Here is a 57,671-nt window from a genome sequence, read left to right on the forward strand (position 1 = left end):
GTTATAGAAGTGCAGGACCTCCTCGGGCTGGACAGTCTTGTAACGCGGCGAAACCACCGACAGTGGGGCCATGGTGTCGGAGCGAAACAGCACCTTGGCATCGGGATTGACGCGGATGTGCATGCCTTCGCCCGAGACGTTGTAAAGCACGTCGCTTTGCTCGATGGTCCAGTCCATGCCGGCCTCGGTGAGCCAGGTTTCGAGGGGTTGCATGGGAGACAACGGGTTGCCCAGGCCGTGCCAGGGCGTCTGGCCGGTAAAGGCCATGGTTTCGATCAGATGGGACATATCAGGGCTCCAAGAATGACAAAGCCCGATAAAGATCGGGCTTGAAATGAGGTCTTGATCGGCTGGATCGGGACCTATCGCTGGTGGTTCGAGGAGGTGATATAGATCTGAAGAAATCTAGGATCGTGGCGGTGGCGGGTTGGGGGTGTTCTGGGTGCGAATATATCGGGGTTTTTCATCCATTTGGGGGATGCGTAGTGAATCAGAGAAGCGCTACGCTTCGCCGCCATTACATGAGGTTGACTACGGAATCGCTCCTTGGAAAACAAACGCATTTGGACAATTGAGATTCCTGTTGGCAGTGGTGCACCCTATAGCCAGATTCGCTTTCGCCAGCGCTCTGCCGGGTTCGAGGAAAAGCCGTATCCGGTGATCATGGTCGATGCTGAGCGATTCATTACTTGCTGCCAACATCCTGCAATACCTGAGTACGTTCCTGAGGTTCCCTTGTGGGAAAAGCAACGGTTGGCGAAGGTAATCGCCAACCTTTCCGGACATGGGCGTATTCCTGAAATGCCCATTGCAGTTATCAAAAGGCAGGCCGACGGGCTGTACGGCGTTGAATTCACCAACGGCCGGCATCGTTCCAGGTTGATGCACTACTGGGGCGTCAAAAGCTTCCCCGTTGAGGTCGATTGGTCGTGTGCAGTGTTGATGGCACAGGTCTGTGGACTAAATACGCCTACAGCGGAAGGTAATCCCAAGTAAATGCCTACTAAGCCTCGGGGCAGCTGGTTTTTGAGAATGATCGAATCACACTGGGAGGAAGAATGGCAGTTGCACAATTGGATGGCGTACTGAACCAAGCTCAGCGCGATAGCCTGGAAATCGTTGATTTTATTTTTCACATCATTGCACCTGATGTCGACGAAGACGACGAGGTTATCTTTCTAGATGAAGTGCAATTACAAGATAAGCAAAAAGAATTTTTCCTGGCCCGCCTGCGCGAAATCGCCGAGGGTACCCAGTATGTATTCAAGCCAGATGCGGTACACCTCAAAGAAAAGTGCGAACAGTTGACCGCTGCGCCAGACCGGTTCATCGAGCTATCACGACAGATCACAGCTAATTTCGCTGGGCGCCATCGAGGCAATATGGCAGCAGGCGTATTCATTGTATCTACGGTGAAGTATTTGGCAGCCGCTCATAACTGGCAGCAGCTTGTATTTCTTGTAAAGATGGACAAACAGCCCACATTTACATACAGCTACAAGGAAATAGATGGTCGTCGCGTCGCCGTATTGGACGAAGTTTCCAATTCGTTAAATGAAAGCAAAGGCGCAGTACAGAAGAGTGCACTAATCGACGTATCGGAGCGATTCGCTTGGGATGTATTGGCCTTCGATAGAATAAAAAAGCCGGGATTGGGGGATTACTTTCGCGGTTTCCTTGGCGTAACTGAGCGTCAGCAAGACTCTGTGCTTACAAGATCCGCCCACGTAGAGGTACGGAAATGGGCGAAGAGAATACCGGCTGACAAACTTCCCCCAGGTGAAGACCTGAATACCTTCATTGGCCGGTCGCTGAATTACTTGAAGGATCACGATGCCTTTGATACCGATGAGTACTTGAATGCCGTAATTCGGGACGAGGATGCCGCTCGCAAAGCTGAACTTATGGCATCACTCCGGGAGGCGCTTGCCGAAGCCGGGGTTGCAGGGCAACAATTCAGGCCGCAGCCAGGATCACTGCGCGATAGTGACCGAAAACAGGTCTATAAGACGTTTGAGGGGGTAACTATCACCTTCGAAGGTACCCAAGAAGAGATGGGTATGCATATCGAGCTATTGGATGCAGGACGTACTCGCATCACCATTGAAACAAATCGACTGGACCCCAAGGGTTAGTAGCCAATGACCGCTGCAGCGGACCTTCTAAACGCAATCAATGAACTGCGCGCACATGCAGCGCAGTTCATTGATGAGAGCTTCCGTGTGACCATGGAAGGTCAGGCGCTTGATGATGCTGCAAAAGCTATCATTCGACGGATTACGGACCAAGCCTCCCAGCTAGGCGTCGACACCCCAAGTCTTTTGATTTCGGGCGGGTCTGTTGATGCGGCCGAGCTAGTAGACTCCACCTACGATGGCGAGCCTTGGCGGCTAATTTTGGGGAAGACAAAGCTCGCGAAAACTCTGCGGGCGAGGGATAACGAAACAACCTTGTTGTTTTTTTCGGTGGATGGATTTAACCAATGGCTGGCCCGCACGGACCCGTTCTTGTATCCAAGCGGGAATGAGCCAGACCTGGCCGAACCAACGACGATCCGGGTTCTTGGCCTGCAGAGTGGGTTTGGTGGACAAATACTTTGGGTATTGCCTCTGTGGGAAGAGGCCTCAGAGGTAGCTGATGTTGCCCTGCCAGATACATCCGCAATACATGGGTTGATCCATACCAACTCGGTCAAGGCGCTGCGGGTTTGTCCAAGCGCATTTGCGTTGACTTGGGGAAATCTATCGACCGGAGAAGCGACCCCTTTGGTTCAGTTGAGTACGCGCGTACTTGCAGCATGTCTTGTTCAAGAACTGCGCCGTGTTGATGATCGATATGAAGTTACTCTACGTGGCACCAAGAGAATCTCACTTCCGCTCCTAGAGGGAGAGTGGGCGGAAACTCCGGAGCTGCTCTCGCGGCTGATCGAGGCGGTTCGTTGGGTATATGAGGAACGGTCTGAAACGCGGCTACGCCTGATCATGGATCGGCTTTCGATTGATATCCAACAAGGGCAGTCATTGCTGCATGGATTAGACAGCTACCTAACAGCTGCTTTGCAACAAGCGCGTGATAGCTATGGGTTTGTAATCCTTGAGCGAAAGGACGCTTATCACAAGGAAGTCCGTGAGCTCATGAAGGACATGAGATCGCAGGCCGATTTATATGCGGCCAAAGTGCGGGATTTGGTGGGCAGCCTGACCCGTGATGTGCTTGGGATTTTGGTATTTATCGGTTTTTCGTTCATTGGCAAATTCGATCAGACGAAATTGCATGAGTTGCTTACAAGCGCTGAGCTCGCGCTGCTTGTGAAGGTACTGGCAGCCTATCTGGTTCTGTCCTGCATCCTTCAGCTTGCTTCGCATCTGCGGGACGCCAGCCTTGCCTATCAAGAAAGCGAAGCATGGCTTGACGTACTCCAGCACTACTCTTCACAGGCCGAAAAGCGTGACCGGTTCATGGAACCAATTGCAAAACGCAGGCTGACCTTGTTCTGGGCGATGGTCATTACTGGCGGCCTTTATTCGCTGCTCGCGTTAGTAACTTGGAACCTTCCCTTCGTGGCGGAACTCCTGCTTGCTCAGTAATGTACCAACGCCACCTCGAGCTGGCGGTTTCATTTCTCGAACTCTTTCCCTCCGACACACGAGTGAGCTACACCTCTGCCTAGACCTAAAACATGCTAAAAATAACCGCCCATGCCTGCTTAGGCAGAGAAGCCAACTAAGCAGCGAGCTGGGTGACTGCAACTCGGCCAAAGTGGGCGTTCGCATAATAAGTCGCAGACAGCCTCTTTCATCTGGGAATAGTCATTGAATTATTAGGAAACAAGGGGCAATGCAGCCGTTGGACCTGGATTTCCTCTCCAGAGGAACCCTAAGGTATCTGTCGCCGAAATGGCCGACTGCTAAGGCCATCCATCATCGATCGTCTTCGCTACGCAGACTGAGACGAAGAGCATGAGTGCTCTGTTGGTAAAGTCTGCCTGGGACGTAAAAATGAATATTCAAACCATTGTTAAGAACTGCACGATTGACGATATCCGAGCGTGGGACATGTCTGCTGTCGATGGGTTCAAGCTCACCAGAGCCTCGAGCTTTGAACCTGGAGCACAAGGGCTTGCGCTTGCGAAACTCGCCACACACAAGAAGGGCGAGCTAGTCATGCAGTGTGCATTCCCCGAACCGGTGAGTGCCGATGAGTTCGAGGCTTGCTTGCTGGGTGGTCCATTTGGTATCTCTCTGATTCGCCATGCGAAAGTAAAGTCGTTTGGGCAGGAAAACAAAGCTGCCTCTGAGGCATTTGATCGGAACTTGGCCAACTTTTACTTGCAACGCGGAGGCCTCCTCGGCAAGGGTCAGAGTTGTGCCTTGGTATGCGTAGACCCCGCCCACAAGCTTCCGTCTATGCTCAGGGCATACGCCAAGAATGAGGACAAGGACTTTCCATTGGACGAGTCTGACTTCCGTCAAATGCTCGCCTCAATGGCGGCAGCGATGGGTTTTCGCAGCTTTCTGAACTCGTCTACCGAGTCGTCCTTGAACTCGTTTGTGTTTGAGTGCTTCGTCAACTCCCAAGAACATGGCCAATCGTCGAAGAACAAGGTTGCTCGACAAGGCGTCAGGGCACTGCTGATTGAGAAGGTAGTCGTCAGCGCCACCACAAAGCTTGACAAGCTATCGAAGGGGTTGCAGGAATACATTGCCCGAGCGACTGAATCACCAGAAGGCAAGTTGGGGCTAGGGCTAGTGTGCCTAACAGTTTCGGACCAAGGAGATGGGATCCAGGTAACTTTGCCGCCGGTATCGCCAAATGAATCGGCAAAGGATCGGTTCGCGCGTGCCTTTGTTCGCGAAGTGACCCGAAAACCGCAGGGGGCAATTAAGCGAGGCTTGGGACTTTCACATGCGTTGTCCGCTGCCCACAAAATGCGCGCTCGTATCGAAATTCACTCTTCAGGTATTCACTACGTACAAGACTTTTCGCTTGGAGAGTCTCCCTATCCTGAGTTGGATAAAGATGCCATCGCGGAGGACGACTTAACCCGAGGATCCGGTACCTCCGTCTCTATCTGGGTTCCGGAATATGCGTCCGGTTTAGACCAGCCGGACATGTTCGACCAGAAAAACCTCCCGCCGGCAGCATGAAGACCTTCGTACGCCAAGAGGTATTGCAGGACCTCAGCGATCTCGGCTCTGCGCTCACCCGTTTAGACGAGAGGTGCGTACAGGAGGCCGACAGCATTCTGATTTACCTCAATGGTTTCCTGTGGATGGGAGCAGTTGCCGGTGATCTTCCTCTAGACAGTGCTCGACTCCAAGCGAAGGAACGCCTAGCTGGGAGAGCTCTTTTCTTTGCGCCAGACCCAGCATGGCTTTGTGGGCATAGTGCCCATCCCGTACATGCTGGCTTCTACAAGCCGTTGCGATTTGAGTACGACGCCAAAGAAGATTCGTCGATTACCGCTTTAGGCGAGCAAGACCTTCAGGACCTCGTGGCGCAAGCTATACACGCATCGATAGAGGAAGGGCTTCCTCGCTGCATTGTTCATGCACCCGATGGCCAACATTTCGAACTACCCTCGAAAGCGCATGCGTCGCACTTCATTCGGCTTTCAGAAGCTTTTGACTGTGTAGAGGCAGTTCAGCGGACCGCTTACTGGGTGGTTGTCTCTCTGGTTATCCAGCTGGCGTGTCACGAGGACCTGCCTGAACGCAGGTTTCTAGTCGACCATCCGAGCATGCTGCTGCTCGGGACGCACGTTAACCAGATCTATGGTGGAGTACATCAAGTACTTTGCCTGAAAGGATATCCCAGCGAGACCACACTACGAGCGGAGGCCTCGCGAATCCTGGTAAATGGTCCATTGGTCACGGCGGTGATCGGAATTACGTCTACAGGCAAGCTTGCTCGCGTACTCAAGGAGTTGGCAGAGACCAATCAAATTGAATTGGACATCTGTACGGTCTTCGCAGCCACGGATCTTCCTGATAGCCTGATGCCACTAGCTCGTCTCTCGGTCGAGGGCTACTTTCACTCCTCAGATACCGCCTCTTGCGAGCATTGCGGGCAGGGAAATCCGCCACCGATAAGAGTCCAAGGGAACTCCTTTCTTGTCGGTATCGCGGAGATCAAAGAGGTCAAACTCTCCGGTAAATTCTTTAAAGAGCAGCGGCCATTCCTGGATAAGTATGGCGCGGTTCCCGGTGCACTAAGGGTGCATTTTGATGACCCGAATGAGGTGTATCCAAGACATCACGCATTCGGCATCGACGCAGCTGTGCTGCTCAAGACGCCAGAATTCCAAGACGAGGTTCTTCAGGTATTGACTTCAATGGATCCTGCACCTGATTTCGTTGTCATTGCCAATCACAAGGCCAGCGATCTACTCAAAGAGATAATTGAAAAGTGGCGCGATCTACCGGTGGTTTTTCTAGATCAACTAAACGAGCTACAAAACCTACCCCAAAATCCGACAGTTTTGGTCTTTGACGACAAAATCGTCTCTGGATGTCGGATGCGTAACCTCAACGTAGGTTTGCGTGCGCCTCGCCCGCATCTATGGGAAACGTTCAATCACGTACATTTCTTCGCACCAATAGTGACCACCCGATCTAAAAAGCAACTAGATCAGCTGAGGAGTGGACTGACAACAAACCACGACTGGGGTGCAACACTCCACCATCTCTATTGCGTGCATCTCCCAGACTGGCATACATCAGCTGATTGCCCCTGGTGTCAAGAAAAGAGGTGGCTTGAAAAGCTGGCGAGTAAGAGCGGAAAGTTCGACAGCCCTCTCATCAATCGTTTGGCTCTGTTGTCCGCGGGCGAGCCGCTTGATCCCATGGGGCATCTAGCAGCGTTGCCTGATGGGGCTCCTTTCCCGCCATTGGGAGCAGGATCAGTTGCAGGGAAAGCTGGATCATCGCAATTACAAGTGCTCATGGCCACGGCCAGTGCTGTGCAACAGCTTAGAACCGGTGAGGGAGTAAGCTTGAATCCTTACTCGCTGACCAAGCCAACGCGTCTCGCATGCTTCGTGTTTCAAGATGCCTACACGGAAAAACTCATTGCCTGCTCCATTCTCCGCTCCCTCACTTCGGACGAAGTCTCTGTGGACATGGGGAAATACTTGGTCACGTTGATTCAGGCTCCACATCTTTCCGAGGGCGCAGATTTGTACCAGATTGAGCTGTCCATGGCGCTGATTGCAGGCAAGCTGGGAACAGCAAAGGAAATCGCTTCAGCGTGGGAAAAACTCGTTGTCTACGGCATAAGCGAACAAAGTCTGAGTGAATTAGGATTCTTGCACCAACCGCAGTAACCGTGCAGAACAACTTGCTATGTAAGATTGTTGGAGTTCAGCTTGAATCGCCCCGACTTCGGTAGACAGATCGATTTCTGCTTAATGAAATACAGCAGCCATTACGTCTCGGTTACTTGAATGACCGGTTTGGCCGAGGAGCGGTCAGGATAGCGCAACACGGTCAGCTGTTCGGCCAAAGCAGCCTCACTTGCCGACAAAATGAAGTGACTGCTGTAGCTCTTAATCCAGACATTAACGTTTGAGTTCACCAGCCAGCGGATGCGAACACCCCCTCTGTATGAGCTCTGGCATTGCAAAGTGTTAGGCGCCTCTACCAACCTGCTTGCCGACATACATTCCTAGCCCAGCTGCTAAGTGGTACTTGCCCTGCCACGGCTGAACGCAGCGATAGGCGGCTCGCTGTCTTGCCCTTTAGTTGGCGGTCGTGCGGCCCTCGTTGGATGTAGTGTGTGCCCATGTAGCAAGGAACCCAGCGATTTTCTTTTCTATACCACTCTCAACAGTGCTCAAGCGTAGGATTGGAAGATCGCTCTTCGCAAGAATGCTGTTCTTCAAAGCATCACGTGCCGACTGCTCAGGCCGATGATGAGAGCCACCATCGACTTCGATAACCCCCAACGGTGTTTTGCCCACCTTGAAATACAGTACGAAATCACAACTGGCTCGGTTACGCATGAATGTTCGTTCTTGTTCCGTCAATGCTGCGTTGGTTGACGAGGCGAGCTGACTCAGTGTGATCTGAGGGTAGAAAGTTAGTGCCCGGAAAGGCTCATTAGATAGTGCTTCGCGAAGCAGCTGCGCCACAATCTGTTCGGATTTGTATCGTGAATCATCAGGCCGCAACCTAGCGTTGAGCCGCGCCAAGGATTGGTCGTACTCCTTGTACAGCAGGTCGAAGGCCGACACCACGGGAGCCCGTACAATCTGCTTCTCCTGCGTGTAATACTCCATGTAGCGTATAAGCGCTGCAATGTGCCCATTGTTTGCGCTGAAGACTTCGTCTCCTGTGACCAAGGTGAACCTGTGCTTGGCCCGCGACACAGCCACATTGACCATACGTGGGTCGTCCACGAAATTTAGCCGGTTACTCTTCTGATTGTGGCGCTTCTTGTCCAACACGGTGGAGAAGACAATCTCGTCACACTCCCTGCCCTGAAACTTGTGAACGGTTTCTTTAACGAAATCCACTGGCAAGTGCGCACCCGAGAGCGTTACCTGTCCCCGGAAAGGTGCAATGAAGCCTCGTCCGTCAGCATCAAGCTCGACACATTCTCCATCGTTTTCGAGCACCTTCAGCAAGGAATCCAACTCCCTGAGGTTGGTGTTCATCCGAGCGTGGTTGCCTTTGGCGGTCACCACCAGCCGTAGTGGTGCTTCGCCAGCATCCTTTGTCATCGGCAACAGCGCGTTGTTGTAGAACTGTTGGTTGCAGAACTGGATGATCCGGGGATGGCAGCGGTAGTGCTCTTTCAGCAAAGTTCTTGGCAGCGTGTCCTTGAACACGCCGATGCAAGAGTCGAGCAGGCTGTATCGCTCGCAATCGTATATGTCGTCGGGGGCTGGTAGACCCAATGCAACGGGGATATGTGCCAACTGCCGGTTGTCGCCGACGATGATCAGATTCTTCGCACAGCCCAGTGCCAGGATGCCAGGGACGATATCCTGCTGCGAGGCCTCGTCGATGATGACGTAGTCGAGGATTGCCCCCGGCGGCATCGAATTAACAATGGAGTGTGTACTACTGCCAAGGATCGGGAAGCGACGCACAAATGCATCGAAGTTAGTCTTCTTATATGTCTGAGCATCGAAAGAATGCTCCTCCACAGCTGATTTGTGCAGACGGCGTTTCAAATAGTGCATGGACCCTGTCGTCAATGCCTGCAGTAAAGAGGTGAAGTTACCGAGTGCCAGCGACTCGTTGCGAGCCTGCAATGCTGCCTCTTTCTCCTGTAGTGCCTTCTCGTAGTAATGCATCTGCAGGGCATAGAAAAAGGATAGTCGCGTCTCCGTTGCGAAGGGCTTGACGCGGAAAATCTTGAAATTGAACAGCAGTTCGATCCGGTCCTTGAGCCGTATACGCTGCTCACCCAGATAAGACAGGTAGGCCATAAGGTCTGCCGTCTTGCTAGGAGACAGCTGATACTTGTCCAGCGATGTGGGAGCCAGCACCCCGTTTTCGTCCTGCCACTGCCGCAGGAAACGCTGCTCGATAATCAGCTCAGCAATGTCGGCCTGCAGTTGTGCAGCCTCATTGTGGTCGCGCAGATATCGTCTCAAACGGGTCAGCGTCGCTTGTATCTCATCCATAGCCGGTGCACGCTCCGGCTCAGCCGATGGCCAAGAAGGTAGGTTGGCGAAGAACGCCTCTTGGTTATCCTTACTGCCGAGCTTGGCAACCAGATGGCCCAGGCCGGACTTATCCAGCTTTTCGTACACGTTCTCCACTGCCGCATTGTTATTGGACAGCACCGCGACCGTTTTGCCTCGCAGCAGGATATTGGCAAGGATGTTGAGGATGGTCTGGGTCTTGCCGGTGCCGGGTGGCCCTTCGATCACGCTAATCTGTGAACTGAACGCACGCTCGACTGCAGCGAGTTGGCTTTCGTTCACACCGAATGGATAGACCAAGCCCCCATCCAGCACCCGCGTTGCGTTCCGGCCTGTGCAGTAGGCGTGCAATGCAGTATCCGGGCTCGGCGGCAGTCTGTTCAGTTGCTGCACGACGTTATCGAAGATCTGTCGCTGATCCTTCGTCCCCGCACGCGCTTTCCGGGCGTTTGCCACCTCAATGAAGTAACGGAAGACCGGCGTCTCCTTCAACGTCGTTTGGTTGGTGAGTTGGATTTTGTCCAGTTTAAAGACATAGGGCTTGGTGCCACGTGGATAGTGCACAACGGCATACCGCTCGCCGTAGATCGTCGCTTTTTCAATGGGCTGGGCGACTACGTCACCCAACCTCGTCAGTAGCATTGCGCCCAACTCACGAACAGGCTCGACGCGGCAGTTACTAAGCGGGCGTATGAGTTTTCTCCCCGATGAGAAATGGCACGTCAGCTCTAGGGCTTCGCGCTTGTCACTCCGGCAAATTGTCCAGTCGCTGATTTGCTCAGTCTTGTTCTGTTCATCAACATAGATCGAAACAATACGTCTCATTTTTGCGCCCTGGAATCATTCAAAACTGCTCTGTCTATTCTCTTGGCGAATCACCCCGTCAAACAGCAAACCGGTTCACACTGGCCGGTGTTCCATTTCATTGAGCGCGAATATACAGAGAGGGATGATGCTCGAAGGTGGCATATGCATCGGCCGGAATAAAGGGCGGCGATCCGCGTTGATGGTGATCATCCTAAACGACAGCGTCGTTGAGCCAACTTGCTCCTGCCACTCACGCAACAGCCACTTGTCGCAAGAAAGTCGCTGCGACTGTCGCAACTTATTCCCTCGCCAGATGCCGCCCCGAGCGGCATTTATGAACTAATTTTCCATCTGTCGCAAACGACAGATTTGCCCGATTCAACCGAAGCGGAATGTGCGCAAGGCGAGGCAATAATACACCGACGTGCGGGACTACATATAGCCCACGGCCAGACATACCAATTCGAAGGTTGGTTGAATATCCTTCTTAGGCCTCCCACTTCCCACATCACTTTCCCGGTTCAAGCAGAAAATATCCCGGTAGCTTTTCTAATTTGATCGCACGATCATTCCGTCAGGCATCCCGTCAACCATGCCAAGGAGTGCAAAGTGACCTCATCAAATATAGGCCAAGTCTGGAAGTTACCGAAGGTGCGCGAAATGACAGGACTGAGCTCAAGCACTATCCGAAACAAGCTTAACCCAGCCAGTAAGTATCACGACCCGGACTTTCCCAGGCCTTTTAAACTTACCCCGGGGGGAGCCATCAACACGGCAAATGCGTGGTACGCGCAAAATATTATCGACTGGATTGCAACCAGAGCAGCGGCCTGATCAGCCGAAAGAATAACGCTAATTCAACATTACAAAAATTTCAAAACATACAAAGAAACCCTGCATACGGGCTGATTATCTAAACACTGGAGAAGCGCCAAATTCCGGATTATATGCTTTTGTTGTTTTTTAAATCAGACAAGATTTATCCAATATAAACAAATGGACAAACAACACAGACCCAGCATCACATCACTCATTCAATTCAAAGGAAATAACAGTGCCAATTCTGCCACAAAGTAAAGGTCAAAAATGAAGACATCTTATTATGCCGACGTCAGCGATCAGCTGTTGGAAAGCACTTGCATTTACTATGCACCAAACACAATGGACAGTCACACCCCATTAGTCTTGGAGCCAGGGTATGCCTCACGCGTCGTCAAGCACGGCACCTTCCTGATTGAGGACGTCATTAAATCCAAGAAGCCCATTTTCGAAGTACAGCTCCACCAGCGAACTGGTAAAGCCACCATTGGCCACTCAGATATCGGCAAGAAATTACTCTCTTTCATCGCCAAGGACATTCAAAATCTACCATTTCATTTCGGTCAGGCATTGGTGCATCCGTACATACCTCTCGCGCTGTGGCTGGCCTTTCGCTGCGAAGGAGAGCTGCGATACTGGCACCATCGATATGGTGACGTAACCCTCATAACCCAGGCTGTCCGACGCCTGAATCGAAGGGCGGAGGTGGTTCGCAGAGTGTCGAGATTGAGACCGTTCCGCACCCTTATCAATAGGCACACTCGTCGCACCAGGGAAAACTTTGGCTCAGTCGCGAATCTGATCGCAAAAACACTAGAGGCCTGCTCAAAATGCTTGGTAATACGTGTAGATCTATTAACAAAAATGCATTTCTGGACACCAGAAGGGGAAGAAACAGTTAGCACGGCCATCAAGAAGTTTATTTGCAATCTTTCAAAGAAGCGAGTTATACCAGGTGTGCTGTCATACGTGTTGAAACGCGAGCATGGCATCGAAGGGGGTCGACACTATCACTTACTAGTCCTGCTTAATGGACACGACCATTCCGCAGACATAAACCTTGCGAAAACCATTGGGGAATACTGGGTAAAGTGCATCACGCCCGAGTTTGGTAGCTACTACAACTGCCAACCACACCCAGACCGACACAAGCGCTTGGGAATTGGCTTAATCCACGTGACCGATACAGCGCGACTTTATGAGTTGCGCAAGGTGGTTACTTATCTAACCAAGACCGACTTCTTTATTTGTCACAATTCGAAGGCTGGTACGCGAAACCTCTGGACCAGTCAGGCACCAAAACGCAAAAGCAACGCAGGGGCAAAGCGAGCCTGCCCTCAGGCGACCTGGAACATGCGTTTTATTCTCACGGAGTCACCTAGCAAGGCCGCTAGTCGCTTATCAAACGCGAACTAGCAACGATTTCACCTCGACCTTCGCTTTGAAAAACCTGAATCAAATAGTCTTGCTCACTCTTCTGGGACTCTTTAGTTTTTGTCAACCTAACAACTCCACAACTCGTCAACCAAGTTTCAATCTCCTTTAAATTGCTTGTATTCCAACCACCCTGAACCGACTTACCCTCTTCATATTTACGCGCGCATTCATTATAGACAATCAAAACATCCGAGAAATAGCTGGGGTATCGAGCACGTTCCTCAGCTGATATTTTGATAGCCCGCTGCTTGTGGTGCTCCGAATGAACACCCCGGCCCCTACCTCCATGCAGATTAATGGCCCTACACAGATACTCCACTCTATCCAATCGCTTCTTGATAATGAGCTTTTCTTGAATCGCCGCTATGGCTCGTTGCTTATCGAATACGTCGCCTGGCTTCACGGCTTTAAAAGGATTTTTTTCAACATCATCACCACCGAAGTAAACATCAGCTAGTTGATTGAAGACATTGATGAGCGGTGACGGAGAGCTTGGGCTTCTGACTTTTGAGCTAGTTGACGGAGCGTCAGGGGTAGTTGACCGTGGTTCGGAGACATATCTCGCGTCAATCAACAACTCCGTCCAGCGAACCTCTAAAGGGCGGTACGCTGGGTCCTGGAACCAGTAGTTCGGCTGCCATGTACGATCTGCCAATTGAAGGTGGGTGTACGGCGAGTTTGACAAGACCAATGACCGGGTACTGGTCTCATCACCATCCTGCGGGGCTACAAGCCAACCGTTGAAAAACATAACTTCTGGACTGGTCAAGTCCACGATTCCGCGAATTGACTCTGGATAGAGTCGCATGACTTGGACGCTTTCCTGCCGAACCGGAAAATCAAATGTGTGCTGCTTTGGGTCTCCCATGTATCTAAACCTGAGCGGGAGCTGGTCCGGCGTATAACCCAATAACAGCGCGCTGGCAGCGTCAGTACCTTCGGAGTCCGATATGGGCACCAGATGCCTAGGGCAGCGCACAAACAGATCGATTCGCCCTGCGATCGCCTCGCCTAACAGTACATTGAGGCTGGGGTCTGCGGCGGCATATGCAGCACCTAGCTCTACAAGCTCAATTGGCTGGGCTGGGAGTTCCTGCATGACTAGTTCCCAATGTCAGATCGTGCCAACCACCACCTTAGCGGCAAGGCTCATCGCAGGCTAGCCTAATCAAGAAACTAGCCCGGTCTTCACGTTGCCCTTTCATCACGCTAGACGAGTCAATTACATGACACCCAATCTCCAGTATCAGCACCTTTACGACAACCTTCCCCCTCTACTACGCGCAGCAGTGCAAGAGGTCGTTGGTAAGGTCAAGGCGCCGATACCCATGGTGATCAGCTCAGCGTTAGGCATGGCATCGCTGGCACTGCAGAATTATGCTGACGTGGTACGCCCCGGTGGCCTGCGCTCTCCCATCTCGCTCTTCTTGCTGGTCATCGCCGTGTCAGGGGAGCGTAAATCTGCAATAGACAAACTATTTGCAGCTCCCATCATCGAGTTCGAAGCCTTCGTACAGCAGAGCCAACAAACCCAGTCACGGCGATATCAAGCCGATCTGACGGAATGGAAAATTCGGGAGCGGCAGCTCGAGTATCAAATGGCGGAAATCATCAAGGAGGGGCTCGACACAGGGCAAATCAAAGAAGAATTGATCGCTCATTTAGAGAGAAAACCGACAGAGCCTCCCTCGCTCCAAATGCTTTTCTCAAATACAACCCCGCAAGGGCTGATCGCCAAGATGTCGGACACCTGGCCTTCAGTCGCCCTCTTCTCTAATGAAGGTGGCCAGATTGTTGAATCCGGCGCCATGCGCAACCTAGGACTCCTGAATGAGCTGTGGGATGGACAAACCTTGCGGCAGAACCGCAAGACTTCCGCTCCGATACACATTGAACGACCACGCCTGACAACTTCACTCATGATTCAGCCAGCCGTGTTGCAAAAATATTTGCAATCATCCGGGAAGCAGGCTCGTGGCAGTGGGTTTCTAGCTCGATTTCTTGTGACGCACCCAGAGAGCATGATGGGTTACCGACAAGAGGCACCCCCCTATTTCCAGCCTAAGTCTTGGGCTATGAACTATTGGACGCCGCCACCACGATTCAACATACCTGCTCCGAAGCGTGTAGGGCTCAAGGACTTTCATGAGCGGCTGTCAGAGTTACTGCATGCATCCTGGCAACAAAGACCCCGTGAACGCGAGGCATTACCAAGTGCCGGGTTCAGCTCCTCCGCCGAGTTACTGTGGCGAGACTATGCCGACTGGGTCGAGACTGAGTTAAGGCCAAGCGGGCAACTCGCACACTATCGGGATTACGGTGCCAAGCTCGCCGAGAATGTCGCTCGCGTTGCGGCAATCCTGGAACTGATCGACTCCGGCACGTTGACAATTTCCGAGCAAAACTTATGGAATGCCATTCGGCTTTGTGGGTTCTATGTCGGGGAATTTATCCGCTTTGACCAGTACTTTTCTGCCGAGCCCGCCGCCCAGCACAGCCGCTCAACGCGTTCGCATGCCCAGATCCAGCAAAGCGCACAAGACCTATCCAATGCCCATCTACTCTTGACGTGGCTGCAGGCTAAGCGCCACGAGACCGGCAACCCTATATTTTCCCGGCGAACCGTACAAAAGGACGGACCCTCGGTCTTCCGGAAGGGCGGCGTCACCAGCGTTGTGCGAGCCTTAGCCATTTTGGCCGAACGAGGCCAAGTAAACCTGAACAGTGGGAAGAACCAGTATCAGTTCTCGTTAACTACCCCACTGCAAGACATCTAGGACTACACAACGAACCAAACTGCCCTAGCTGAACCGCAGATCTACTACGAAACACAAACTGGCATACCGAATGGCATACTCAAAATCAGAAAAACAAAAAAGCCCTGAAAAATCATGGCTTTGTTTGCGTATCGTGGCGGAAGCGGTGAGATTCGAACTCACGGTAGGCTCACACCTACGGCGGTTTTCAAGACCGCTGCCTTAAACCACTCGGCCACGCTTCCATGTTTCTGTGTACGCAGGCCCTCGGGGATGGCCCATGCAACGAGGGCGAGATGCTAGCGCAAGCGGCGGGGTTTTTCCATGTTCATGATGCTTGCAACTTTGGGCGCTTCGATTAATCTCACGCACTAAGTTCATCAAGCCACACGGAGTCTGCCATGCAACCCACACTGCAAACCGCTGGTATCGAGCAGTCGCTGGACGTTTCCAGTGCCCGCAACAAGGTGCTGCGCAATACCTATATGCTGCTTGCCCTGTCAATGCTGCCTACGGCAATTGGTGCCACAGTGGGTGTATCGATGGGCTTCATGATGCGCGGCTGGATGGGTCTGATCCTGTTCCTGGCCGTGAGCTTCGGTGCGTTCTTCGCGATCGAGAAAACCAAGCGTAGCCCGATGGGTGTGGTGCTGTTGCTGGCCTACACCGGCTTTATGGGTCTGTGGCTGTCGCAGTATCTGCAAGTGGCGCTGAGCTTCTCGAATGGTGCACAGCTGATCACCACGGCGGCCGTTGGCACAGGGGCGATCTTCTTCACCTTGGCGACCATTGCCACTGTGACCAAGCGTGATTTCTCGTTCATGGGCAAGTTCCTGATGGTGGGCGCCGTGGTCTTGCTGCTGGCAGCCGTTGCCAATGTCTTCATGGAAATCCCGGCGCTCTCGCTGACAATCTCTGCGGTAGCCGTGCTGCTGTTCTCGGCGTTCATCCTGTACGACATCAGCAAGATCGTGAACGGTGGCGAGACCAACTACGTGACGGCCACACTGCAGCTGTATCTCGACATTTACAATGTGTTCATCAGCCTGCTGAACCTGCTGATGGCATTCGGTGGCGAACGCGACTGACCCTGCTTCGGCAATGGTCCCGAACACCCCGGCCCGCGCCGGGGTGTTTTGTTTTTGTGCTGCGGATTCACGCGCAGGCCAACGAGGCTGGCAAACACCCCCCCGCGCGGCTATGCTTGGGCCGATTGAACCGTACCAACTGGAATACCCATGCACGCACCACTCGACGCCCGCGCCTTTGATCAGTTGTTCAACGAAGCACGCACCTACAACCGCTTCTCGGATCAAGCAGTCAGCGACGCCACCCTAGTCGCCCTTTACGATGCACTCAAGTGGGCGCCTACCAGCGCCAATGCATCGCCAGCACGTTTCGTGTTCGTGAAGTCGGCGGAGGCCAAGGCCAAGCTGAGGCCGGCTTTGTCGGAAGGTAATCTGGAAAAGACCATGGCTGCACCGGTCACCGTGATCGTTGCCTACGACCTTGAGTTCTACGAACAACTACCCAAGCTGTTCCCGCACACCGATGCACGCAGCTGGTTTGCCGGTAACGATGTCGTCATCCAGACAACTGCCTTCCGCAACAGCAGCCTGCAAGGCGCTTATCTGATCATGGCGGCGCGCGCGCTGGGCCTGGATTGCGGCCCCATGTCGGGCTTTGATAACGCCAAGGTCGATGAGGCCTTCTTTGCCGGCACCCGTGTCAAATCCAACTTCCTGATCAATCTCGGCTACGGCATTCCTGAAGGGCTGCATGCGCGCAATCCGCGTCTGGCCTTTGACGACGCCTGCCGTATTGCCTGAACCTGATCCAGCCCTAAGCGAGCAATGGCCGACAATCAGAAAAAAGCACAGTGGGACGTCTGGAAGGAGCTCGACGAGCTGCGCCAGCGCCATAAGGAGCTGGCGGCGATGTTCGCCAAGGTTGGCGTTGCGCCCGAGTTTGCGCAAATGACCAACAGCCTGCGGCTCGATGTCCAGCGCCGCCCGCCTTCCCCGCCCCTGATGACGGGTGAGCGCGACAAAGATGCGCAGCTTCAGGAAGAGTACAAACGCGCTTTCGCAAGCCACTACGAAGAGGTGTTCTTCAAGGTAGAGAATTGCCTGCGCATGCCGTGGCCACCTGAAACGGCTTACCTGATCCCGCCCATTCAGGAAGAACTGGAGAATATCCGTCGGGCGCTGGTGAAGAGTCCGCTGACGCCGCCATCTCTGGAAAAGCTGGATGTACTGATCGAGGAATATTCCAACCTCGACAAGATGGACAGTCGTCTTGACCGTGCCGCCATCGATGCACGCAAGGCGCAATTGATCGATGTCCTGGGCTTTCCGCTTCTGGTTCGGCGGCAGCTGGGTCACCCCGAATGGGAGCTGTTGCCGCAACTCGCCAGTGATGCCTACCAGCAATTGCTCAGCAGCAAGATCGCCGCTTATCAGTCCGTGGATTGGTTGCACAGCCGCCTGTTCGACAAGTGGTACATCGCGCTGGAGTTCGACGCCATCTGGGCTCGCCTCAAGCGCGACGCCAACGACCGCGAGCGCATCATCAGTCAGCTGAAACTGAACTGGCCCAAGCTGGGAAACTGGGCGCCCGACTTCCCGCATGCTGATCTGGTCTGGTATCTGCTACTGGTACTGATCTGCGTCGTCGCGCTGATCGTCGAGTGGTGGTGGTGGGCTGGGGGCCTGCTGATCTGGCTGCAACTTTCCGTGATCATCGAAAAGCACCATGCCCAGCTCGTCATCAAGCGACGCCAGGCACTGCTGCTGGAATGCGGCCGGTTCAAGCGCATACGCGACCAGATTTCATCGGGCAAATTCGACGCGAGCACCGTGCTGCGGCAGCTGAAACAGTTCAATTTCCGTCACTACGTCTCCGAGGAAGGCCTCCGGCTGCTGCAGACGATGTCGATGACGGGAAGCAGCTTCATGTACTAGGCTCAACGAAGTCGCCGGGTTACCTGCCAATGCCACTATTTCACTGGCACAGGTACAGGCAAAAGTCTAAATTCACGGTGCAATCCGTATTGCAGGGGGCAGGATGAAAACCCAGTTAGCCACGCTCTGTCTTGTTTGCGCTTGTGTTGCGCAAGCCACAGAGACGCTCAAGTTTCCGGTCAAGGCTTACCGGGTGGAAGGCAACTCCCTGCTGCCCGACGCCCAGATCCAGGCAGCACTTGCACCGTTCATCGGCCCGGAACGCGATTTTGCAGATGTGCAGCGCGCACTGGAGGCGCTCGAAGGCGAGTACCGCGCAGCCGGTTATGGTGTGTTGCAAGTCTACCTGCCCGAGCAGGAGCTCAATCAAGGCACCGTGCTGTTCAAGGTGATAGAACCGCGCCTGGGGCAAGTGCGTATCGAGGGTAGCCAGCACTACAGCGATCACAACATCCGCCGTACCCTGCCAGTTCTCAAGGAAGGCGCCGTTCCCAACACGGCGGACCTGACCCAGAGCCTGCGTCTGGCAAACGAACACCCCGCCCGTCGTCTGGCCGTCACCCTGCAGGCCGGGCAAGCCAACGACAGCGTGGACGCCACCATCAAGGTAAGCGAGGAGAAGCCCTGGCGTGCCTTCGTAGGCGTCGATAACACCGGCACCAGCGAAACCGGACGGACACGCCTGATGGTGGGCTATCAGCACGCCAACCTGCTGGACCTGGACCACGTACTCACCGCACAGATCACCACCTCGCCCGAGAAGGCCGATCAGGTGCAGATCCTGGGTCTCGGCTACCGGATCCCCCTCTATGCACTCGGCGACAGTCTGAGTCTTTACGCTGGCTATTCCAGCGTGGAATCCGGTGCGCTACAGGGCCTGTTTACCGTTAACGGCAAAGGCTTGGTTGCGGGTGCCCGCTACAACCAGGCATTACGGGACATTGGTGCCTATCAGCACAAGTTGAGCTGGGGCCTGGATTTGCGCCGTTTCGACAGTGCCACCACCTTTTCTGGCGGCGCCGCGCTACCGGAAAGCCGCTACACGCTGCGCCCCATCAGCGTGGGATACCAGGGCCAGCGGCAACGCAATGACTTCTCATACGATATCAACGCCAGCTTGGCCTACAACCTGATCAGCAGTGACAATCTGGCCATCAATGCAGGCCGTTTGGGCGCCAAAGAACATTATTCCGTGGTGCGTTACGGCACCAATCTTTACTACACCCCCGCCCCCGAATGGACACTGCATGCTGGTCTCAGCGGTCAGTTCAGCCGCGATGCGCTCGCCCCCGGTGAGCAGTTTGGTCTGGGTGGTGCGAGCAGTGTGCGGGGTTATGGTGAGCGCGTTGTTGCCGACGACGAAGGGGTGCTGGTCAACCTTGAAGCCTTCTCCCCGGATTGGGGTAGCAAGATGGGCTTAGCCGGTCTCAGTTTGCGCGGTGCAGCCTTCCTTGACTGGGGACGCCTGTCGCGCAATCAGCCCCTGCCCGGTGAAGCGACAAGTACGGAACTGGCGGGGGCAGGCCTGGGTTTGCGACTGAACTGGCAGAAAACTGCTGCCATCAAGCTGGACGTGGCAAGGGCACTCAAAGAGGGTGCCGCTGAGCAAAAGGGCGATACCCGCGTACACGTATCAGCCGTTTTATCGTACTGAAGAACTTAACTGGTCTTTCTCAGGGGTACTGCGTGCCCCTACCCCGCTCCGGCGGAAGGAGTTGATGATGAAACCCCAATCAAGCCAATTTGCGATCAAGGCAGTTTGCCTGGCCACCCTGGCCTGTTTTGCCCCGGTTGGGCATGCCAACCCGAGTGGCGGCAGTGTTGTTGCAGGCAGCGCAACCATCGAGCAGCAGGGGAACACCCTGACGGTGACCAACACGCCAGGTGCCATCATCAACTGGTCCGCCTTCTCTATCGGCAAGGACGAAATCACCCGCTTTGTGCAGCAAAGCAGCCAGAGCGCCGTGCTCAATCGCGTGGTCGGACAAGATCCATCGCAAATCCTGGGCAGCCTGCAATCGAATGGGCGCGTGTTCCTGATCAACCCTAACGGCATCGTCTTTGGTGAAGGCGCGCGCATTGATACGGCCGGCCTGCTTGCCTCAACGCTGAATCTGCGCGACGAAGACTTCAGCGCTGGCAAGCTCCGGCTCGAAGGGGCGGCGACGGGGACGGTCCGCAATGCGGCGCATATCACGACGCCCAGCGGCGGCTTCGTTTATCTGATTGCCCCTGCTGTCGAGAACAACGGCGTGATCGTTTCGCCCAATGGCGAAATCCTGCTTGCTGCCGGTGCTAGCGTGGAATTGGTGGATGGCGTGGATACCAGCTTGCGGGTCAAGGTTGCCGCGCCTGCCGGCAATGTCCTGAACGTGGGGAAAATGATTGCTGAACAAGGTCGCATCGGTATCTTTGCCGCTGCAATTCGCCAGCAGGGCTTGGTCAGCGCCAACCAGGCTGAACTCGGTGATGGCGGCAAAGTGGTGTTCCGCGCCAGTGGCAATATCGATCTGGCAAGCGGCAGCCTGACACGGGCCAAGGGAGGCGAGGTACTGATCGACTCGATCGGTGGGACGAGCACCCTCGGCGGCACGATCGACACCGCCAGTGCCCATGGCAAAGGCGGCAATGTACGGTTGCTGGGCGACGCAGTCACTCTGCAAGGCAGCGCACTCATCGATGCCCGGGGGCTGAATGGTGGCGGCGAAGTGCTGGTCGGTGGTGGTTATCAGGGCAAGGATGCCTCGGTACACAACGCGCGTACCACGAACATGGCCGCGGGCGCGTTGATCGATTCCAGTGCTACAGGTAATGGTGATGCGGGTCAGACCATCTTGTGGGCGGATGATCACACGAACATGCAAGGCACCATCCTTGCCAAGGGTGGTTTACTGGGCGGTAACGGTGCGCTGGTGGAAGTGTCCGGCAAACAGACGTTGCAGTATGGCGGTACGGTGGATACGAGCGCAGCCAACGGCAAGATGGGGACCTTGCTGCTCGACCCGACGGACATGACAGTCACGCAGTGCTGCGGACCTTGCGGAGTCAATCAGCTTGACGTCAGCACCATTGAAGGCTCGGCGACCAACTTCATACTTTCTGCCAACAATGCAACCTTCAACTACGCGCTGAATATCACGAGCGGCAAATCACTGACGGTAGATGCCGCGGGCACCATAGATATCTACTCGAGCATTACGTCAAATGGTGCATTGACCCTCAATTCGGGCAGCAACATCACGGTGTATAGCGCGCCGATCTCTGCCACCACCATCAACATGACCGCCACACAGATCGGCTTTGACGATTCGGCGGTGAATGCCTCGAGCAAGGTTACGCTCAACACGCCGAATCTTCTGGTTGGCGGGATCAGCACGATCACCGCCCCCACGGGTATCCACCTGAAGAGCAACTTCATCAATCTGGCGCCCAACTCGATCAACACCTCGTCCTCGCTGGTGATCGAGCCTTACTCTTCCGCCGACTTCACGCTGGATGCCACCTTCCTTGCGGGTATTGCGCCCAGCTCCAATGCGGCCCTGTTCCTGAAGGGTGGGAACATCACTCTCGCCAATGCACTGAACTGGGGTGGCGATGTCACCATTGTTGCCGGTACTGCATTTACCAATTCAGCAGGATCAACCGGTCTCAGCTCCACCAACGGCCGCTATCTGGTTTATTCCTACAGCCCTTCATCCGATGTGCGGGGGGTAGTAGGGGGGTTCAGCAAGCACTATAACCAGCCTTTCGTCGCCGGTTCTACGCCCAGCTACGCCAGCACCGGCAACTGGTTCTTCTACAGCTACGCGCCAACCCTGTATGTGATTCCTACAGGCGGAACGATCACTTACGGCGCCGCCATTCCGGGCACCTTTACGCTCGATTCCGCCGGCCTGATTGACGGTGACACCATGGCCAACGCCAATGTCACTGGCGCCCCTAGCTTCCAGGCGACGGTATCCTCCGGCACCATTGCCCAAGACATGATGGGTTCGCCCGCGCTGGCCGTGTTGGCGGCAACATCCGGGTCCGGCAGCCTCAATGTGGGTAACTACTCCCTGCAGTATCAATCCGGATTGGCATCGAGCCTTGGGTACCAGTTCAGCACCTACACGGGATCGCTGGTGGTGAATCCGGCCACGATCTCGATCGGCAGCCAGAACTACAGCAAGGTTTACGACGGCTCGACCATCGCAGATCTGAGCAAGAGTCTGTCCGGGGTGCTGCCGGGTGACCAAGTCGGACTGTCCGGGTTTGCCAACTTTGATAACAAGAACGTTGGCATGGGCAAGACCATTACGTTCAGCGGGATGAGCCTGTCCGGAACGGATTCGGGTAACTACATTCTGGCCAACTCCAGCGGCAGCGTATTGGGTGACATTACTCACGCCTTGCTCACGCTCAGCGGTATCGTCATAGACAACAAGGTTTATGACGGCTCCACGAAAGCCACGTTCTCGTCAACCGGTGCGCTTAGCGGTGTAATCAATGGCGATAACGTTGAGCTGAAAACCGACGCAGCCCAGTTTGCCGACAAGAATGTCGGGGATGGCAAGACCGTCACGATTTCGAATATTGCGCTGGGCGGCACAGATGGCGGCAACTATCTGCTTGATGTGAAGAGTTTTATTGGCAAGGCCAACATTACCCGCGCGCCGTCGGTCTCCTGGGTGGGTGGCGCGTCGGGTAACTGGATGGACCCCGCCAACTGGGCAGGCGGTGCCGTGCCCGACTTGGCCAACGTCGCCGCCGTCTCCATCCCGACGGGGACTTCGATTACCTTTGACGGCGGCACGGTCGATCTCGACAGCATCAGCTCCAGTGGCACGATCTCGCTGTCGGGTGGCGAACTCAAGATCAAAGGCGCGGTAAGTACCAGCGGATGGCAGCAGACTGCTGGCAGCCTCAGTGCTTCTACCCTCACGGTCACAGACAGCTTCAGTCAGACAGGCGGAACCATCAAGGCCGGCAACCTTGCCATTACGCAGACCGCCGGCAATACCGTACTGGGTAATATCGAAGTGGCCGAGGCCGGGATCAGTAGCGTCGGCGACGTGACACAGAGCGGTAGCATGAGCGTCTCTGGCCTGCTCAAGGTCAATGCAGCCAACGTGACGCTGGATGCCGCCAACAACAGCTTCAACAAGGTCAATATCGCCAGTTCTGGTAGTACCAAACTGACCGACACCGGTGATCTGATGGTTGAGAAGATCATCGCCGGCAGCAATATCAATCTCGTCGTCACCGGCAATCTGCTTGGCGAGGGTGCTGGCCCGCATCTGCAAGGGGTTGCCGCCGATCTGAAGGCGGCAAACATCAATCAGCTCAATATGGCGATGGATCAGCTGACCTTTGCAGCTAGCGGCGATGTAAAACTGCAAAATCAGAAAGCACTCAACCTGATGGCTAGCCAAGCCGGAGGCAGCGTTTATGTCGAGTCGTTCGGCGGCTTGACCACATCAGGCAAAGTTGTCGCAGGCACCAGTCTTGACCTGATTACCCACAGCCCAATGACCATTGGTACAGACGGCATTCAGGCTGGCACCGTCAAACTCAAGTCATTCTCCAGTGCAGGCGTGGATGACATCGTGATCAATGGCAATATCGTTGCCTCGGTCGGTAGCTGCGATGTCGAATCGGGTGGTGGCATCACCCAGAATGCCAACGTGCAAACCAGTGGTGGCGGCATTCAGATGGCAGCACTGGATGGCAGCCTGCTGATGGGTAGCAATGCCTCGTCATCCTCCAATGGTGGCAGCATCAACTACAGCGCACTCGGCGATATCACCCTGGCCCTGTTGGATGCGGGCAGTGGTGCAGTGGCACTCAACTCGACGCAGGGCGGCATCGGTTCCGTTGGTACGGGATTGAACATTCGCTCAGGCTCGCTGGATGCGTCGGCGCAGGGGGCCATTCGCCTGCAGGCAGATACCCCGCCCGATAAACTCAAGCTGGCTAGCACCTCCGGTCTGATCTTGATCACCGATCCTTCCGGCGTAGCCCTGCCGGGTAGCACCATCAGTACCGGTGGCACTACTACCGGCCCGACCGGTGTGCTTGTGCAATCGATCAACAACGTTGCCAACCAAGGCGGTCTGACCGTGGCGGACCCGCAAGATCAGGATGCAGGCACCCCGGGTCAGCAATCTGGCTCCACACCAACCGGCGAACAGGGACAAGACAATGACAAGCAGAAAAAAGCCAAGAAGTGCTAAGCAGCTGCTGGCGCCGCTTGTCCTCGCAGGATGGATGATGGTACCCGTCGGCGCGCTGGCGGACGCCGCAGGCACCGTATCCCAGCTGGCTGGGGTGCTCACGGCGCAAAAGGTGAGTGGGAATGTCAAGATTCTGGGCGTGCGCTCGGGTATCGAAACGGGCGATCTGCTATCCACCAGTGCCAATACCTATGCGAGGATCAAGTTCTCGGATGGTGGTGAGCTGACCTTGCGCCCTAATACGCGTATCCGTATCGACGACTACCGGTTTGATCAGGCCAAGCCACAGGAAGACAACGCATTCTTCAGTCTGATCAAGGGCGGGCTGCGCGCCGTAACGGGTTTGGTTGGCAAGCGTAACGGCCTATCGTCCTACAGGATGGCCACGCCTACCGCCACCATCGGGATTCGGGGCACCCATTACGGGGTGCTGTACTGTCGCCAGGACGACAGCGAGTGCGATGACTATCGCACCAACCGCGGCGAATCACCGCTGGATGGCTTGCATCTGGACGTGGTGGACGGACGGATCATCGTCAACAATGCTGCCGGCAGCCAGGAGCTGGCTGCCGGCCAGTATGGCTTCGTGGGGATCAATCAGGCGCCCGTCATCGTGCCGGAAACGACAGGCGTGCCCATCTCGATTGAAAACAAGGTGAATACCCCTGCCGAAAACGTGCTGGGCACACAGCCCAACCAGCAGGATTTCGAATGTACCGTGGGTAGCTGACCAAGGGCTTGGCCTGCAAGCCATCATCACCTTGCAAACGGGGCAGCCTTTAGCTGCCCCTTTGCTTTTGCGATGACATCGGTTCGTATCCCGGTTCAGATCCGCCGTGGTTGTCCGTCCTCGAATACCAGTAGCTCACCGGGCTGCATTCTGATCCAGGCTTCGTTATCAGTCAGCGGTTGCGTGGCGATGACGGCAACACGGTCATGCTCCCCCGTCAGGGCATCAAAGTCGATGCTGATGTCCCGATCAACCAGGTGCGCATCACCAAAGGGTGCCTGCCTGACCAGATAATGCAGGTTCGTGGCACAGTGCGCGATCAGCACGGTACCGTTCGACAGCAAGCAGTTGAGCGTCCCGCGCTCAGCCAGCTCACCCATCCTGAGCTTGAGAAACTGGGTCAGTGTCGGCATGTCCGGTTGGGTGGGGAACGCTGTCGCCAATGTCTCCATCAGCCAGCAAAATGCGTGCTCGCTGTCGGTATCACCAACAGGCTGGAAGCGATTGCCGCGCAAGGCAGGCAAGGATTTGAGATCACCATTGTGCGCAAATAGCCAATAACGCCCCCATAGTTCGCGCATGAAAGGATGGGTATTGGCCAGCGATACCTGGCCCACCGTGGCCTTGCGAATATGCGAGATGACATTGGTGGATTTGATCGGATACTGACGCACCAGATCCGCAATCGGCGATGAACAGGATGACTGCCAATCCAGGAACAGTCGGCAACCCGCACCTTCAAAGAACCCGATTCCCCATCCGTCTGCATGATGATCGGTCTCCCCTCCCCGGCGACGAAAACCCTCGAACGAGAAACAGATATCAGTCGGCACATTACAATTCATGCCCAATAGCTGGCACATGGTATGACTCATTTCCTAACAATTTCAGCGGCTTGTCTGCCAGACGGTCAAGCTGACACAGTCTTGGCGGCGTATATTTCAAGAGAGACCAGCAGTCATTGAATCGGGGCATGCAATGAACCTGAATTCGATATCCACCAATCTGAACCGCCTGTACGGCCTAGTATCCGACGATCCGTTTCGCCTGCAAAGCAGCGTCGGTCAATCAGTCGGCAGCCGCACGGGATTGGGTATCCCCTCAACGAGCGTCAAGCTGTCGGATTACGGCCGCCTGCAATCCTCCCTGTCGGAGCTAAGGCGGGCTTCGGCGAATCTGGACGCCCGGGATGAGATCGCGGCCTACAAGGTCAGTTCAAGCACAAATGTGGTGCAAGCCAGTGCGGGCAAACAGGTGCAAGGGGGCCAGACACTGGGTGTGGAGGTCAACCAGCTCGCTCGCGCCCAGAAGCTCCAGTCCCAAGCCGTGGCCGATGCAGATACCACCCAGATCGGTGGCGGCACCTTGCGGATCGAGTTTGGCCGGCTGGATGAATCCGGCAACGGCTTCAACCCGACCAGCGGAAGCGCCCGAAGCCTGACCATCCAGAGCACGGACAGCTCGCTCGATAGGATTGCCAGCCGTATCAACCGTGCAGATATCGGTGTTACGGCCAAAGTAGCCAAGGACAGCAACGATCAGTATCGCCTCGAAATCACGGGCAAGCAGAGCGGTGCCGCACAGGCATTCCGGATCACGGTGGACGATACGGATGGTAACGATACCGATAGCACGCAGGGACTGTCGCGATTGGCTTTCGACCCGGATACCGGTCCCGGCTATGGCAAGAATCTCAGCACCGTGCAAATCGCACAGGACGCCGAAGCCACCGTGGATGGCAAGCGCCTGAGCAGCAACACCAATACATTCTCTAATGTAGTACCCGGTATCAACCTGACAGCCAACACCACTGGCACGGCCAGAATCACCATTACCCGCGATACAGGTCAGGGCGAGAAGTCTGCAAAGGCCTTGGTGGCGGCATTCAATACCTTCCAAGGGCAGCTCAAGGATCTGGGTAGTGATGGCCTGACACGGAAAATCGGTAATGACATTGACAGGGCCATCAGTGGCGCGGAGACGGGCGCGGGACAAAAGCGGCTTACGTTGAGTGATCTGGGTATTCGCAAAGATGGCGACGGCCAACTCAAGCTGGATGAGGACAAGTTCAAACAGGCCTTCGCCAGCGATCCGGAGGGCGCCACTGCCCTGCTGGGAAATGCGGCAGCGCGCTTGGGCGCTGCCAGTGAAGACGCGCAAAGCGGAGTACTGCGCAAGACCAGCACTTCATTGAGACTGAATGATGCTGCTCCCCGTGGGCTCAGTGATGGATTCAACCCGGCCAGTAACCCGCTTGCCTATCGACAGACCACCAGCAATCTCTATGGTCTGGCACAGTATCTGTCGATTGCGGGACTACGCTGAGTAGGTTCCAACAACAAAAGCCCGGCATTGCCGGGCTTTTGTTGTTGCTCACCGCGCCTGGGTACTTACTCACCCATACCCGCAGCCACGGTGCTGTAACCCGCATCCACATGCATGATTTCGCCAGTCACCGCCGATGACAGATCCGACAGCAGGAAGGCCGCCACATTGCCCACCTCTTCAATCGTCACGTTACGCTTGAGCGGGGCCGACTCTTCCACGTGGTGCAGAATCTTCGAGAAGCCCGCGATACCTGCGGCCGCCAGCGTCTTGATCGGGCCGGCCGAGATGCCGTTGACGCGGATGCCCTGCCCACCCAGTGCGCTGGCCATGTAGCGCACATTGGCTTCCAGGCTGGCTTTGGCCAAGCCCATCACGTTGTAATTGACCACAGCACGCTCGGCGCCCAGGTAGCTCAGCGTCAGCAAGGCCGCGTTCGGGGCCAGCTGCGGACGCAACGCCTTGGCCAGCGCAGCAAAGCTGTAGCTGCTGATGTCGTGGGCGATCTGGAATGCCTCGCGGCTGACCGAGTCGAGGTAGTCGCCCGACAACGCCTCACGCGGGGCGAAACCGATCGAGTGGACCACGCCATCGATGCGATCCCAATGCTTGCCCAGATCAGCGGCCATGGCAGCGATTTCTTCATCGGAGCCGACATCGCAACGCAGGACGATGTCGCTGCCGAACTCAGCGGCCATGTCGACCACGCGGTCCTTGAGCTTGTCGTTCACATAGGTGAAAGCGAGCGTGGCGCCCTCGCGCTTGCAGGCCTCGGCAATGCCGTAGGCAATGGAACGGTTGGACAAGAGGCCGGTGATCAGGATCTTTTTGTCGGCGAGAAAACCCATTCTGAGTGCTTCCTTCACTTGGGGAAGCGAAGATTGTAGCTATCCCGCTGGCTTCGGCCAATGAAAGCCTGTCGGTCAAACGCTTGATTCATACTCGGCAAAACGGCTGGAACTTGAGCGCGATCAAGCCTTGCAGACCCTGCCTGCCTTAGTGTCCGGGCTTTGCCTGCAAGGAGCCGACATGGCGATTACCCTGTTCGACGACGGCGAACACCGCTGCCTGATGTTTGCCGATCTGGTCGATGATGATGACGACCACGCGGTCCAGGCCAACCAGTTCCTGATCGTTTCCGGCCGTGAAGGCGCACTGATCGACCCGGCCGGCAACATGACCTACAACGCGCTGATCATGGCCATGGCGCGGTATTTTCCGGCACGCGAACTCAAGTACATCCTCGCCTCGCATGCCGACCCCGACATCGTGGCCTCACTCAACAAATGGCTGATCGGCACCGATTGCACGCTGGTCGTATCGCGCCTGTGGGAGCGCTTCGTGCCGCACTTCTGCAATGTGGGCAATGCCAGCGGTCGCATCATGGGCCTGCCCGATGAAGGCGGCTGGATTGCGCTGGGCAATGATCGGCTGGCGGCCGTACCCGCGCATTTCCTGCATGCAGAGGGCAACTTCCATTTCTATGACCCACGCTCGGGCATCCTGTTTACGGGAGATATGGGCGCATCGATGGTCGAGCATGAGGCCGTCAACGCGCCGATCACGACCCTGGCTGAACTGGATCGGCACCTGAGCAATATGGATGGCTTCCACCGCCGCTATATGGTCAGCAACAAGGCCTGTCGCCTCTGGGCCAACATGGTGCGCCCCTGGGTGGAGCGCAACGAGATCAAGCTGTTCGTGCCGCAGCATGGCCGCTACTTCGTGGGCCGCGAAGTACTGCTGGGCTTTCTGGACTGGATCAGCAGCCTGCAATGCGGCATTGACCGCTTCGACGAGGGGCACTACCGGATGCCGCTTTAAGGAGGGCAGCCAGCCAACAAAAAGCCGGGCTATCGCCCGGCTTTTTGTTTGGGGTGCATCACGCTCAGTAAGCGTCGTCGGCCAAAGCCAACACAGCATCGGCACCGTTCACCAAGACATCGGCAAAACTGGCCGTCTGTGGCAGCAGATACGCCGCATAGAAGTTGGCGGTGATCAGCTTCGATTCAAAGAATGCCGCATCGCCCTCGCCATCGGCCAGCTTCTGCTTGGCGATCAGCGCGGCCCGGCCCATTTGCCAGCCACCCAGCGTCAGGCCCATCAGTTCCAGATACGCCACCGAACCGGCGGCGACTTCGCGCGGTTGGGACTCAAACTGGTTGACCACGTACTCGGTAGCGACACGGGCGTTGGCCAGTGCCTTGTCGAGGCCGCTGGCCAGTTCGGTCAGGCCGGCAGTGCGCAGCTGGGCAACCACGCTTTCCACCTCGGCCAGCATGGCCTTGGCAGTGGCACCCTTCTCGCTCGCGGTCTTGCGGCCAACCAGGTCCATGGCCTGGATGCCGTTGGTGCCTTCGTAAATGGCGCTGATGCGTGAGTCGCGCAGGTACTGGGCGGCACCGGTTTCTTCGATGTAGCCCATACCGCCGTGTACCTGCACGCCCAGACTGGCAATGCGGCTGGCGTTCTCGGTGTTCCAGCCCTTGACGATGGGGGTCAGGAAACCGACCACGGCACCCCACTTCTGGCGTTCGGCGGCGTCGGGATGGCGACCGGCCTTGTCGAGCGCGGCGCAGGCGTAGTAGGTCAATGCGCGTTCGGCTTCGACCAAGGCACGCATGGTCATCAGCATGCGGCGTACATCGGGGTGACGGATGATGGCGGCCGGGTTCGGGTTGTCCGAACCCAGTTCACGGCTTTGCAGACGATCACGCGCGTAGCCCACGGCCTTCTGATAGGCAGCCGATGCCAGCGCCATGCCTTCGACGCCCACGCCCAGACGGGCCGCGTTCATCATGGTGAACATATAGCCGAGGCCACGGTTGGCTTCGCCCACCAGATAGCCGATGGCACCACCGTTGTCGCCATAGCTCATCACGCAGGTCGGCGAGCCGTGAATGCCCATCTTGTGTTCGATGGACACGCATTGCAGATCATTACGCGGACCCAGCGAGCCGTCGGCATTGACCATGAACTTGGGCACCACGAACAGCGAGATCCCCTTCACGCCAGCCGGTGCGTCGGGCAAGCGGGCCAGCACGAGGTGGACGATGTTCTCGGCCATATCGTGCTCACCCCAGGTGATGAAAATCTTCTGGCCGGTGATCTTGTAGGTGCCATCGCCCACGGGCACGGCGCGGCTCTTGACCAGCGAGAGGTCCGAACCTGCCTGCGGCTCGGTCAGATTCATGGTGCCGGTCCACACGCCTTCCACCATCTTGGGCAGGTAGATCGTCTTCAGCTCGTCGGAGCCATGGTGTTCCAGCGCGGCAATCGCGCCCAGCGTCAGCAGCGGGCACAGCGAGAAAGCCATGTTCGAGGCTTTCCACATTTCCTCGACCGCCGTCGCGATCAGGCTGGGCATACCCTGGCCACCAAAATCGGCCGGCGCGTGCAGGCCGCCCCAGCCGTTTTCCACATACTGGGTGTAAGCGTCCTTGAATCCGGGCGCCGTGGTGACCACGGCATCAGCCAGCTTGTTGCCATGCTGATCACCCACGCGATTCAGTGGGGCCAGCACGTTCTCGGCGAACTTGGCGGCTTCTTCGAGAATGGCATCGGCGAGCTCGGGGTTCACATCTTCATAACCCGGCAGGGCGGACACTTCGCTAAGGCCGGCCAGTTCGTTCATCACGAAACGCATGTCGGCGAGCGGGGCTTGATAAGTCATGGCTGTCTCCGGTTTTAATTCGAGCGCTTGCTTGATTTGTGGGGCTTTAAAAACGGCCACCTTGGTGACCGTTTTAGTGCATGGACTGCTTATTTGTTCAGTTCGGCCAAGAGTTCAGGCACAGCGGTAAACAAATCGGCAACAAGACCATAGTCCGCCACCTGGAAGATCGGGGCTTCCTCGTCCTTGTTGATGGCGACGATGACTTTGGAATCCTTCATGCCGGCCAAATGCTGGATCGCACCCGAGATACCGACGGCGATATACAGCTGCGGCGCGACGATCTTGCCGGTCTGGCCGACCTGATAATCGTTCGGGGCATAGCCCGCATCCACCGCAGCACGGCTGGCGCCGATAGCAGCACCGAGTTTGTCGGCCAGCGGTTCGAGCACGCCGTGGAACTGCTCGCTGGAACCCAGCGCGCGGCCACCCGAGACGATGATCTTGGCGGCACCCAGTTCGGGGCGGGCGGACTTGGTCAGCTCTTGCGACACAAAGCCCGATTTGCCGGCATCGCTGCCTGCACCCACGGCTTCGATTGCGGCGCTGCCACCTTCGGCGACGGCGTCGAAGGCGGTGGTACGGACAGTCAGCACCTTGATCGAATCGCTCGACTGCACGGTGGCAATCACGTTGCCGGCGTAGATCGGGCGGACAAAGGTATCGGACGATTCAATGCCGATCACGTCGGAAATCTGCGCCACATCCAGCAAGGCAGCCACACGCGGCAGCACATTCTTGCCAAAGGTCGATGCCGGGGCCAGCACATGGCTGTAACCCTTGGCCAACTCAACCACGACGGGTGCCAGGTTCTCGGCCAGGCCGTGCGCCAGATGCGCGCCATCGGCAGTCAGCACCTTGGCGACGCCAACGAGCTTGGCGGCAGCTTGTGCGGCAGCGCCAGCATTGTGGCCAGCGACCAGCACGTGGATATCGCCACCCAGCTTTTGCGCGGCGGTCACGGTGTTCAGCGTGGCGGCCTTCAGGTGGGTATTGTCGTGTTCTGCGATAACGAGAATGGCCATGATCAGATCACCTTCGCTTCATTCTTGAGTTTGGCCACCAGCTCGGCCACCGAGCCCACCTTGATGCCCGCCGAGCGCGCGGCCGGCTCGGCCACCTTGATCAGCTTCAGGCGCGGTGCGGCATCCACGCCCAGATCGGCCGGGGTCACTTTGTCCAGCGGCTTCTTCTTGGCGGCCATGATGTTCGGCAGCTTCACGTAACGCGGTTCGTTCAGGCGCAGGTCGGTGGTGATGATCGCGGGCAGGCTCAGCGACACGGTCTCCAGACCGCCGTCGATTTCGCGGGTGACATTGACCTTGTCGCCAGCCAGTTCCACCTTGGAGGCAAACGTGCCTTGCGGGGCGTTCATCAATGCGGCCAGCATCTGGCCGGTCTGGTTGGCATCGTCGTCGATGGCTTGCTTGCCCAGCACTACCAGCTGCGGGGCTTCCTTATCGGCCACGGCCTTGAGCAGCTTGGCCACGGCCAGCGGCTGCAGTTCGGCCTCGGTTTCCACGTGGATGGCACGGTCAGCACCCATGGCCAGTGCGGTGCGCAGCGTTTCTTCACACTGCTTCACGCCCAGCGAGACCACGACGATCTCGGTGGCCTTGCCGGCTTCCTTGAGACGCACGGCCTCTTCGACGGCGATTTCGTCGAAGGGGTTCATGGACATCTTCACATTAGCGATATCGACGTTGGAGCCATCGGCTTTGACGCGAACTTTGACGTTGTAATCAACAACGCGTTTGACTGCGACCAGGATCTTCAAAACAGCCTCCGCAGGGGGGTCGTAGAGGGAATTCGTGGGCTCGGGTGCGGACACAGCATCGACTCACCATCGCGGGAGAACGATACGGCGCCAGCAGCAACGGCCTCTTCTAGAGCGCGTGAGGATAGCACCGAGGGGGTGCCAGCGTCACTTGAGCGTAGTCATACAAAATCTGACTACCTATTACCTTTGATCGAAAACTAGCACCTTGCGGCCGAATCAAACAAGCGTTTGATTTGTAGTGTAGGTCCCTCACCACAGCGCTGTCGCGATTGCCCCACCCCGCAGGCTTTGCCAGAATGCCCGGCCGCGCCTGTTGCGGCTGTTACCGATCGAGCTCCGCCTGCCATGAAAAACACCGCCACCCTGCTGATCTCGTGCCCTGACCGCAAGGGCCTGGTCGCCGCGATTGCGAACTTCCTCTACACCTACAACGCCAACATCCTGCACGCCGATCAGCATCAGGACGACGATGCCGGCTTGTTCCTGATGCGGGTGGAATGGGATCTGGATGGCTTCGCGCTCGACATGAATGCGTTCGAGGCTGCGTTTGCGCCCATTGCCGAACGTTTCGGCATGGACTGGAAGCTCAAGCGCTCGGCGCAGAAGCCGCGCATGGCGATCTTTGTGTCCAAGTACGATCACTGCCTGGTGGATCTGCTGCATCGTCGCCACACTGGCGAGCTCGATTGCGAGATCCCCTTGGTGATTTCCAACCACGAAGACTGCCGCCGCGTGGCGGAGTTCTACGGCATTGCTTATTACGTAATCGACGTGAACAAGGACAACAAGGCCGAGGCCGAGGCGCGTGAACACGCCCTGTTGCAGGAACACGGCATCGACCTGATCGTGCTGGCGCGCTACATGCAGGTGCTGTCGAGCGACTTCACTGCCAAGTGGAAACACCGCGTCATCAATATCCACCACAGCTTCCTGCCGGCCTTTGAAGGGGCCAAGCCCTACCACCGTGCCCATGCACGCGGGGTAAAGCTGATCGGTGCCACCAGCCATTACGTGACCGAGGTGCTCGACGATGGCCCGATCATCGAACAGGACGTTACCCGCATCTCGCACCGCGACACCGTGGACGCACTGGTTGAAAAGGGTCGCGATCTCGAACGCATCGTGCTCTCGCGCGCCGTGCGCTGGCATCTGGATCACCGCGTACTTGTATATGGCCACAAGACGGTTGTGTTCGACTGAACCAGCGCCTGCATGCCGTCCAGCTGCAAAAACAGTAAAAAAGTGTCTCACCGGCTGCAGCGCCTGCATGCCGTCCAGCTGCAAAAACAGTAAAAAAGTGTCTCACCGGCTGGTTCACGACCAGGCATCGCGCAAGAATGAGGCTTGCACCCATCGCCAAGGAGCGGCTCATGTCTACTCATCTCAAGGCAGGCCATACCGCTGCCATCTTGACCTGCGCACTGCTGGCCGGCTGCGCCAATGTCACCAACACCAGCTTGCTGGATGGCAGCCACACCTTCGGCCGCACCGAGCTCAATACCTATCCCGTTCGAGTGCTGGCCGTTGATGGTTACTACGGCGTGGACGTCAATCCGGTCCGCGCAGAACCCGGTGAGCGCGTGCTGCGTGTTGCGACGGCACCGGTAGCCGGCTTCCACAATCCGCCAACCAAGGACGTACGGTTTACCGTAGCGCCATGCAAGCGCTACTATCTGGCGGCCAAACGGCAAAGTCCGCTGAAACAGGATTTCGAGCTGATTGTGCAGTCCGTCGATGATCGACTGGATTGCCAGAAGCAGGGCTGAGCCGTATGACTGGCCATCGTTGCCACCACCTCTGACCCCGTCCCCGCCCAGCGCGCGGGATGCACGGATTGCCGGCCATGTCGGCAATCCGTCGTTTTGAAGACGCCATGCTGCCTTTCTTTCAGGACGCCTTTGACCTTGCCCGGTTCCGGGTCAAGCCACTAGAACACTACGCCTACGACTGGTGGCAGCCCATCGCATGGCTGACCACGCTGGCGATCCTGCCCGTGCTGCTGGCCTTGGGTAAGACCGGCAATCCACTGGGCATGCTGGCGTTCTCGCTCGCGGCCAGCTGGGGGCAGGCACTGCTGTTCACCTTTTTCTTTGCTTGGTGGATCAGGAAGCATCCACAAACCCAGATACGCGGCTCACTGTTTCCGCTGGTAGTGCTGGCCAGCAGTGCCCAGCTGAGCGGACTGCTGCTGTCGATCACGCCCGAGATGCTGGTGCCGCTGGTGTTTCTGGGTCTGCTGGTCTACCAGTTTGCCGTACTGCTCAATGCTCTGGCCAAAACCCACAGCCTGCCGGTGCGCTATATGGTCAACGGCCTGATGGTGTATCTGGCCGGCTGCTTTGCCCTCAGCGTGCTGATTGCCATGCTGCTGATCATGGCGGGTGTGGAAATGCCGCAGCTACCCGCAGCTCCCGCCAACGCACCAGCTACGGCGCAGGGCAACGCCTGATATGGCCGGCTTCCGCTATCAGGTACTGGATGCCAATGGCCGCGCCAGCGAGGGCGTGATCGAGGCGGATAACGCCAAGCTGGCCCGTGCCAGCCTGCGCGATCAAGGCTTGTGGGTTGTAGAGCTCGGCGAGCTGGCGGCGGCCGACGCGGCTGGCAAGGCGCGTAGCCGCACCGGCATCGGTGCCGCCGAGCTATCGCTGATCACCCGTCAGTTTGCCACCTTGCTGGATGCGGGCCTGACCATTGAGCGCGCACTCACCGTGCTGATCGAACAAACCGAAAACCCGCGCAGCCGCGATGTGCTGGCCGGTGTGCGCAGCGAGGTGCTGGCCGGCGCGCCCGTCAGCGTGGCGCTGAATCGGCATCCACGGGTGTTTCCCGAGTTGTATCGCACCATCGTCCGGGCAGGCGAGGAGTCGGGCAAGGCGGCGGGGGTGATGGGTCGCTTGGCCGACTATATGGAAGCCCGCCGGGCGCTCACGTCCAAGGTCACGCTGGCTTTTGTGTACCCTGCCGTGGTGCTGTCGGTGTCGCTGCTGGTCATTGTGGGCATGCTCTGGTGGGTCGTGCCGCAGATGGTGGGCGTGTTCCAGAGTGCCAAGCAGGAGCTACCTTTCCTGACCCGTGCGCTGCTCGCGATATCCAGCGGTATCCGGGAGTACGGTATCTGGGGCGCCGCTGCAATGGGTGGCGCGGTGATTGCCTTCCAGCGCGCGCTACGCCTGCCCGCATTCCGCCAGCGCGTCGATGGCCTGCTGTTGCGCCTGCCCCTGTTTGGCCGTCTGAACCGGGCTGGCAATACCGCGCGGCTTGCCAGCACGCTATCGATTCTGGTGGGCAGCGGCGTACCGTTGCTCAAGGCCATGGAAGCCGCGGCCGGCGTGGTGCAGAACGGCGTGCTGCGCGAGGCGGTGCTGTCGGCATCGCGCGATGTGCGCGAAGGTGCAACCTTGTCGCGCGCACTGGAGCGGCAGAAGCTGTTCCCGCCCGTACTCGTGCATCTGATCGCCAGCGGTGAAGCCACCGGCCGGCTGGATGCCATGCTGGATCGTGCGGCGCAGCAGCAAACCGGCGAGCTCGAACAGCGCGTCGCCACGTTCACCAGCCTGCTCGGCCCGATGATGGTGCTGCTGATGGGTGTGGCCGTGCTGTTGATCGTGCTGGCTATCCTGTTACCCGTATTTGAAATGAACCAGCTCGTACGATGATGGCCCAAGATTGCGATACCACCGTTGCCACCCTGCGTGCCCAGGTCGCCGCCTTTGTCGCCGCGCGCGACTGGCAGCAGTTCCATAGCGGCAAGAATCTGGCCATGAGCATCGCCATCGAGGCGGCCGAGCTGATGGAGCACTTCCAGTGGGCACCGCCCGCTGACGGCACCATCAACAAGGCCGAAGTCGCCGAGGAGCTGGCCGATGTGCTGATTTATGCGATGTCGTTTGCCAACACGCTCGATATCGACATCAGTGCCGCCATCACCGCCAAGCTCGCCAAGAACGAAACCCGTTTCCCGGTGCCCGCCGGCACCCTTCCCCACCCGGAGTCTTCACGATGAAGCAAAGCAGCCGTCAACGCGGTTTCACCCTGATCGAGATTCTTGTCGTGATCGCCATTCTCGCCATCTTGGGCGCACTAGTGGTCCCCAAGATCATGAGCCGTCCCGACGAGGCCCGCGTGGTCGCTGCGCGCCACGATGTGCAGGCTGTGGTGCAGGCGCTCAAGCTCTACAAGCTTGATAACGGCGTTTACCCCAGCACCGAACAGGGCCTCAAGGCGCTGGTCGAGAAGCCCACCAGCGGTACGATTCCCGGCAACTGGAAAGCCTATCTGGACAAACTGCCCCGCGACCCCTGGGGCCGCGATTATCTGTACCTGAACCCCGGCATCAAGGGCGAGATCGATGTGCTGAGCTACGGTGCCAATGGCCAGGCCGGCGGCGAAGGATTTGATGCCGATATCGGTTCATGGATGCTGTGAAGTCATAACGGTGAGCCTGCACGCCCGTCTGGGTCATGAGAGAAATACGGCCTGCCTGCGTTCCTGTATGGGTCACAGGCAGACCGGCTCATTCCGGCATGGCGCTGGCTTCACGCTGATTGAAATCCTGGTGGTGATGGTCATCGTGGGCATCATCGTCACGCTGGCGGCGGTGCGCTTTGGCGGCAGTGATCAGGACGCCCTGATCCGCGAGGCCGAGCGGCTATCGCTATTGCTGGAGGCCGCGCGTGACGAGGCAATCGCCACGGGCACCACGCTCGGTTTTGATGCCGAGGATCAGCAGTATCGCTTCTGGCAACAAGGGCAGGACTATACCTGGCAGCCGCTGTCCGGCAACGACACCCTGCGACCACGCGAGCTGCCGGTACCTGTTCGCCTTGGCGATATCAGGGTGAACCGCCAGCCCTTGGTGGCGGGACAGAAGGTGGTTTTCACCCCGTCTGGCGTCAACGCCCCATTCGAGTTCACGATCAGTGCAGGTGCCGAACTACGCAGGTTGAGTGCGGATGCGCTGGGCCGTGTCGCCGTGGCGGCGCCCGGGGTATCGGCACCATGAGACGGGCCGGCTTCACCCTGATCGAGGTGCTGGTCGCGCTGGCGGTGCTGGCCATCGCCCTCACGGCCTCGGTACGGGCAACCCTGGTAGTCAGCGACGGGTCCTTGTCTTTGCGTCGCCATCTGGCTGGTGGCTGGGTGGCCCAGAATCGGCTGAACGAACACATCGCGCTGGGCCGGTTCCCGGATACCGGCATGAGCGAAGGTCAGACCCGGCAGGCGGGCATGGATTTCAGCTGGCGTGAAACGGTGTCCGAAACGCCCAATAAAGCATTCCGGCGCGTGGAAGTGCGCGTTTTCTCTCAGCAGGACAGCACCCATGCGGATGCCATCCTCATCGGTTACATCGCTAATGTATCGCGCTGAGTGCCGGTCTACCCATCGCCTGCGCATCAGCGGTTTTACCCTGATCGAGATCCTCGTCGCTTTGGCGGTGTTCAGTGTGCTGGCCATCATCTCTTACCAAGGTGTGGCACGCATGGCCGTCGCCAAGCAGGTGATGGACGCGGACAACCGCAAATGGCGCGAGCTGACCGTAGCGCTGGCTCGTTTCGAGGAAGATTTCTCGCAAGTGGCGGACCGCGCCTGGCGCGATGAAGGCGGCACCTTGCGTAGTGCCGTACGGGGCGGGCCCGGCACACAGGATGCCAATGGTGCGCAACTCGAACTGGTCCGCTACGACGGCGGACGCCTGACCCACCTGGGCTATCGCCAGCGCGATGGCAAGCTGGAGCTGCTGATCTGGGACGCGCTCGATCTCGCGCCGCGCAGCGCCCCGACCGCGTTGGCATTGCTGGAGGGCGTGGATGCCCTGTCCTTGCGGTTTCTGGACCGCAGTGGTCAGTGGTATCTTGCCTGGCCACAAGGCCAGCAGGCCGCACAAACACCACGGGCTGTCGAAATCAAACTCACCCTGACCGGTGGTGACACCATCACCCGGCTGTTCGTGCTGCCATGAAACGCCTGTACCCGACCCAATCCGGCATCGCCATTGTGACGGCCGTCGCCGTGGCGGCACTGGTCGCCGCACTGGCCGGCATGATTGCCTTCCGGCATACCCTGTGGCTACGTCAGGTCGAGAACCAGCAGGATCTGGCACAGGCGCGCAATGTAGCCAACGCCGCCATCGACCTGAGCCGCCTGACGCTGCAGGCCGATTCGCGCCAGAACCGGATCGACCATGCGCAGGAAACCTGGGCCATTCCGATTCCCAATCTGCCCGTGGAACAAGGCAACGCCGGTGGCCGCATTCTCGATGTGCAAGGCCGCTTCAATCTCAACAACCTGATTCGCAATGGCGCCGTCAGCACCACCGACCTGGAAGCCTTTCAGCGCCTGCTCGGCAAAGCGGGCCTGAGCCCGGATCTGGCCAATGCCGTACTCGACTGGATGGATGCCGATAGCGAAACGCGCTATCCCGGCGGTGCCGAGGACCGGGAGTATCTGGCGCAGAACCCGGCCTACCGCACCGCCAACCGGCCACTGTTCGATATCGGCGAGCTGGCGCAGATACGGGGATTCACCCCGGATGGCTTGCGACGCCTGCAGGCTGAACTGACCGCCCTGCCTGTCGCCACGCCTATCAATGTCAACTTTGCCTCGGCCGATACCCTGATGGCGATCCTGCCCGGGCTGAGTGATGGCGATGCAGCGGCTATCGTGCGCCAGCGCGAATCACGTCCCTACCAGAGCGAAGGCGAATTCAAGGCGATGCTGCCAGACAGCATCGCCGGGCTGGCCACACCGGAGCGAGTGGGGATGGAGTCTCGCTATCTGCTCAGCGAGGTCGATGCCCGTTTCGGCCGGGTGACCGTGTCCTATCGGGCACTGCTGGAGCGCAATGGTGACCAGGTGCCGCGCATCGTCTGGATACGCCGTCGCTAAGCACAGCCCCGGTTTGGCGTTTGCCGGCTTGTCCGCTAGAGTCGTGGCTGGTGAATGGAAAGGGTAATCCCGAATGGCTCGCCATACCGCAGGCCACCTGATTGCACCCCTGCTCGGTTACGTGCTGATGCTGCTGGCCACGGGCCCGGTGCACGCTGCTGCCACCCCGTCAGCAAGCCTGCCGGTACTGCACGTCGTGGGCGATCACGCGCCGCCCTTCCGCATCATGGAGGGCAACCAGTGCACCGGTATGTACTGCGAAGTCATGCAACTGCTTGCCCAGCGCGCCGGTTATGCCCTGCAGTTCAGCAATGTGCCGCCCAAGCGCGCCCTGAAGATGATGGAATTGGGGGAGGCGGACATCATGTTGGGGCCTAACCGCATTCCGGCACGCGAACACTATCTGCATTTCATGGTGGCGAGCTTCCCGCCGGCCAACAAGGCCTTCTACGTGCGGCCAGGCGGTCCTGCGATCAACGGCTACGAAGACCTCAACGGACTCACCATTTCTGTCGAAGCAGGCAAGGTCTTTTTTGAGCCGTTTGATTCCGACAGACAGCTGAAACGTGACCCGGTTACCGATTCACTCACCGCCCTGCGCAAGGCCGCCACGGGCCGAAGTGATGCGGCCTTGCTGCCCGAGTTCGAGGGGGACTGGTTGATACGCCGCAATGGCCTGAACCTGGACAAGGCGGCATGGCGCGTACCGGGACGCGTCTCGCATATCGCGTTCTCGCGCGCGTCCCCCAAACACGCTGCTATCGAGCCGCTTGAAGCGGCTTTTGCAGAGATGGCGCGCGATGGCAGCCTCAAGGCCATCATCAGCCGCTACCAGTAAGTGCCTGGCTCAGAACGGCAGATCCTTGCCCAGCTCACGGGCCAGCAAGCGGCGGAAGGTGGCCTGTATCCGCTTGAGTGCCTTGCTGTCATCGCCCTCGAACCGCAATACCAGTACGGGCGTGGTATTGGATGCCCGCAGCAAGCCGAACCCGTCCTCATATTCCACCCGCAAACCATCCAGCGTGACCAGTTCGGCCTCGGGAAAGCTTGCGCTCTTTTGCAAGCGGGCAATCAGCGCATGGGCGTCGCCCTCGGCCATCGGGATCTGGATTTCGGGTGTGCTGACCCCCTGAGGCAAGGCATTGAGCAAGGCGCTGGCATCTTCAACCTGGGACAGGATTTCCAGCAGCCGCGCACCGGCGTAAACCCCATCATCAAAGCCGAACCATCGCTCGGCGAAGAACAGATGGCCCGATAACTCGCCGCCAACCAACGCACCGGTTTCCTTCATCTTGGCCTTCATATAACTGTGGCCAGTACGCGCCATCACCGCCTTGCCCTTGTGGGCCTTGACCCAGGGAGCCACCAGGCGGCTCGATTTGACGTCGTACACCACCTTGCCGCCCGGCTCGCGGCCCAAGGCATCGGCGGCAAACGCCATCAGCAAGCGATCGGGGTAAATGATGTTGCCGTCCTTGGTCACCACACCCAGTCGGTCGGCATCGCCATCAAAAGCAAAGCCGACTTCGGCATCCGTCATGGCGAGCGCCTGCGTCAGTTCTGCCAGATTCTCCGGCCTCGCCGGGTCGGGGTGGTGATTGGGGAAGCGGCCGTCGGGTACGCAATTGAGCTCGCGCACGCGGCAACCGAGCCGCCGGTACAGCACCGGCGCAAGCAAACCGCCGACACCGTTGCCCGCATCCACCACCAGGCTGATCCGCCGCTGCAGTGTCAGATCGCCGACAATGTGCCGGTAGTAGGCCTCACGCACATCAGCGCTACTGTAAGTACCCGCACCTTGGGCAAACTCGGCAGCCTCGATACGCGCACGCAGGGCCTGGATGGCATCGCCCGCCAGGGTTTCGCCCGCCAGCATGATCTTGATGCCGTTGTACTCGGGCGGATTATGACTACCCGTCACCATCACGCCCGATAGCGTCTGCAGATGGTGGGCGGCAAACCACACCAGCGGCGTAGTGACCACGCCGGTATCGATCACGGCTGTCCCGGTTTCCCGTAAACCGGCGATCAGGGCCTCGGTGAGTGCCGGGCTGGACAAGCGGGCATCGCGGCCAACCACAACACGGGTCTGCTGCCGGGCCACCGCCTCGCTGCCGATGGCACGGCCAATCAACCGGGCGGCATCAACCGTGAGGGTTTCGCCCACGATGCCGCGTATGTCGTAGGCCTTGAACAACTGGGGAGCAAGCATCGGGGTTCCCGCTGAGAATCGGTTATCGGGGCATGCATCAGCTCGGGGGCCGACGCATGGGAGCAGCAAACATCGCAGGACTCACGCCAGGCGGCAAGACCTTGCCACAGGGTGCGATATCGCGCCAAACCAGTTGCTTCGGCGAGGCGATCACGCTGTGCCTGCAGCGGCCATGCCGTGGTGGGCGGCAAAGAACGGCAGCAGGCAACGCGGCAACCAGTCAATGCGGCCGGGAAACGGGCCTTCCACAAAACCGACATGGCCGCCCCGTTCGGGCTGGAGCAAGGTCACGGCCGGGCTGACTTCTTGGTGGGTCGGCAAGGCCGATGCCGGCAAGAAAGGATCATTGCGTGCGTTGATGATCAGTGTGGGTACGGCAATCCTCGTCAACAGGGGCTTGCTGCTGGCGCGGGTCCAATAGTCGAGCACCCCCTTGAACCCATGCAAGGGTGCAGTCACCCTGTCATCAAAGTCCCGGAAGGTGCGGGCAGCCCGGATCTGCTCGGTCGAGACACCCAGATAAGCGAGCTCGTCGGCAAAGGCCGCGAGCTGGGTCAGTGTCTTGGGCCGAAGGGTGCGCAGGAACTCGCGTGTGTACACCCATTTATTGAATCCGCGATCCAGTACCCTGCCCGCCGCCAGCAAATCCAGTGGTGCCGAGATCACCGCAGCACTATTGATCAGCGACAGCGCAGCCTCACCCTGCTCACCCAGCCACTTGGCCAGCGCATTACCGCCCAGGGAAACCCCAGCCACAAAGACAGGGCCGGCAACAGTGGCACGTACGCGGCGCACTATCCAGTCGACTTCGGCGGAATCCCCCGCGTGATAGGCGCGCGGTTTGCGGTTGGGATGGCCGCCGCAGCCCCTGAAGTGCACCACGGCACCTCGCCAGCCCTGTTGGCGCGCAGCCCGCATCAGCGCCACCGCGTAATGACTGTTGGCGCTGCCCTCAAGTCCATGGAAATGAATCAATACCGGCGCGTCCTCCGGGGCATCGGTCACCAGCCAATCCACCGCGATCTCGTCGCCATCGGGGGTGTCCCACACTGCGCGCTGATAAGGCGGTGGCGGACGCTTCAGCATCAAGGCCGGGTAGATGGTTTCCAGATGGGCGCCAGGCAACCAGTTCGGAGCGTGATAGGTGGGCAGTTCGTGCGGCATGGTGCGATTCTAGCCTGTTGCGCAGGCGTGCCGGCTTGAGTCTGCAATTGCAATCCATTAAAATGCGAACCATTCTCAATATCAAAATCAGGAAGCATCATGTGGTCGGCACCTGCACAGCCTAAACGTCTCCCCGTGCTGCTGGTCGTGGGTCTCTTGCACCTGGGCCTGCTCCAGCTGGCCCTGTTGCGCCTGCAGCAAGACCCGGTAAGGCGCGAGCCGGTTCCCCTGATGACCACCCTGATTCTGCCCGCCCCTGTTCCAGAGCCCCAAGCGGCGCCCGAGCTGCAGCAGCCTCGCCAGACCACACTGGCATTGCCGCGTCGCGACCTTGTGGCCACGCCTGAAATCGACATTGCCCCGGTTACGCAGGTGCAACTGGCTGTGAGCACATTCAGCGAACCACCCGCACCCAGTCGTATCGAAACCCCGCCGACGCCGCCCAGTCCACCAGCCCCCATCGTGCCACCTCGCAGTGATGCCGCCCATCTCAACAACCCGCCACCGAGCTACCCGGGGCTATCCCGCAAGCTCGGCGAAGAGGGTCGGGTCATGCTGTTGGTGTTCATCCAGCCCGACGGCAAGGTCAGCGAAGTACGCCTCAAGCAATCCAGCGGCTTCGAGCGGCTGGATCAAGCCGCCATGGATGCCGTGAAGCGCTGGCGCTATGTGCCCGCCCGGCAGGGCGATACGGCCATTGCCTTCTGGTATGCCCAGCCGGTGGACTTTGCCTTGAGCTGATCGCACTGGCGCGGACAAGCTCGCCAGAACAAAACAAAAAGCCACGACAGCAATGTCGTGGCTTTATTGATTCTTCCCGTCATGGGGATGGGGCGCTGTGACTGGTGCCCGGAGCCGGGATCGAACCGGCACAGCTTGCGCCGAGGGATTTTAAGTCCCTTGTGTCTACCAGTTTCACCATCCGGGCGGATGCCATTGAGGTGGAGGCGGGTCCCAGAATCGAACTGGGATGGACGGATTTGCAATCCGCTGCATAACCATTTTGCTAACCCGCCGTTAGCCACAGACGAAAAAGGGAAAGTCGCGCTTTCCCTTTTTCTTTTGATCTGGAGCGGGAGAAGAGTCTCGAACTCTCGACCTATACCTTGGCAAGGTATCGCTCTACCAACTGAGCTACTCCCGCATTCACAACACTGTCTGCAAGCAACTGGAGCGGGAGAAGAGTCTCGAACTCTCGACCTATACCTTGGCAAGGTATCGCTCTACCAACTGAGCTACTCCCGCTTCGTGTTTTGCTTGCTTCGTGTGTTACGAAGAGCCGCCATTATAGGTTCGAAAAAATCGCTGTCAAGCATGTTGGTGACACACGCTCTGCCCTCTAAAGCCCGGCAGCCGGACTTGTGGCGCTAAGTGCTTGTTCTGGCAGGCGGGCCAACTCAGACTCGTTGCCTGAAAAAAACGGCGCGTCCCTCAGGACACGCCGCCAAGACTCCCCAACGAAACAGTACAACCCCGCCGCAAGAACTTCCGGGGTCGACTGGGACGGGTATATGCAGGGACTGTGCCAATTCATTCCGACCCTGGAAGAATCTTGCAAAAATAGAAGCAAGAGACTGTTTTTAAAAGAAATATTCAAGATCAACTTGAGCATACACAGGGTGGGATAGCCTGGCGGCGGCGGATTGGCATGCTGCACTGCAGCGCCCGGTTCGCCCCATTCTGGTACCCTATGCGCCAAAGGTGGGCGAGCAACAAATAATGCGTCGGGATTTGCTTAACGGATGCGGCTGCTAAGATGGAAAAGCCATGACGACCAAACCGCCAACTCGCCCCCTGATCATTCCGCCATTGCCACCCGTGACTACCTCGGCCGGGAGCCGCGAGTTCAAGTTCACCCAGCAGGATTTTGATCGGGTGAAGAAGCTCATTTATGAGTACGCGGGCATCGCCCTCAACGAGAGCAAGCACGATATGGTTTATGGCCGCTTGGCCAAACGCCTGCGCGCACTAGGAATGACCAATTTTCAGGATTACCTGGCCTTGCTGGAGCGGGGTAGCGGCAACACGGCGGAGTGGGAAGCCTTCATCAACTCGCTGACTACCAACCTCACGTCATTCTTTCGTGAGTCTCATCACTTTCCAATGCTGCGGGATCATCTGCGCGCCAATCAATCGCAGGGTCCGCAAAACATCTGGTGTTCAGCCTCTTCCACCGGCGAGGAGCCTTGGTCTCTGGCCATCACGGCGGCAGAGGCCTTTGATACCCTGCGACCGCCCGTCAAGATCATCGCAACCGATCTGGACACCAATGTGCTGAAGATCGCCCAGGCGGGTGTCTACAGCGCCGACAAGGTCGACAAGCTCACGCCGGCCCAGCTGACGCGCTTCTTCAACAAGCGCGCTGACGGGCAATACGAGATCAAGACTGAGCTCAAGGAAATGATGACCTTCCGCAAGCTCAACCTGATCGAGCCGATCTGGTCGGTGCGGGGGCCCTTCGACGCGATGTTCTGCCGTAACGTAATGATCTATTTCGACCGGCAGACGCAACTCAAGATACTGGAGCGTTTTGCGCCGTTATTGCGTGATAACGGTTTGCTGTTCGTGGGGCACTCGGAAAATCTGTACCACGCATCGCATCTGTTCACGCTCAAGGGCAAGACCGTCTACGAGCGCGAAAAAGGCACCCGGACGGGTGCCTGAACCGGATCACGCCTCGCGCGTGACCCGCAAGATCTCTTCGAGCGTGGTTCGGCCTGCAATGACCTGCTGGATACCATCGGTCCGCAGGCTGCTCATGCCGCCGCGCGCGGCGGCTTCGCGCAGACTGGCTTCTGACGCGCCATCATGAATCTGGCGGCGGATTTCATCATCCACCGTCAGCAACTCGAAAATCCCGGCACGGCCCTTGTAACCCAGATGATTACAGGCCGCACAGCCCGTGGCCCGGTATACCGTCGCACCCGGCTCGATGCCCAGTGCGGTGGCCTCTGCCAAGTCGGCCGCCGCAGCCTGTTTGCAGGCCGGGCAAAGCTGGCGGAACAGGCGCTGTGCCAGCACGCCGATCAGGCTGGAGGCCAGCAGGAAGGGTTCAATACCCATATCTACCAGCCGCGTGATCGCGCCCGGTGCATCATTGGTGTGCACGGTGGCGAGCACCAAGTGGCCGGTCAGCGAGGCCTGTACGGCAATCTGCGCGGTTTCCAGATCACGGATTTCACCGATCATGATGACATCCGGATCCTGCCGCAGTATCGCCCGCAAGGCGCGCGCAAAGCTCATGTCGATGCGCGGGTTGACCTGGGTCTGGCCGACGCCGTCGAGGTCGTATTCGATCGGGTCTTCCACCGTCATGATGTTGGTGGTGCTGGCATCCAGCGCGGCCAGCGCGGCATAGAGCGTGGTGGTCTTGCCCGAGCCGGTGGGCCCGGTAACCAGAAGAATGCCGTGTGGCTCGCGGGTCAGGCGCAGCATGGCATCCAGCGTGCTGCCACGCATGCCCAGCTTTTCCAGATCCAGTCGCCCTGCAGATTTATCGAGCAGGCGCAGCACGGCACGTTCGCCGTGCCCTGTGGGCAGCGTGGAGACCCGTACATCCACCGGCCGGCCAGCGATACGCAGGGTGATGCGGCCATCTTGCGGCAGACGCTTTTCCGAAATATCCAGATTCGCCATCACCTTGATCCGCGACACGATGGCGGCATGCAAGGCCCGCTTGGGCTCGATGACATCGCGCAGCTTGCCGTCAATGCGAAAGCGCACGACCGAGCGGGTTTCGAAGGGTTCGATATGGATATCGGACGCCCCCTCGCGCAGCGATTCGGTGAGCAAGGCGTTGATCAGGCGGATGATTGGGGCGTCGTCCTCGGCCTCCAGCAAGTCCTCGATGGCGGGCAGGTCCTGCGCCAGTCGGCTGAGGTCCAGATCCGATTCAATGTCTTCAGCCACATCGGCAGACTGGCTGTCCTGACGGGCAAACAGTTGCGACAGTCGGGCATCGAACGCCGCGGTATCGAGCACTTCCACGTTCACCGGCTTACCGATCAGGCGGCGCAGCTCCATCAGGCCGCCCAGATCCGCGCCCTTACGCAGCAACACATCGACTGAATCGCCGTGATCGGCAATATCCACCGCGCCGCGCTGGCGGGCAAACCCGTAGCTGGCTCGACGCTGATACATCATTGCGCAGAACCCGTCGGGGCCTCTGCCGGCTTGGCAGGCCGCACATCCAGCACTGGCAGGGCCACCTCGGGCAGATCGGGCAGCATGACGCGGCGATCGGATTGGTAGGCCTGCTGGGTTTCGCGCAGCATCTGGTAACGCTCGTTGCTGAGGGTGGCGGCACTCTGGCTATCGCGCAGCACCACCGGGCGCAGGAAAACCATCAGATTGGTGCGGCCGCTGGAGCGCTTCTCATAGCGGAACAGATTACCCAGCACCGGGATATCGCCCAGCAGCGGGACCTTGTTCACACCTTCGGACACCTTGTTCTCGATCAGGCCGCCGAGCACGATGACCTGACCATCATCCACCAACACCTTGGAGTCGATGGTGCGCTTCTTGGTGGCAATGCCCGTGCCGTTGGTGGAAACGCTGGCATCAATGCTGGATACCTCCTGCGATACCGACAGCGTGATCGCACCGCCCTCGGACACCTGCGGCTTGACCTTGAGCTGGATACCCACGTCCTTGCGTTCCACGGTGGTGAACGGGTTCTGGTTGGCGCCGGTGGACGACTGCGTACCGGTAATGATGGGGATATTCTGACCCACGAGGATCTTGGCCTCCTCGTTATCCAGCGTCAGCAGGTTGGGCATGGAGAGCACATTGCCATCACCGTTGGCCTCGATCGCCGTGGCAATCGCACCCAGCGTGGGCGTCTTGCCGTCGCCGCTGACACTGCCGTTGACCACGCCCAGCGTAAACCCGGCCGGCAATGCCGAATACGACTTGGTTGCCACTGCCGCCGCAATATTGGCGAGGCTGGAACCACCCTGCCCCAGATTGCTCAGGCCGATGGTATTGGCCTTGTCGCTACCACCACCGACAAGCCACTGGATGCCGAACTCGCCACTCTTGTCGATGGAGACTTCGGCAATCATCGCCTCCACATAAACCTGCGCGCGGCGCACATCCAGCTTGTCGATCACCGCACGGATATTGTTGTAGACATTGTCGGGCGCGGTCACGATCAAGGCATTGGTGGTGGCATCGGCCTGAATCGCCACGCCATTGCCTGCCTGCCCACCCGCACTGCCACCACCCGTGGTGACCACCGGCATGGCGGAGGCCGACTGGACCGGTGTACCGCCCAGACCAGACTGGCTCACGCTGGTGAAGTTGCTGCTGGCCTGCTGCGGCACATCGGTCCCGGTGAGAATCGCCTTGAGCGTGGCAGCCAGCTTGGTGGCCTCGGCATTGCGCAGATAGATCACATGGATATTGCCGCCCGCTGCACTCTCTTTGTCGAGGCTGGCGACAATCTTGCGGATCTGCGCAAGATGGGCGGCGTTATCACCGCGCACCAGCAGACTGTTGCTGCGCACATCCGCCACCAAGGAAGTCTTGCGTACTCCGTCAGGGGACACCAGTGGTGCCGTAGCGCCCGCGCCACTGCTGACGATGACCTCAGGCATCAACCGGCCGATCATCTGGCCCACGTCCGGCGCCGATGCATAGTTCAGCTTGAGCACCTCCAGATCGGCTGCGGCCGGCTGATCGACCAAGGCCACGATCTGGTTCAGACGCTTGATATTGTCGGCGTAGTCAGTAATGACCAGGATATTCGCGCCGGGGTAAGGCGTAATGGAGTTGTTCGGGGTAATCAGGGGCCGCAATACCGGCACCAGTGCCTGCGCCGACTCATGCTTGAGCGGGTACACCTGGGTCACAATGCGCTCGCCACTGGCATTGAGCTTGGGACCCAGGGTCAGACCATAGCTCTGCTTGGCATCGGCTTCCGGCACGATACGCACTGCACCCGCCACTTCCACCACGGCAAAGCCTTGCAGCCGGAGCGCCGCCAGCAGGATTTCGTACACATCCTTCTGCCGCACCGGGCTGGCCGACACGATATTCACCGTGCCCTTCACCCGGGGATCGAGCACGAAATTCTTGCCCGTAATCAGCCCCACCGCTTTGACCGTGGATTCGATGTCCGAATTGACGAAGTTGAGCATCACCTTGTCATCTGCAGCCCACACCTGACCGGTGAGCAACAAGGCAAGGGCGAGCGTCTTTAGCTGTCTTTTCATGGCGTTGGGCGATTTTCGATACGGTAACGCAGCTGCACGGGTGTGCCGTTGCGGATAACTGAAACCTGGACCTGGCTAGACTGACTGAATGCTGCGTAAAGCGCCGAGATATCGGCGGCACGCTGCAAAGGGGTGCCGTTGACACTGCTGATCACATCGCCACTTTGCAGCCCTAACGGACCTGCGAGCGGCTGCGCAGCCGCATTTTCCACCACGATGCCAGCACCCGGCGCATCCACCAAACCACGCGCCCAGTCAGCAACATTCAGTGTTTGCATGCCCTCGACCAGGGTTTGCCGGTTCAACAACCTGTCGTCGCCGGATCGGGCTGCGGAGGGCCCCAGCCTGCCCCGGTCCGCGCGCGACATCCGCTCGCCACGCTCGCCATACCCCTCGGGGCGGCGCGCAGGCTCGCCCTGCTGCACAGGTGGCGCTGCCGGCGGCAGACCACCAGCCAAGGCCACTCCGCTGGCGGCAGGCTTGGCATCCAGCTCCAGCCGTTCCCGGCGACCGCGGTTATCCACGATCACATGATCGAAACCGACATCTGAAAGACGCACCCCGGACTGGATCTCCTCACCAACCCGGACGGCCAGCGCAGCTTGTCCAGGCTGCTCGAAGATGGCGGCAGCCGGGCTGGCGTGGGCAATCACGCCGCGCAGCTTGAGGTTCAGGGAAGACGGCTGCAGATCGCCCGCAGGAGGGCCGAACAAGGCGGCCAGCGCCGAGACATCCACAGGCGCAGGCCGCGTAGCGGAAAGCGGCGGCGCAGCGACCGGCAGGCTGGGTGCCGGGCCGACAAGCAGCCAGAACAATCCTGCGGCCAACCAGGCAACGATCAGCAACAGGGCTGCATTCAGGCAGCGATAGAACCACGGCGAAGTGGGTAGAGAGATGATCATCCGTTGCAGGGAGCAAGCCCGTGGGGTGCGCAGGCGCGCACGGCAGGCGGATTTATATCAGCAAGCCGGCCCCACCGCCATGCCGCTGCGTTTTCCAGTGCGCGCGTTGACACCCTGAGCCGGGCCATGCTTTAATCCGCCCCCTTTGCTGCTGGCCACGTGCTACGGCAAAGTTCTGGAGTGGTAGTTCAGTTGGTTAGAATACCGGCCTGTCACGCCGGGGGTCGCGGGTTCGAGTCCCGTCCACTCCGCCAACAAGTTTTCGCGCTGAGCCAGTCTGTATCGGCTTGACGCAACAAGGCAGCGCATGATTGAATGCGCGCCTTTCCGGAATCGGGAAACCAGATTTCGGGCGGTTAGCTCAGGGGTAGAGCACTGCCTTCACACGGCAGGGGTCACTGGTTCGATCCCAGTATCGCCCACCAGTTTGGGTGTGTTGCTCGCAAGACAGCGCACCATGGAGTGGTAGTTCAGTTGGTTAGAATACCGGCCTGTCACGCCGGGGGTCGCGGGTTCGAGTCCCGTCCACTCCGCCAGCATCAAGCAAAAGCCCAGTCGCAAGACTGGGCTTTTTGCATTGCTTCCCTGCCGATGGGCAGCCCGCCGTGGTCAGATCCACGCGATGGCGGGCCCGCCGCGGATCCAGCTCACCAGCACCTGCTTGCAACCGGCCTCAACCGGCAATGCCGCATGCAGATATTCGGACGGGAAAGCAATCGCCATCCCGGTGCGCGGCTCAATCTGGAATCCCATATCCGGGAAACAGGTGCCACCACCCACGAAGTCTTCATTGAGATAACAGACCACCGAAAACGCCCGATGGTCCAGTGACCCGCCATTGTCGCGATGCGGCAGATAGCGGCCACCTTGGGTGTAACGGATTGCGCAGAACTCCTGCGGCTCGATATCGGATTTGCCGAATTCCGCCACCAAGCCGGGAACCAGCTTCTGCTCGATACGCCGGCAGAAACGATTCATGACCTTGCGTACACCGGCAAACTCGCTGACTTCCGCCAAGCGGACCTCCGGCATCAGTTCAATCGCTTCCTCGCCGGTATCGCTGGCATTGACCACATGAGCCGGCGCCCAGTCCCGCGCAGTGAGCAGCGCACTGCGAATGCGCTCACACTCGGCCTCGCTGAATAATCGCTCGTAAACGATGCCACTCTGCGCCAGCTGCGCTGTCGATGCGTAAGGTTCAACCATCGGGCAATACGACTCCTTTCAGACTCAGCGCCGCTTCGGCACGGCAGACTGTGCCGCTCACGCCAACCCGAAGCCGGGCATCGGGCTGGCATCCCGCGACGGATCACTTCTTTTTGCTGGCGGGCTTGGCGGCTGGCTTCTTGGCTTTGGGCTGCTTGGCCGCCGCTGCGGCCGGTGGGGGCTTGGGTGGGCCGCCGACATTCGGCTTCGTGGGCGGCGGTTTGGGTGGGCCGCCCACATCCGGTTTCATGGGTGGCGGCTTGGGCGGGCCGCCCACGGGCGTGGTCAGGCCGGGGGGTTTGGGTGGACCTCCCAGCGCCTTGGCACCCTTGGGTGGTTTGGGCGGTCCATTATCGTCACCGGCCTCTCCCTTGGTGGCCAGGGTCAGATTCGACAACAACTCATCAGAAATTCCGACGCCGTGCTGGCGCAGCAGCGCCGATGTCTGCCCCAGGAATTCCAGGCGCAGCCGGTTGTTCTTGCTCAGCACGGATTGCAGTTTGGTCAGTTCGGCCTTGGTATCGGTTTTTGCCACTTGACGTCTCCTCAGGGGAAAGTGCGACATTGAAGCTCGCGCCTTTGAGACTAGGCAGTTGCGCTAGACTGTCAAGAATTTGCCGACTGCGATATCTGCGTGCTGATTGCTTTCTTCCGCCTGTTGCACAACCTGGTCCGCCTGCCGCATCTGCTGCTGATGCTGGCCGGCCTCCATGCGTATCCAGCAGGGCAATGGCAGTTTCAGCACATCAATCTGGAGACCGGTCTGTCCCATGAGAGCGTCTGGGCACTGGCGCAAGATGGTGCAGGCTATGTGTGGATCGGTACACAGGTCGGTCTCAACCGTTTCGACGGGCACCGGCTCGACGTATTCCGGCGACAGACTGCGCCCACTCAAGGGCTGACCAATGATCGCGCCCATCAGCTCGAAACGGATCGTGATGGCACGCTCTGGATCATTACCGATGATGGCCTGTACACCGTGCGGCCGAATCTGGGCACACCTATGCGCTACGCGCTGCCCGATGCCGGCTTTGTGCCAGGACAGGTGAGAGCGTCACGCAGCGGCGGTGTCTATGCCGCATCCGGCCAGCATCTGTATCACATCGCCTCGCCCGACACCCCACCGCGCCTGCTGACCGACAAACTGCCCAACGCGGGCAGGCATGTGCTTGCCGAGGCACGCGATGAGGGCCTGTGGATAGGCACCGGAGACGGTCTGTATCGCTACCGTGCAGGTCAGCAGGCAGTACAGCGCATTCCGCTCGACGAGCTCGCCGCGCAAGACGCCGGGGCAAGCTTCGTGCTTTCGCTGGTCGAAGACCGGCAGCGAAGGTTATGGGTAGGTACACGCAGCGGTTTGCTGCGCGGCCAGTCCGAAGCCGGTGGTGGCCTGCGCTGGTATCGCATGGGTGTGGCAGATGGCTTCAGCCGCGGCTCCATACGCACCTTGCTGGAACGCCGTAACGGTGAAATCTGGACGAGCAGCAACGGGGACGGTATCCGCTACCTGCCGCCGGGTGCGGCGCGTTTCGTCACGGTACAGCACGATCCCGCTGACTCGGCCGCCTTGGCCGCCAACCACGCCAACGTCATGCTGGAGGACCGGCAGGGCGGGCTCTGGTTTGCGCATGATGGTGCCGGTGTCAGCCGGCTCGACCATCAGCGCAACCGATTTGAACGTTACACCGATGCGGCTCGGGATACCGAGGGCAAAACCCATTCCGTCTATACGCTGGCGCCCAGCCAGTCCGGCATGTTGTGGCTGGGTCTGTATGGCGGCGGGGTCAAGCGCTTCGATGTGGCCTCGGGCCAGAGCATCGTGTTTCCCCTGCGCGACCCCGAGGGCAAACCCATCTCCCCATGGGTAACCGGCATTGTCGAAGACGCGGACCGCAACCTGTGGGTGAGCACCATGTCGGGCATCCACAAAGCCGGCCCGGGTAGCAACGTGGCCCGGCGCGTGGTCTATGCGCCGGGCAATGATGCCGCACAGCAGGTGCAATCGCTGGCATGGGACCCGGCGGGTTATGTCTGGGTCAGCAGCAACAACGGCGTGCATCGCATCGAGGCACGCACGGGCGCGGTGAAGAGCTTCCTGCACGATCCGGATGATCCCCACTCCATCGCGGCAACCGTGGGTGGCGTACCCTCGGTGGACCGGGTGGGCAGGCTGTGGGTGGGCACGTGGGGAGGTGGCGTCAACATGCTGCAGAAGGATGGCCGCTTTCTGCGTTTGCCCATCGCCTCGACGAACAATCCGAACGGACTCGCCAGCCCGCGAGTTACCAATCTACTGCCTGATCGGCATAACGGCATGTGGGTGGCCACCGACAGAGGGGTGGATCTGGTCACGGTGGATCACCGCGGCAAGGTACAGTTTCGCGGTTTCGTGAACGACAAAGACCCTGCAGGGGTTGGCGCCAACACCATGCTGCAGGATGACGACGGCGCGCTCTGGGTAGGTACGGCCAGCGGCATTGCGAGACTGGACCCCGCCACCGGGCAGTTCCGCCATTACTTTCAGGGGGATGGATTACTGCCGGGCGGTTATGCCGACGGTGCCCATGCCACCTGGCGCTCGCCCGATGGCCGCCTGTTCTTTGGCGGCAGCAAGGGCTTGAGCGCATTCCGGCCGGCCGGGCTGCAGGATGACCGCGCCGCGCCGTCGGTACTCATCACCGACTTCCAGATGTTCAATCAATCGATACGTGAACCCGCCCTGGCACGCAGGCTGGGAGTAAAAACGGCGATCGAGTTCACCCGCGAATTGACCCTGCCCTGGGACAGCGATGTCTTCACGATCAGCTTTGTGGGCTTGAAATTCACCGACCCGAAGCGATACCGCTACGCGTTCAAGCTGGAAGGATTCGACAGGGACTGGCACTACACGGGCGCAGACAAACGGTTTGCCACGTATACCCACCTGGATCCGGGTCAGTACCGGTTCCTGGTCAAGGCTGCCAATCAGGATGGTGTGTGGTCAGCCACGCCCACCGAGTTGGGAATTACGATCACACCGCCCTACTGGGCAACCTGGTGGTTCCGGCTCACCGTGCTCTCGGCCATCATCGTGCTGGGCACCCTGATCTATCGCGCCCGCATCAATGCGCTGCACCGGCAGAACCAGTTGCTGGAGCGCCGGGTGAGTACGCGCACAGCGGAGCTGAACCTGGCGCTGCATGAACAGGAGGCAATCCTGACCCATGCAATGACAGGGATCGCATTTGTTCGCGATGAGCAGATCGCCCGTTGCAATACCCGCTTTGCCGACATGCTGGGTTATCACCCGGATGAGCTGATCGGTCGGCCCATGTGCAGTCTGTTCTCGCATCAGGAAGACTTCATCGCCACCCTGGGTCGCAGCCCGGAACCCGCCAGCGGCACCCCCTTCAGCGATGTGGCTTTGCAGACGCGCGACAAGCGCACGCTTTGGTGTGTGTCGCAGGCCAAGCGCGTGAGCGACAGCGATATCACTCAGGGTCTGGTCTGGGTGGTGCAGGACGTCACGGCGCGGCGTGAGGCCGAGCAGGCCTTGATCGAAGCCAAGGACAAGGCCGAAGTCGCCACGCGGGCCAAGTCGGAGTTCCTCGCCAATATGAGCCACGAGATCCGCACCCCCATGAATGCGGTCATCGGCCTGGCTCATCTGGCCCTGCAAACCCCTCTGAACCTGCAGCAGCGCGATTACATCAGCAAGATCCATCGCGCCGGACAGTCACTGCTGGCCATCATCAATGACATCCTCGACTTCTCCAAGATCGAGGCCGACAAGCTCGAACTCGATATCAACCCGTTCCGGCTTGACGACGTGCTGGCGAGCCTGACGACGGTCACTCAGCAAAAAGCTCATGAGCGTGCCATCAACTACCGCATCAGCCGCGCTGATGACGTGCCCGATGCCCTGCAAGGCGACCAGCTGCGCCTGACCCAGGTGCTGATCAATCTGGTGAACAACGCGATCAAGTTCACCGAACCCGGTGGCGAGGTCGACCTGCGTATCCAGTTACTGGAGCGCGAGGGCGAATCAGTGCGCCTGCGCTTTGAGGTCAGCGACAGCGGTATCGGCATGAGCCGCGCGCAGCAATCTGTCCTGTTCCAGCCATTCACCCAGGCCGATGGTTCCACCACCCGCAAGTACGGCGGCACCGGGCTGGGCCTCTCCATTTCGCGCCGGCTGGTCGCGCTGATGGGCGGCGAGATCGACGTCGATAGCGAGCTGGGCCGAGGCTCGCGCTTTGGCTTCACCCTGGCTTTCGCCCTGCCCGCAGCCGACCAGATTCCGGCACCGCAGCGCAAGATACGCGATGCCACCTGGCGCCCCAGCCAGCAGCATGCCGGCAAGCGGGTACTGCTGGCCGACGACAACAGCATCAACCAGCAGATCGTTTCCGAGCTGCTGGCCACCATGGGGATAGTCGTTGAACTGGCCGATAACGGGCAGGCCGCTGTGGCCAAGACACTGGCCGCCAAACCGGGTTACTACGCCATGATCCTGATGGATCTGGAAATGCCCATCATGGATGGCCACAGCGCCGCACGGGCCATTCGTCAGCACGCCCATCTGGCCAACCTGCCCATCATCGCCCTTACCGCTCACGCCATCGCCGAGGTACGGGACCGCTGCCTGGCCGAGGGCATGCAGGACTACCTCACCAAACCGATCCAGGCACAGCAACTGGAAGACATGATGGATCGCTGGATCGCCACGGCGGCCGTCGAGCCAACGCCACCTGCGGCGCCCAGTGCAACCAGCCAGACCCAGGCCAGCAGCCCGGTCGCGGACGCACCGCTGCCCGATCTGCCCCATGTCGATGTCGAGGCCGGTTTGCGCACCCTCAGTGGCAGCCAGCGCCTTTACCGGCGGCTATTGCAGCGCTTTCACGAGGGTTATGCCGAGGCACCTCAGCAATTGGCTGCGCACCTCGCTGCCGGGCGGTTTGAGGATGCCCACCGCCTGGCGCACACCATCAAGGGGCTGGCCGGCAATATGGGTGCCTTTGCACTGGGTGAAGCCGCCCGGGAGCTGGAGCAGCTGCTGGAGCAGGCCCGGCAGACGCCTGGCCAAGCGGCTTCCGCCGAACTGTTGGCCGCGAGCACCCAGTTGCAGTCCCTGCTGGTGCCGCTGCTGGCCGCCCTGGCCGGCTGGCTGCACAACGCCACCCCGATCAGCAGCGAAATCTAGGCGCACCACCACCCACGCGCGCGTGCTCACGTGCCCTCTTCCGTGCCGTCCCACTCTGCCCTGCGCCGACCGGTAGCCGCTCGCTTTTGCTGCCCGCGTCGCGCGCCACAGCCTGTCATCCCGCACTACCCGCCAAGTCATCGCTCGCGAGTGTTTCCGTAGCGATACAACAGCATGAGCGAGTATTGACAACACATAATTCGTAGTTATATTTCAACGCACGCAAAAACCGGAGAAAAGCCTTACGAATCAATCACTTTATGTAGTTGCCCATCTTGTTGCTACAAAATCGATAAACGGAGTGAGACACATGAAAAAGCAACACATTCGCCTCGGGCTGCTGACCGGGGTGCTGGCCCTCTGCTTGCCCGCGCAAGCCGCAACCGAGCAGGACAAAGCCAGTAGTGCCATCCTGTTCCAGGGCTTCCATTGGAACTCGAATGCCCTGTCCACTGGCTGGTATGCCGACCTGCAAGCCAAGGCCAGCGATCTGAAGACCCTGGGCGTGACGCATATCTGGATGCCGCCCGCCTCCGATGCCGCCGATAACGCAGGCTACCTGCCCCGCCAGCTCAACAAGCTCGACAGCAAATACGGCAACGAAGCTGCCCTGAGTGCTGCGCTGTCGGCCTTCAATGCCCAAGGCATCCATCCGGTGGCGGATATCGTCATCAATCACCGCGTGGGCACAGCCAACTGGGCTGACTTCACCAACCCGACCTGGGATTGCCGCGCCGTAGTC

44 protein-coding genes, 8 tRNA genes and 1 pseudogene (1 of these 53 running past the window's edge) are annotated in these 57,671 nt (G+C 58.7%); 33 read left to right on the forward strand and 20 right to left on the reverse strand.

Features of this window, described 5'->3' with window-relative positions; all coding sequences use genetic code 11:
- Positions 1-288 (reverse strand): annotated as a pseudogene (locus O9X62_RS00005) (hypothetical protein); the annotation flags it as partial.
- 258 nt (positions 289-546) lie between these two features.
- Here O9X62_RS00005 and O9X62_RS00010 point away from each other — a divergent pair.
- The 5 genes from O9X62_RS00010 to O9X62_RS00030 all read left to right on the forward strand — a co-directional run bounded on the left by O9X62_RS00010 (position 547) and on the right by O9X62_RS00030 (position 7,324).
- Complete coding sequence (locus O9X62_RS00010) at positions 547-996, forward strand: hypothetical protein (protein WP_269530727.1); 450 nt, start codon at positions 547-549, stop codon at positions 994-996.
- A 62-nt stretch (positions 997-1,058) separates the two neighbouring features.
- Positions 1,059-2,135: a nucleoid-associated protein gene (locus O9X62_RS00015; protein WP_269530728.1), complete on the forward strand. Its 1,077-nt coding sequence runs from the start codon at positions 1,059-1,061 to the stop codon at positions 2,133-2,135.
- 6 nt (positions 2,136-2,141) lie between these two features.
- Positions 2,142-3,587, forward strand: coding sequence for a hypothetical protein (locus tag O9X62_RS00020; RefSeq protein ID WP_269530729.1), 1,446 nt, complete (start codon positions 2,142-2,144; stop codon positions 3,585-3,587).
- 372 nt (positions 3,588-3,959) lie between these two features.
- Positions 3,960-5,147 carry a hypothetical protein gene (locus tag O9X62_RS00025; protein ID WP_269530730.1) on the forward strand — a complete coding sequence of 396 codons (1,188 nt, stop codon included), beginning with the start codon at positions 3,960-3,962 and terminating at the stop codon, positions 5,145-5,147.
- Positions 5,144-7,324 carry a hypothetical protein gene (locus tag O9X62_RS00030; protein WP_269530731.1) on the forward strand — a complete coding sequence of 727 codons (2,181 nt, stop codon included), beginning with the start codon at positions 5,144-5,146 and terminating at the stop codon, positions 7,322-7,324. The genes O9X62_RS00025 and O9X62_RS00030 overlap by 4 nt, the downstream gene beginning before the upstream one ends.
- A 414-nt stretch (positions 7,325-7,738) precedes the next feature.
- Here O9X62_RS00030 and O9X62_RS00035 read toward each other — a convergent pair whose 3' ends face one another.
- The gene (locus O9X62_RS00035) at positions 7,739-10,480 is read right to left on the reverse strand and encodes an AAA domain-containing protein (RefSeq protein WP_269530732.1); all 2,742 of its coding nucleotides are present in this window, start codon (positions 10,478-10,480) and stop codon (positions 7,739-7,741) included.
- 1,068 nt (positions 10,481-11,548) lie between these two features.
- On the opposite strand from O9X62_RS00035, the gene O9X62_RS00040 reads away from it, so the two are divergent.
- Positions 11,549-12,697 carry an inovirus-type Gp2 protein gene (locus O9X62_RS00040; protein ID WP_269530733.1) on the forward strand — a complete coding sequence of 383 codons (1,149 nt, stop codon included), beginning with the start codon at positions 11,549-11,551 and terminating at the stop codon, positions 12,695-12,697.
- Here the strand turns inward: O9X62_RS00040 and O9X62_RS00045 are convergent.
- Positions 12,672-13,817: a hypothetical protein gene (locus tag O9X62_RS00045; RefSeq protein WP_269530734.1), complete on the reverse strand. Its 1,146-nt coding sequence runs from the start codon at positions 13,815-13,817 to the stop codon at positions 12,672-12,674. The genes O9X62_RS00040 and O9X62_RS00045 overlap by 26 nt on opposite strands.
- 127 nt (positions 13,818-13,944) lie before the next feature.
- Between O9X62_RS00045 and O9X62_RS00050 the strand changes: the two genes are divergently transcribed.
- Positions 13,945-15,495, forward strand: coding sequence for a YfjI family protein (locus O9X62_RS00050; RefSeq protein WP_269530735.1), 1,551 nt, complete (start codon positions 13,945-13,947; stop codon positions 15,493-15,495).
- Between the two features lie 134 nt (positions 15,496-15,629).
- On the opposite strand, the gene O9X62_RS00055 is transcribed toward O9X62_RS00050, so the two are convergent.
- Positions 15,630-15,719, reverse strand: a tRNA-Ser gene (locus O9X62_RS00055).
- A 156-nt stretch (positions 15,720-15,875) separates the two neighbouring features.
- Between O9X62_RS00055 and O9X62_RS00060 the strand changes: the two genes are divergently transcribed.
- The 6 genes from O9X62_RS00060 (at position 15,876) to O9X62_RS00085 (ending at position 25,382) form a co-directional block, all read left to right on the forward strand.
- Positions 15,876-16,562 carry a Bax inhibitor-1/YccA family protein gene (locus O9X62_RS00060; protein WP_269530736.1) on the forward strand — a complete coding sequence of 229 codons (687 nt, stop codon included), beginning with the start codon at positions 15,876-15,878 and terminating at the stop codon, positions 16,560-16,562.
- Positions 16,563-16,712: 150 nt separating this feature from the next.
- On the forward strand, positions 16,713-17,303 hold the full coding sequence (locus O9X62_RS00065) for a malonic semialdehyde reductase (protein ID WP_269530737.1): 591 nt from the start codon (positions 16,713-16,715) through the stop codon (positions 17,301-17,303).
- Positions 17,304-17,327: 24 nt separating this feature from the next.
- Positions 17,328-18,437 (forward strand): hypothetical protein, encoded by a 1,110-nt coding sequence (locus tag O9X62_RS00070; protein WP_269530738.1) that lies wholly within the window; start codon positions 17,328-17,330, stop codon positions 18,435-18,437.
- 103 nt (positions 18,438-18,540) lie between these two features.
- The gene (locus O9X62_RS00075) at positions 18,541-20,091 is read left to right on the forward strand and encodes a ShlB/FhaC/HecB family hemolysin secretion/activation protein (RefSeq protein WP_269530739.1); all 1,551 of its coding nucleotides are present in this window, start codon (positions 18,541-18,543) and stop codon (positions 20,089-20,091) included.
- Positions 20,092-20,158: 67 nt separating this feature from the next.
- Complete coding sequence (locus tag O9X62_RS00080) at positions 20,159-24,652, forward strand: YDG domain-containing protein (RefSeq protein WP_269530740.1); 4,494 nt, start codon at positions 20,159-20,161, stop codon at positions 24,650-24,652.
- 34 nt (positions 24,653-24,686) lie between these two features.
- Entirely contained in the window at positions 24,687-25,382 is a 696-nt protein-coding gene (locus tag O9X62_RS00085; protein WP_269530741.1) for a FecR family protein, read from the forward strand.
- A 95-nt stretch (positions 25,383-25,477) separates the two neighbouring features.
- Here O9X62_RS00085 and O9X62_RS00090 read toward each other — a convergent pair whose 3' ends face one another.
- Complete coding sequence (locus tag O9X62_RS00090; RefSeq protein WP_269530742.1) at positions 25,478-26,245, reverse strand: class II glutamine amidotransferase; 768 nt, start codon at positions 26,243-26,245, stop codon at positions 25,478-25,480.
- A gap of 115 nt (positions 26,246-26,360) precedes the next feature.
- Between O9X62_RS00090 and fliD the strand changes: the two genes are divergently transcribed.
- Positions 26,361-27,707 carry a flagellar filament capping protein FliD gene (gene fliD / locus O9X62_RS00095; protein WP_269530743.1) on the forward strand — a complete coding sequence of 449 codons (1,347 nt, stop codon included), beginning with the start codon at positions 26,361-26,363 and terminating at the stop codon, positions 27,705-27,707.
- Between the two features lie 65 nt (positions 27,708-27,772).
- On the opposite strand, the gene fabI is transcribed toward fliD, so the two are convergent.
- Complete coding sequence (gene fabI, locus O9X62_RS00100; RefSeq protein WP_269530744.1) at positions 27,773-28,555, reverse strand: enoyl-ACP reductase FabI; 783 nt, start codon at positions 28,553-28,555, stop codon at positions 27,773-27,775.
- Between the two features lie 181 nt (positions 28,556-28,736).
- On the opposite strand from fabI, the gene O9X62_RS00105 reads away from it, so the two are divergent.
- Positions 28,737-29,531, forward strand: coding sequence for an MBL fold metallo-hydrolase (locus tag O9X62_RS00105; protein WP_269530745.1), 795 nt, complete (start codon positions 28,737-28,739; stop codon positions 29,529-29,531).
- Positions 29,532-29,595: 64 nt separating this feature from the next.
- Here O9X62_RS00105 and O9X62_RS00110 read toward each other — a convergent pair whose 3' ends face one another.
- The 3 genes from O9X62_RS00110 to O9X62_RS00120 form a co-directional block, all read right to left on the reverse strand.
- Positions 29,596-31,380, reverse strand: a complete 1,785-nt coding sequence (locus O9X62_RS00110) for an acyl-CoA dehydrogenase C-terminal domain-containing protein (protein ID WP_269530746.1) — start codon at positions 31,378-31,380, stop codon at positions 29,596-29,598.
- Positions 31,381-31,469: 89 nt separating this feature from the next.
- Entirely contained in the window at positions 31,470-32,405 is a 936-nt protein-coding gene (locus tag O9X62_RS00115) for an electron transfer flavoprotein subunit alpha/FixB family protein (protein ID WP_269530747.1), read from the reverse strand.
- A gap of 2 nt (positions 32,406-32,407) precedes the next feature.
- Entirely contained in the window at positions 32,408-33,157 is a 750-nt protein-coding gene (locus O9X62_RS00120) for an electron transfer flavoprotein subunit beta/FixA family protein (protein WP_269530748.1), read from the reverse strand.
- 348 nt (positions 33,158-33,505) lie between these two features.
- On the opposite strand from O9X62_RS00120, the gene purU reads away from it, so the two are divergent.
- From purU to O9X62_RS00175, 11 genes are all read left to right on the forward strand, one after another.
- Entirely contained in the window at positions 33,506-34,360 is an 855-nt protein-coding gene (gene purU / locus O9X62_RS00125) for a formyltetrahydrofolate deformylase (protein ID WP_269530749.1), read from the forward strand.
- A gap of 170 nt (positions 34,361-34,530) precedes the next feature.
- Positions 34,531-34,926, forward strand: a complete 396-nt coding sequence (locus O9X62_RS00130) for a hypothetical protein (RefSeq protein WP_269530750.1) — start codon at positions 34,531-34,533, stop codon at positions 34,924-34,926.
- 77 nt (positions 34,927-35,003) lie between these two features.
- A complete protein-coding gene (locus O9X62_RS00135; RefSeq protein WP_269530751.1) occupies positions 35,004-35,609 on the forward strand; it encodes a hypothetical protein in 606 nt (201 codons plus the stop codon).
- A gap of 1 nt (position 35,610) precedes the next feature.
- Positions 35,611-36,819, forward strand: coding sequence for a type II secretion system inner membrane protein GspF (gene gspF, locus O9X62_RS00140; protein ID WP_269530752.1), 1,209 nt, complete (start codon positions 35,611-35,613; stop codon positions 36,817-36,819).
- Complete coding sequence (locus tag O9X62_RS00145) at positions 36,816-37,166, forward strand: nucleotide pyrophosphohydrolase (protein WP_269530753.1); 351 nt, start codon at positions 36,816-36,818, stop codon at positions 37,164-37,166. The genes gspF and O9X62_RS00145 overlap by 4 nt, the downstream gene beginning before the upstream one ends.
- Positions 37,163-37,588: a type II secretion system major pseudopilin GspG gene (gene gspG, locus O9X62_RS00150; RefSeq protein WP_269530754.1), complete on the forward strand. Its 426-nt coding sequence runs from the start codon at positions 37,163-37,165 to the stop codon at positions 37,586-37,588. Before O9X62_RS00145 ends, gspG begins: the two co-directional genes overlap by 4 nt.
- 10 nt (positions 37,589-37,598) lie before the next feature.
- Entirely contained in the window at positions 37,599-38,165 is a 567-nt protein-coding gene (gspH, locus tag O9X62_RS00155; protein ID WP_269530755.1) for a type II secretion system minor pseudopilin GspH, read from the forward strand.
- Complete coding sequence (gene gspI, locus O9X62_RS00160; protein WP_269530756.1) at positions 38,162-38,530, forward strand: type II secretion system minor pseudopilin GspI; 369 nt, start codon at positions 38,162-38,164, stop codon at positions 38,528-38,530. The genes gspH and gspI overlap by 4 nt, the downstream gene beginning before the upstream one ends.
- A complete protein-coding gene (gene gspJ / locus O9X62_RS00165; RefSeq protein ID WP_269530757.1) occupies positions 38,517-39,122 on the forward strand; it encodes a type II secretion system minor pseudopilin GspJ in 606 nt (201 codons plus the stop codon). Before gspI ends, gspJ begins: the two co-directional genes overlap by 14 nt.
- Positions 39,119-40,048, forward strand: a complete 930-nt coding sequence (gene gspK / locus O9X62_RS00170; protein WP_269530758.1) for a type II secretion system minor pseudopilin GspK — start codon at positions 39,119-39,121, stop codon at positions 40,046-40,048. The genes gspJ and gspK overlap by 4 nt, the downstream gene beginning before the upstream one ends.
- Before the next feature lie 73 nt (positions 40,049-40,121).
- Positions 40,122-40,886, forward strand: a complete 765-nt coding sequence (locus O9X62_RS00175) for an ABC transporter substrate-binding protein (protein ID WP_269530759.1) — start codon at positions 40,122-40,124, stop codon at positions 40,884-40,886.
- 9 nt (positions 40,887-40,895) lie between these two features.
- Here O9X62_RS00175 and O9X62_RS00180 read toward each other — a convergent pair whose 3' ends face one another.
- A complete protein-coding gene (locus O9X62_RS00180; RefSeq protein ID WP_269530760.1) occupies positions 40,896-42,260 on the reverse strand; it encodes a phosphomannomutase/phosphoglucomutase in 1,365 nt (454 codons plus the stop codon).
- A gap of 150 nt (positions 42,261-42,410) precedes the next feature.
- The gene (locus O9X62_RS00185; protein ID WP_269530761.1) at positions 42,411-43,424 is read right to left on the reverse strand and encodes a YheT family hydrolase; all 1,014 of its coding nucleotides are present in this window, start codon (positions 43,422-43,424) and stop codon (positions 42,411-42,413) included.
- 99 nt (positions 43,425-43,523) lie between these two features.
- Here O9X62_RS00185 and O9X62_RS00190 point away from each other — a divergent pair, with 99 nt between their 5' ends.
- Entirely contained in the window at positions 43,524-44,165 is a 642-nt protein-coding gene (locus O9X62_RS00190; RefSeq protein ID WP_269530762.1) for an energy transducer TonB, read from the forward strand.
- A 102-nt stretch (positions 44,166-44,267) separates the two neighbouring features.
- On the opposite strand, the gene O9X62_RS00195 is transcribed toward O9X62_RS00190, so the two are convergent.
- The 4 genes from O9X62_RS00195 to O9X62_RS00210 all read right to left on the reverse strand — a co-directional run bounded on the left by O9X62_RS00195 (position 44,268) and on the right by O9X62_RS00210 (position 44,669).
- Positions 44,268-44,352 (reverse strand) — tRNA-Leu (locus O9X62_RS00195).
- A 14-nt stretch (positions 44,353-44,366) separates the two neighbouring features.
- Positions 44,367-44,440: transfer RNA gene (locus O9X62_RS00200), tRNA-Cys, on the reverse strand.
- 52 nt (positions 44,441-44,492) lie between these two features.
- Positions 44,493-44,568, reverse strand: a tRNA-Gly gene (locus O9X62_RS00205).
- A 25-nt stretch (positions 44,569-44,593) separates the two neighbouring features.
- Positions 44,594-44,669: transfer RNA gene (locus O9X62_RS00210), tRNA-Gly, on the reverse strand.
- Positions 44,670-45,191: 522 nt separating this feature from the next.
- Between O9X62_RS00210 and O9X62_RS00215 the strand changes: the two genes are divergently transcribed.
- Positions 45,192-46,088, forward strand: a complete 897-nt coding sequence (locus O9X62_RS00215) for a CheR family methyltransferase (RefSeq protein WP_269530763.1) — start codon at positions 45,192-45,194, stop codon at positions 46,086-46,088.
- Between the two features lie 6 nt (positions 46,089-46,094).
- Here the strand turns inward: O9X62_RS00215 and gspE are convergent, their stop codons facing one another.
- Genes gspE through O9X62_RS00230 form a run of 3 tightly spaced genes read right to left on the reverse strand, consistent with a single transcriptional unit; the run spans position 46,095 to position 50,541 of the window.
- Positions 46,095-47,567: a type II secretion system ATPase GspE gene (gene gspE / locus O9X62_RS00220; protein WP_308446398.1), complete on the reverse strand. Its 1,473-nt coding sequence runs from the start codon at positions 47,565-47,567 to the stop codon at positions 46,095-46,097.
- Complete coding sequence (gene gspD / locus O9X62_RS00225; RefSeq protein ID WP_269530764.1) at positions 47,564-49,639, reverse strand: type II secretion system secretin GspD; 2,076 nt, start codon at positions 49,637-49,639, stop codon at positions 47,564-47,566. The genes gspE and gspD overlap by 4 nt, the downstream gene beginning before the upstream one ends.
- Complete coding sequence (locus tag O9X62_RS00230; RefSeq protein WP_269530765.1) at positions 49,636-50,541, reverse strand: type II secretion system protein N; 906 nt, start codon at positions 50,539-50,541, stop codon at positions 49,636-49,638. The genes gspD and O9X62_RS00230 overlap by 4 nt, the downstream gene beginning before the upstream one ends.
- A gap of 177 nt (positions 50,542-50,718) precedes the next feature.
- Between O9X62_RS00230 and O9X62_RS00235 the strand changes: the two genes are divergently transcribed.
- From O9X62_RS00235 to O9X62_RS00245, 3 genes are all read left to right on the forward strand, one after another.
- Positions 50,719-50,795: transfer RNA gene (locus tag O9X62_RS00235), tRNA-Asp, on the forward strand.
- Positions 50,796-50,891: 96 nt separating this feature from the next.
- A tRNA-Val gene (locus tag O9X62_RS00240) sits at positions 50,892-50,966 on the forward strand.
- Positions 50,967-51,000: 34 nt separating this feature from the next.
- Positions 51,001-51,077, forward strand: a tRNA-Asp gene (locus O9X62_RS00245).
- A 73-nt stretch (positions 51,078-51,150) separates the two neighbouring features.
- On the opposite strand, the gene O9X62_RS00250 is transcribed toward O9X62_RS00245, so the two are convergent.
- The gene (locus O9X62_RS00250) at positions 51,151-51,747 is read right to left on the reverse strand and encodes a 2OG-Fe(II) oxygenase (protein WP_269530766.1); all 597 of its coding nucleotides are present in this window, start codon (positions 51,745-51,747) and stop codon (positions 51,151-51,153) included.
- Positions 51,748-51,850: 103 nt separating this feature from the next.
- Complete coding sequence (locus tag O9X62_RS00255) at positions 51,851-52,282, reverse strand: hypothetical protein (RefSeq protein WP_269530767.1); 432 nt, start codon at positions 52,280-52,282, stop codon at positions 51,851-51,853.
- Positions 52,283-52,381: 99 nt separating this feature from the next.
- On the opposite strand from O9X62_RS00255, the gene O9X62_RS00260 reads away from it, so the two are divergent.
- The gene (locus O9X62_RS00260) at positions 52,382-56,929 is read left to right on the forward strand and encodes a two-component regulator propeller domain-containing protein (RefSeq protein ID WP_269530768.1); all 4,548 of its coding nucleotides are present in this window, start codon (positions 52,382-52,384) and stop codon (positions 56,927-56,929) included.
- A 310-nt stretch (positions 56,930-57,239) separates the two neighbouring features.
- Positions 57,240-57,671: the 5' portion of a glucan 1,4-alpha-maltotetraohydrolase domain-containing protein gene (locus O9X62_RS00265; RefSeq protein WP_269530769.1), read on the forward strand. 1,176 nt of this gene lie beyond the right edge of the window; 432 of the gene's 1,608 nt are visible here — the first part of the coding sequence; it begins with the start codon at positions 57,240-57,242; its stop codon lies beyond the right edge, outside the window.

Origin of the sequence: Chitinimonas sp. BJYL2 (assembly GCF_027257935.1) — a bacterium.
GTDB lineage: Bacteria > Pseudomonadota > Gammaproteobacteria > Burkholderiales > Chitinimonadaceae > Chitinimonas.

What these genes read in the sequence shown, in the direction of transcription:
- O9X62_RS00215 (WP_269530763.1), top strand. Translation starts at nt 45,192, where the DNA reads ATGACGACCAAACCGCCAACTCGCCCCCTGATCATTCCGCCATTGCCA.
- O9X62_RS00080 (WP_269530740.1), top strand. Translation starts at nt 20,159, where the DNA reads ATGAAACCCCAATCAAGCCAATTTGCGATCAAGGCAGTTTGCCTGGCC.
- O9X62_RS00065 (WP_269530737.1), top strand. Translation starts at nt 16,713, where the DNA reads ATGCACGCACCACTCGACGCCCGCGCCTTTGATCAGTTGTTCAACGAA.
- gspI (WP_269530756.1), top strand. Translation starts at nt 38,162, where the DNA reads ATGAGACGGGCCGGCTTCACCCTGATCGAGGTGCTGGTCGCGCTGGCG.
- O9X62_RS00110 (WP_269530746.1), bottom strand. Translation starts at nt 31,380, where the DNA reads ATGACTTATCAAGCCCCGCTCGCCGACATGCGTTTCGTGATGAACGAA.
- O9X62_RS00030 (WP_269530731.1), top strand. Translation starts at nt 5,144, where the DNA reads ATGAAGACCTTCGTACGCCAAGAGGTATTGCAGGACCTCAGCGATCTC.
- purU (WP_269530749.1), top strand. Translation starts at nt 33,506, where the DNA reads ATGAAAAACACCGCCACCCTGCTGATCTCGTGCCCTGACCGCAAGGGC.
- gspK (WP_269530758.1), top strand. Translation starts at nt 39,119, where the DNA reads ATGAAACGCCTGTACCCGACCCAATCCGGCATCGCCATTGTGACGGCC.
- O9X62_RS00130 (WP_269530750.1), top strand. Translation starts at nt 34,531, where the DNA reads ATGTCTACTCATCTCAAGGCAGGCCATACCGCTGCCATCTTGACCTGC.
- O9X62_RS00175 (WP_269530759.1), top strand. Translation starts at nt 40,122, where the DNA reads ATGGCTCGCCATACCGCAGGCCACCTGATTGCACCCCTGCTCGGTTAC.
- O9X62_RS00070 (WP_269530738.1), top strand. Translation starts at nt 17,328, where the DNA reads ATGGCCGACAATCAGAAAAAAGCACAGTGGGACGTCTGGAAGGAGCTC.
- O9X62_RS00230 (WP_269530765.1), bottom strand. Translation starts at nt 50,541, where the DNA reads ATGATCATCTCTCTACCCACTTCGCCGTGGTTCTATCGCTGCCTGAAT.
- O9X62_RS00020 (WP_269530729.1), top strand. Translation starts at nt 2,142, where the DNA reads ATGACCGCTGCAGCGGACCTTCTAAACGCAATCAATGAACTGCGCGCA.
- gspF (WP_269530752.1), top strand. Translation starts at nt 35,611, where the DNA reads ATGGCCGGCTTCCGCTATCAGGTACTGGATGCCAATGGCCGCGCCAGC.
- O9X62_RS00085 (WP_269530741.1), top strand. Translation starts at nt 24,687, where the DNA reads ATGATGGTACCCGTCGGCGCGCTGGCGGACGCCGCAGGCACCGTATCC.
- gspG (WP_269530754.1), top strand. Translation starts at nt 37,163, where the DNA reads ATGAAGCAAAGCAGCCGTCAACGCGGTTTCACCCTGATCGAGATTCTT.
- O9X62_RS00250 (WP_269530766.1), bottom strand. Translation starts at nt 51,747, where the DNA reads ATGGTTGAACCTTACGCATCGACAGCGCAGCTGGCGCAGAGTGGCATC.
- O9X62_RS00190 (WP_269530762.1), top strand. Translation starts at nt 43,524, where the DNA reads ATGTGGTCGGCACCTGCACAGCCTAAACGTCTCCCCGTGCTGCTGGTC.
- O9X62_RS00075 (WP_269530739.1), top strand. Translation starts at nt 18,541, where the DNA reads ATGAAAACCCAGTTAGCCACGCTCTGTCTTGTTTGCGCTTGTGTTGCG.
- O9X62_RS00025 (WP_269530730.1), top strand. Translation starts at nt 3,960, where the DNA reads ATGAGTGCTCTGTTGGTAAAGTCTGCCTGGGACGTAAAAATGAATATT.
- O9X62_RS00050 (WP_269530735.1), top strand. Translation starts at nt 13,945, where the DNA reads ATGACACCCAATCTCCAGTATCAGCACCTTTACGACAACCTTCCCCCT.
- O9X62_RS00185 (WP_269530761.1), bottom strand. Translation starts at nt 43,424, where the DNA reads ATGCCGCACGAACTGCCCACCTATCACGCTCCGAACTGGTTGCCTGGC.
- gspD (WP_269530764.1), bottom strand. Translation starts at nt 49,639, where the DNA reads ATGAAAAGACAGCTAAAGACGCTCGCCCTTGCCTTGTTGCTCACCGGT.
- O9X62_RS00180 (WP_269530760.1), bottom strand. Translation starts at nt 42,260, where the DNA reads ATGCTTGCTCCCCAGTTGTTCAAGGCCTACGACATACGCGGCATCGTG.
- gspE (WP_308446398.1), bottom strand. Translation starts at nt 47,567, where the DNA reads ATGATGTATCAGCGTCGAGCCAGCTACGGGTTTGCCCGCCAGCGCGGC.
- O9X62_RS00035 (WP_269530732.1), bottom strand. Translation starts at nt 10,480, where the DNA reads ATGAGACGTATTGTTTCGATCTATGTTGATGAACAGAACAAGACTGAG.
- O9X62_RS00135 (WP_269530751.1), top strand. Translation starts at nt 35,004, where the DNA reads ATGTCGGCAATCCGTCGTTTTGAAGACGCCATGCTGCCTTTCTTTCAG.
- gspJ (WP_269530757.1), top strand. Translation starts at nt 38,517, where the DNA reads ATGTATCGCGCTGAGTGCCGGTCTACCCATCGCCTGCGCATCAGCGGT.
- O9X62_RS00090 (WP_269530742.1), bottom strand. Translation starts at nt 26,245, where the DNA reads ATGTGCCAGCTATTGGGCATGAATTGTAATGTGCCGACTGATATCTGT.
- O9X62_RS00015 (WP_269530728.1), top strand. Translation starts at nt 1,059, where the DNA reads ATGGCAGTTGCACAATTGGATGGCGTACTGAACCAAGCTCAGCGCGAT.
- O9X62_RS00145 (WP_269530753.1), top strand. Translation starts at nt 36,816, where the DNA reads ATGATGGCCCAAGATTGCGATACCACCGTTGCCACCCTGCGTGCCCAG.
- O9X62_RS00105 (WP_269530745.1), top strand. Translation starts at nt 28,737, where the DNA reads ATGGCGATTACCCTGTTCGACGACGGCGAACACCGCTGCCTGATGTTT.
- O9X62_RS00045 (WP_269530734.1), bottom strand. Translation starts at nt 13,817, where the DNA reads ATGCAGGAACTCCCAGCCCAGCCAATTGAGCTTGTAGAGCTAGGTGCT.
- fliD (WP_269530743.1), top strand. Translation starts at nt 26,361, where the DNA reads ATGAACCTGAATTCGATATCCACCAATCTGAACCGCCTGTACGGCCTA.
- fabI (WP_269530744.1), bottom strand. Translation starts at nt 28,555, where the DNA reads ATGGGTTTTCTCGCCGACAAAAAGATCCTGATCACCGGCCTCTTGTCC.
- O9X62_RS00060 (WP_269530736.1), top strand. Translation starts at nt 15,876, where the DNA reads ATGCAACCCACACTGCAAACCGCTGGTATCGAGCAGTCGCTGGACGTT.
- O9X62_RS00040 (WP_269530733.1), top strand. Translation starts at nt 11,549, where the DNA reads ATGAAGACATCTTATTATGCCGACGTCAGCGATCAGCTGTTGGAAAGC.
- O9X62_RS00115 (WP_269530747.1), bottom strand. Translation starts at nt 32,405, where the DNA reads ATGGCCATTCTCGTTATCGCAGAACACGACAATACCCACCTGAAGGCC.